At 73.9% G+C, this 56221-nt stretch carries 54 protein-coding genes (1 of these 54 running past the window's edge); 20 read left to right on the top strand and 34 right to left on the bottom strand.

From position 1 onward, the window contains the following. Positions 1–22: 22 nt before the first annotated feature. Complete coding sequence (locus ACYVID_RS05655; protein WP_460735267.1) at positions 23–436, bottom strand: Fur family transcriptional regulator; 414 nt, start codon at positions 434–436, stop codon at positions 23–25. A gap of 202 nt (positions 437–638) precedes the next feature. Here ACYVID_RS05655 and ACYVID_RS05650 point away from each other — a divergent pair, with 202 nt between their 5' ends. Further along, positions 639–986 (top strand): TraR/DksA family transcriptional regulator, encoded by a 348-nt coding sequence (locus ACYVID_RS05650; RefSeq protein ID WP_460735265.1) that lies wholly within the window; start codon positions 639–641, stop codon positions 984–986. A 30-nt stretch (positions 987–1016) separates the two neighbouring features. Here the strand turns inward: ACYVID_RS05650 and ACYVID_RS05645 are convergent, their stop codons facing one another. Beyond that, positions 1017–1487 (bottom strand): hypothetical protein, encoded by a 471-nt coding sequence (locus tag ACYVID_RS05645; RefSeq protein ID WP_300643184.1) that lies wholly within the window; start codon positions 1485–1487, stop codon positions 1017–1019. Positions 1488–2082: 595 nt separating this feature from the next. Here ACYVID_RS05645 and ACYVID_RS05640 point away from each other — a divergent pair. After that, the gene (locus ACYVID_RS05640) at positions 2083–2682 is read left to right on the top strand and encodes an MBL fold metallo-hydrolase (protein ID WP_460735263.1); all 600 of its coding nucleotides are present in this window, start codon (positions 2083–2085) and stop codon (positions 2680–2682) included. Between the two features lie 37 nt (positions 2683–2719). Here ACYVID_RS05640 and ACYVID_RS05635 read toward each other — a convergent pair whose 3' ends face one another. Together ACYVID_RS05635 and ACYVID_RS05630 are read right to left on the bottom strand one after the other, a co-directional pair. After that, on the bottom strand, positions 2720–3037 hold the full coding sequence (locus tag ACYVID_RS05635) for an AzlD domain-containing protein (protein WP_460735261.1): 318 nt from the start codon (positions 3035–3037) through the stop codon (positions 2720–2722). Further along, positions 3034–3717 carry an AzlC family ABC transporter permease gene (locus tag ACYVID_RS05630; RefSeq protein ID WP_460735259.1) on the bottom strand — a complete coding sequence of 228 codons (684 nt, stop codon included), beginning with the start codon at positions 3715–3717 and terminating at the stop codon, positions 3034–3036. Before ACYVID_RS05630 ends, ACYVID_RS05635 begins: the two co-directional genes overlap by 4 nt. 114 nt (positions 3718–3831) lie before the next feature. Here ACYVID_RS05630 and ACYVID_RS05625 point away from each other — a divergent pair, with 114 nt between their 5' ends. The 3 genes from ACYVID_RS05625 (at position 3832) to ACYVID_RS05615 (ending at position 7041) form a co-directional block, all read left to right on the top strand. Beyond that, a complete protein-coding gene (locus ACYVID_RS05625) occupies positions 3832–4713 on the top strand; it encodes a PHP domain-containing protein (RefSeq protein WP_460735257.1) in 882 nt (293 codons plus the stop codon). Positions 4714–4792: 79 nt separating this feature from the next. Beyond that, on the top strand, positions 4793–6367 hold the full coding sequence (locus ACYVID_RS05620; protein ID WP_460735255.1) for a DUF222 domain-containing protein: 1575 nt from the start codon (positions 4793–4795) through the stop codon (positions 6365–6367). Positions 6368–6387: 20 nt separating this feature from the next. Next, positions 6388–7041 (top strand): hypothetical protein, encoded by a 654-nt coding sequence (locus ACYVID_RS05615; RefSeq protein WP_460735253.1) that lies wholly within the window; start codon positions 6388–6390, stop codon positions 7039–7041. A 15-nt stretch (positions 7042–7056) separates the two neighbouring features. Here ACYVID_RS05615 and ACYVID_RS05610 read toward each other — a convergent pair whose 3' ends face one another. Continuing rightward, positions 7057–7374 (bottom strand): hypothetical protein, encoded by a 318-nt coding sequence (locus ACYVID_RS05610; protein ID WP_460735251.1) that lies wholly within the window; start codon positions 7372–7374, stop codon positions 7057–7059. Positions 7375–7492: 118 nt separating this feature from the next. Between ACYVID_RS05610 and ACYVID_RS05605 the strand changes: the two genes are divergently transcribed. Together ACYVID_RS05605 and ACYVID_RS05600 are read left to right on the top strand one after the other, a co-directional pair. Further along, the gene (locus ACYVID_RS05605) at positions 7493–8527 is read left to right on the top strand and encodes a Rieske 2Fe-2S domain-containing protein (RefSeq protein ID WP_460735249.1); all 1035 of its coding nucleotides are present in this window, start codon (positions 7493–7495) and stop codon (positions 8525–8527) included. Further along, positions 8524–9627, top strand: coding sequence for an NAD(P)H-dependent amine dehydrogenase family protein (locus ACYVID_RS05600; RefSeq protein WP_460735247.1), 1104 nt, complete (start codon positions 8524–8526; stop codon positions 9625–9627). The genes ACYVID_RS05605 and ACYVID_RS05600 overlap by 4 nt, the downstream gene beginning before the upstream one ends. A 21-nt stretch (positions 9628–9648) precedes the next feature. Here the strand turns inward: ACYVID_RS05600 and ACYVID_RS05595 are convergent, their stop codons facing one another. Genes ACYVID_RS05595 through ACYVID_RS05575 form a run of 5 tightly spaced genes read right to left on the bottom strand, consistent with a single transcriptional unit; the run spans position 9649 to position 13589 of the window. Beyond that, positions 9649–10692 carry a phosphotransferase family protein gene (locus ACYVID_RS05595; protein WP_460735245.1) on the bottom strand — a complete coding sequence of 348 codons (1044 nt, stop codon included), beginning with the start codon at positions 10690–10692 and terminating at the stop codon, positions 9649–9651. Beyond that, a complete protein-coding gene (locus ACYVID_RS05590; RefSeq protein ID WP_460735243.1) occupies positions 10689–11789 on the bottom strand; it encodes a TIGR03857 family LLM class F420-dependent oxidoreductase in 1101 nt (366 codons plus the stop codon). Before ACYVID_RS05590 ends, ACYVID_RS05595 begins: the two co-directional genes overlap by 4 nt. After that, complete coding sequence (locus tag ACYVID_RS05585) at positions 11786–12625, bottom strand: SDR family oxidoreductase (protein WP_460735241.1); 840 nt, start codon at positions 12623–12625, stop codon at positions 11786–11788. The genes ACYVID_RS05590 and ACYVID_RS05585 overlap by 4 nt, the downstream gene beginning before the upstream one ends. After that, the gene (locus ACYVID_RS05580) at positions 12622–13446 is read right to left on the bottom strand and encodes an SDR family NAD(P)-dependent oxidoreductase (RefSeq protein WP_460735239.1); all 825 of its coding nucleotides are present in this window, start codon (positions 13444–13446) and stop codon (positions 12622–12624) included. Before ACYVID_RS05580 ends, ACYVID_RS05585 begins: the two co-directional genes overlap by 4 nt. Further along, positions 13443–13589, bottom strand: coding sequence for a DUF1059 domain-containing protein (locus ACYVID_RS05575; RefSeq protein WP_300643156.1), 147 nt, complete (start codon positions 13587–13589; stop codon positions 13443–13445). The genes ACYVID_RS05580 and ACYVID_RS05575 overlap by 4 nt, the downstream gene beginning before the upstream one ends. 91 nt (positions 13590–13680) lie before the next feature. Here ACYVID_RS05575 and ACYVID_RS05570 point away from each other — a divergent pair, with 91 nt between their 5' ends. Genes ACYVID_RS05570 through ACYVID_RS05560 form a run of 3 tightly spaced genes read left to right on the top strand, consistent with a single transcriptional unit; the run spans position 13681 to position 16541 of the window. Further along, complete coding sequence (locus ACYVID_RS05570; protein ID WP_460735236.1) at positions 13681–15003, top strand: flavin-containing monooxygenase; 1323 nt, start codon at positions 13681–13683, stop codon at positions 15001–15003. A gap of 15 nt (positions 15004–15018) precedes the next feature. Then, positions 15019–15636: a TetR/AcrR family transcriptional regulator gene (locus ACYVID_RS05565; protein ID WP_460735234.1), complete on the top strand. Its 618-nt coding sequence runs from the start codon at positions 15019–15021 to the stop codon at positions 15634–15636. Further along, positions 15633–16541, top strand: a complete 909-nt coding sequence (locus ACYVID_RS05560) for an alpha/beta hydrolase (protein ID WP_460735232.1) — start codon at positions 15633–15635, stop codon at positions 16539–16541. The genes ACYVID_RS05565 and ACYVID_RS05560 overlap by 4 nt, the downstream gene beginning before the upstream one ends. A gap of 4 nt (positions 16542–16545) precedes the next feature. On the opposite strand, the gene ACYVID_RS05555 is transcribed toward ACYVID_RS05560, so the two are convergent. The 5 genes from ACYVID_RS05555 to ACYVID_RS05535 all read right to left on the bottom strand — a co-directional run bounded on the left by ACYVID_RS05555 (position 16546) and on the right by ACYVID_RS05535 (position 23947). Beyond that, entirely contained in the window at positions 16546–18264 is a 1719-nt protein-coding gene (locus tag ACYVID_RS05555) for an acyl-CoA synthetase (protein WP_460735230.1), read from the bottom strand. A gap of 44 nt (positions 18265–18308) precedes the next feature. Beyond that, positions 18309–21233 carry a SpoIIE family protein phosphatase gene (locus ACYVID_RS05550; RefSeq protein WP_460735228.1) on the bottom strand — a complete coding sequence of 975 codons (2925 nt, stop codon included), beginning with the start codon at positions 21231–21233 and terminating at the stop codon, positions 18309–18311. A 126-nt stretch (positions 21234–21359) separates the two neighbouring features. After that, positions 21360–21701 carry a hypothetical protein gene (locus tag ACYVID_RS05545; protein WP_460735226.1) on the bottom strand — a complete coding sequence of 114 codons (342 nt, stop codon included), beginning with the start codon at positions 21699–21701 and terminating at the stop codon, positions 21360–21362. A 95-nt stretch (positions 21702–21796) separates the two neighbouring features. Then, entirely contained in the window at positions 21797–22888 is a 1092-nt protein-coding gene (locus ACYVID_RS05540) for a potassium channel family protein (protein ID WP_300643143.1), read from the bottom strand. 21 nt (positions 22889–22909) lie between these two features. Beyond that, entirely contained in the window at positions 22910–23947 is a 1038-nt protein-coding gene (locus ACYVID_RS05535) for a YihY/virulence factor BrkB family protein (RefSeq protein WP_460735224.1), read from the bottom strand. Positions 23948–23964: 17 nt separating this feature from the next. Between ACYVID_RS05535 and ACYVID_RS05530 the strand changes: the two genes are divergently transcribed. Together ACYVID_RS05530 and ACYVID_RS05525 are read left to right on the top strand one after the other, a co-directional pair. Beyond that, positions 23965–25647 (top strand): acyl-CoA dehydrogenase family protein, encoded by a 1683-nt coding sequence (locus tag ACYVID_RS05530; RefSeq protein WP_460735222.1) that lies wholly within the window; start codon positions 23965–23967, stop codon positions 25645–25647. Between the two features lie 236 nt (positions 25648–25883). Beyond that, positions 25884–26402 carry a sensor histidine kinase gene (locus tag ACYVID_RS05525; protein WP_460735220.1) on the top strand — a complete coding sequence of 173 codons (519 nt, stop codon included), beginning with the start codon at positions 25884–25886 and terminating at the stop codon, positions 26400–26402. A 60-nt stretch (positions 26403–26462) separates the two neighbouring features. Here ACYVID_RS05525 and ACYVID_RS05520 read toward each other — a convergent pair whose 3' ends face one another. After that, positions 26463–27905 (bottom strand): glycine hydroxymethyltransferase, encoded by a 1443-nt coding sequence (locus tag ACYVID_RS05520; RefSeq protein ID WP_460735218.1) that lies wholly within the window; start codon positions 27903–27905, stop codon positions 26463–26465. A 342-nt stretch (positions 27906–28247) separates the two neighbouring features. On the opposite strand from ACYVID_RS05520, the gene ACYVID_RS05515 reads away from it, so the two are divergent. The 3 genes from ACYVID_RS05515 (at position 28248) to ACYVID_RS05505 (ending at position 31756) form a co-directional block, all read left to right on the top strand. Next, complete coding sequence (locus ACYVID_RS05515; protein WP_460735216.1) at positions 28248–29981, top strand: nitrite/sulfite reductase; 1734 nt, start codon at positions 28248–28250, stop codon at positions 29979–29981. 166 nt (positions 29982–30147) lie between these two features. Next, complete coding sequence (locus tag ACYVID_RS05510) at positions 30148–30894, top strand: phosphoadenylyl-sulfate reductase (RefSeq protein WP_300643131.1); 747 nt, start codon at positions 30148–30150, stop codon at positions 30892–30894. A 118-nt stretch (positions 30895–31012) separates the two neighbouring features. Continuing rightward, entirely contained in the window at positions 31013–31756 is a 744-nt protein-coding gene (locus tag ACYVID_RS05505) for a sirohydrochlorin chelatase (RefSeq protein WP_460735213.1), read from the top strand. Between the two features lies 1 nt (position 31757). On the opposite strand, the gene ACYVID_RS05500 is transcribed toward ACYVID_RS05505, so the two are convergent. The 9 genes from ACYVID_RS05500 to ACYVID_RS05460 all read right to left on the bottom strand — a co-directional run bounded on the left by ACYVID_RS05500 (position 31758) and on the right by ACYVID_RS05460 (position 38474). Next, on the bottom strand, positions 31758–32141 hold the full coding sequence (locus ACYVID_RS05500; RefSeq protein WP_460735211.1) for a DUF3037 domain-containing protein: 384 nt from the start codon (positions 32139–32141) through the stop codon (positions 31758–31760). After that, positions 32138–32971, bottom strand: a complete 834-nt coding sequence (locus ACYVID_RS05495) for a HipA family kinase (RefSeq protein ID WP_460735209.1) — start codon at positions 32969–32971, stop codon at positions 32138–32140. Before ACYVID_RS05495 ends, ACYVID_RS05500 begins: the two co-directional genes overlap by 4 nt. Further along, complete coding sequence (locus ACYVID_RS05490) at positions 32968–33603, bottom strand: regulatory protein RecX (protein WP_460735207.1); 636 nt, start codon at positions 33601–33603, stop codon at positions 32968–32970. The genes ACYVID_RS05495 and ACYVID_RS05490 overlap by 4 nt, the downstream gene beginning before the upstream one ends. A gap of 2 nt (positions 33604–33605) precedes the next feature. Beyond that, positions 33606–34649 (bottom strand): recombinase RecA, encoded by a 1044-nt coding sequence (gene recA, locus ACYVID_RS05485; protein WP_300643120.1) that lies wholly within the window; start codon positions 34647–34649, stop codon positions 33606–33608. Between the two features lie 184 nt (positions 34650–34833). Continuing rightward, on the bottom strand, positions 34834–35265 hold the full coding sequence (locus ACYVID_RS05480) for a hypothetical protein (RefSeq protein WP_460735205.1): 432 nt from the start codon (positions 35263–35265) through the stop codon (positions 34834–34836). Continuing rightward, the gene (locus ACYVID_RS05475; protein WP_460735203.1) at positions 35262–36425 is read right to left on the bottom strand and encodes a molybdopterin-dependent oxidoreductase; all 1164 of its coding nucleotides are present in this window, start codon (positions 36423–36425) and stop codon (positions 35262–35264) included. The genes ACYVID_RS05480 and ACYVID_RS05475 overlap by 4 nt, the downstream gene beginning before the upstream one ends. Continuing rightward, positions 36422–37102, bottom strand: coding sequence for a class I SAM-dependent methyltransferase (locus ACYVID_RS05470; protein WP_300643114.1), 681 nt, complete (start codon positions 37100–37102; stop codon positions 36422–36424). Before ACYVID_RS05470 ends, ACYVID_RS05475 begins: the two co-directional genes overlap by 4 nt. Next, entirely contained in the window at positions 37099–37785 is a 687-nt protein-coding gene (locus ACYVID_RS05465) for a TIGR04282 family arsenosugar biosynthesis glycosyltransferase (protein ID WP_460735200.1), read from the bottom strand. Before ACYVID_RS05465 ends, ACYVID_RS05470 begins: the two co-directional genes overlap by 4 nt. After that, the gene (locus ACYVID_RS05460; protein ID WP_300643110.1) at positions 37782–38474 is read right to left on the bottom strand and encodes a glycosyltransferase family 2 protein; all 693 of its coding nucleotides are present in this window, start codon (positions 38472–38474) and stop codon (positions 37782–37784) included. Before ACYVID_RS05460 ends, ACYVID_RS05465 begins: the two co-directional genes overlap by 4 nt. An 86-nt stretch (positions 38475–38560) precedes the next feature. Between ACYVID_RS05460 and ACYVID_RS05455 the strand changes: the two genes are divergently transcribed. Then, the gene (locus tag ACYVID_RS05455) at positions 38561–39922 is read left to right on the top strand and encodes a hypothetical protein (RefSeq protein ID WP_460735198.1); all 1362 of its coding nucleotides are present in this window, start codon (positions 38561–38563) and stop codon (positions 39920–39922) included. Between the two features lie 19 nt (positions 39923–39941). Here the strand turns inward: ACYVID_RS05455 and ACYVID_RS05450 are convergent, their stop codons facing one another. From ACYVID_RS05450 to ACYVID_RS05420, 7 genes are read right to left on the bottom strand one after another with little or no spacing between them, the layout of a single operon-like run. Continuing rightward, positions 39942–40994 (bottom strand): NAD-dependent epimerase/dehydratase family protein, encoded by a 1053-nt coding sequence (locus tag ACYVID_RS05450; RefSeq protein WP_460735196.1) that lies wholly within the window; start codon positions 40992–40994, stop codon positions 39942–39944. Then, positions 40994–41845, bottom strand: coding sequence for an S-methyl-5'-thioadenosine phosphorylase (locus ACYVID_RS05445; protein ID WP_460735194.1), 852 nt, complete (start codon positions 41843–41845; stop codon positions 40994–40996). Before ACYVID_RS05445 ends, ACYVID_RS05450 begins: the two co-directional genes overlap by 1 nt. A gap of 5 nt (positions 41846–41850) precedes the next feature. Further along, on the bottom strand, positions 41851–43128 hold the full coding sequence (locus ACYVID_RS05440) for an MFS transporter (protein WP_460735192.1): 1278 nt from the start codon (positions 43126–43128) through the stop codon (positions 41851–41853). Continuing rightward, positions 43125–43319: a DUF3046 domain-containing protein gene (locus ACYVID_RS05435; RefSeq protein ID WP_460735190.1), complete on the bottom strand. Its 195-nt coding sequence runs from the start codon at positions 43317–43319 to the stop codon at positions 43125–43127. Before ACYVID_RS05435 ends, ACYVID_RS05440 begins: the two co-directional genes overlap by 4 nt. Positions 43320–43357: 38 nt before the next feature. Continuing rightward, positions 43358–44170: an ABC transporter permease gene (locus ACYVID_RS05430; RefSeq protein ID WP_460735188.1), complete on the bottom strand. Its 813-nt coding sequence runs from the start codon at positions 44168–44170 to the stop codon at positions 43358–43360. After that, positions 44171–44998, bottom strand: a complete 828-nt coding sequence (locus tag ACYVID_RS05425; RefSeq protein ID WP_460735186.1) for an ABC transporter permease — start codon at positions 44996–44998, stop codon at positions 44171–44173. It lies immediately after the preceding gene. Further along, entirely contained in the window at positions 44998–45948 is a 951-nt protein-coding gene (locus ACYVID_RS05420) for an ABC transporter ATP-binding protein (RefSeq protein WP_460735184.1), read from the bottom strand. The genes ACYVID_RS05425 and ACYVID_RS05420 overlap by 1 nt, the downstream gene beginning before the upstream one ends. A 67-nt stretch (positions 45949–46015) precedes the next feature. On the opposite strand from ACYVID_RS05420, the gene ACYVID_RS05415 reads away from it, so the two are divergent. Continuing rightward, positions 46016–46744 (top strand): DUF6989 domain-containing protein, encoded by a 729-nt coding sequence (locus ACYVID_RS05415; RefSeq protein ID WP_460735182.1) that lies wholly within the window; start codon positions 46016–46018, stop codon positions 46742–46744. Positions 46745–46767: 23 nt separating this feature from the next. Next, positions 46768–49713: a type II toxin-antitoxin system Rv0910 family toxin gene (locus tag ACYVID_RS05410; RefSeq protein ID WP_460735180.1), complete on the top strand. Its 2946-nt coding sequence runs from the start codon at positions 46768–46770 to the stop codon at positions 49711–49713. A gap of 19 nt (positions 49714–49732) precedes the next feature. Here the strand turns inward: ACYVID_RS05410 and ACYVID_RS05405 are convergent, their stop codons facing one another. Together ACYVID_RS05405 and ACYVID_RS05400 are read right to left on the bottom strand one after the other, a co-directional pair. Continuing rightward, complete coding sequence (locus ACYVID_RS05405; RefSeq protein WP_460735178.1) at positions 49733–50146, bottom strand: hypothetical protein; 414 nt, start codon at positions 50144–50146, stop codon at positions 49733–49735. Then, the gene (locus tag ACYVID_RS05400) at positions 50143–50913 is read right to left on the bottom strand and encodes a class I SAM-dependent methyltransferase (protein WP_460735176.1); all 771 of its coding nucleotides are present in this window, start codon (positions 50911–50913) and stop codon (positions 50143–50145) included. Before ACYVID_RS05400 ends, ACYVID_RS05405 begins: the two co-directional genes overlap by 4 nt. Before the next feature lie 54 nt (positions 50914–50967). On the opposite strand from ACYVID_RS05400, the gene ACYVID_RS05395 reads away from it, so the two are divergent. Both ACYVID_RS05395 and ACYVID_RS05390 read left to right on the top strand, forming a co-directional pair. Then, on the top strand, positions 50968–55635 hold the full coding sequence (locus tag ACYVID_RS05395; protein ID WP_460735174.1) for an ATP-dependent helicase: 4668 nt from the start codon (positions 50968–50970) through the stop codon (positions 55633–55635). Positions 55636–55656: 21 nt separating this feature from the next. Beyond that, positions 55657–56221 carry the 5' portion of a DNA-formamidopyrimidine glycosylase family protein gene (locus ACYVID_RS05390; protein WP_460735172.1) on the top strand. It continues 236 nt past the right edge of the window, so only the first 565 of its 801 coding nucleotides appear in the window; it begins with the start codon at positions 55657–55659; the stop codon falls past the right edge of the window.

The following is a 56221-nucleotide window of genomic DNA, read 5'->3' as shown; positions in this document are numbered from 1 at the left end:
GGGGTGTGCAGGACGGTTCTGTTCAGGAGCAGGTGGGGCAGGTGCCCCAGTAGACGACCTCGGCCTCGTCGATGGCGTAGCCGTGGTCGTCGGACGCGGTGAGGCACGGGGCCGCGCCGGTGGCGCAGTCGACATCGGCGATCGAGCCGCAGCCGCGGCACACCACGTGATGGTGGTTGTCGCCGACCCGCGCCTCGTAGCGCGCGACCGAGCCGCTGGGCTGGATCCGGCGCAGGAGACCGGCCTCGGTGAGCGCGCGGAGCACGTCGTACACCGCCTGGTGGCTGACCGAGCCCACCTCGGCGCGCACCGCCGCGATCACCGACTCGGTGTCGAGGTGGGGCTGCCTCCCCACGGCCTCCAGCACCGCGAGGCGCGGCCGCGTGACGCGCAGCTGCGCGCCTCGGAGCATGCTCTCGGGGTCCAGGTGGTGCATGACGGCGACCTTGCCACCTTTTCTTGAATCGATCAAGACTTCGTCAGGGTGTGTCCCGCGGTGACCACGGTGGTCGTCCAGGTCGCCCGGCGCACCACCCCGACGGCCCAGTACCCGACGAGGGGGCGGCGCTGTCGGTCGTCTCTGCGAGCATGGACGGGTGGAGGAGGTCGGAGGGAGTGCGGGCGGGTCTCCCCCGCGCATGCCGGAGTCCGTGCGTGCGGCGCTGCTCGAGGAGCGCGCACGGGTGGTGCGGCGACTCGACGGGCTGGCAGCCGACTTCGAGGAGACGGTCGCTGCCTCCCGCGACAGCAACGCCGACGACGAGCACGACCCGGAGGGCCACACCATCGCGTTCGAGCGCTCTCAGGTCACCTCGTTGTCGCGCCGGCTCGAGCAGCACCTGGCCGAGGTCGACGCGGCCCTCGCGCGCCTGGCGGTCGGGACGTACGGCGTGTGCCAGGGCTGCGGCGAGCCGATCGACCCCGCCCGGTTGGAGGCCCGGCCTGCGGCCCGCGAGTGCATCGCGTGCGCCTCACGCAGGCGGTGACGGCCCTCGCTGTCGTACGCCGTCGGTCGGTCAGGCCGAGGCGGTCCACCACAACAGCGCGTTGGACACCGTCGTCCAGACCTTGCCCAGGCAGACGAGGAGCCCGACCGCGGCGGCCGTCCATGCATAGGTGCCGCGCGGGCGGCTCAGCGTCAGGGACGCGATCGCGACGCAGACCAGCGACGACAGCGCGACCCAGCCGGTCACCCCGAAGACCCTCATGAGGGAGGCGGCCGCGACGTTGGCCTCCTCGAAGCGACCGGTCCCCATCATCAGCATCGTCGTGGCGGCGTCGCCCAGGATCCCCACCGCCCACAGCACGAGCAGCAACAGCACGCCCGCACTCGGACGCCGCAGCGCCTCCCCCGACGCCCGCGCCTGGTCCGCCACCTGGCGCGCCGCCAGCACGAGCTCGTCGACGAGACGGCCGCCGGCGTCGAGGAGCGCGCCCGGGACTCCGGCGGTCTGCGCCGGCCGCGCGTCGCTGCTCGGGACTGGCATGGCACCCCCTCGGTGGGCGACCGGCACGACGGGCTCGTGCTGCCTCGGTCCACCCAGTAAGGCACGTCCCCCCAACCCGGGGGCCCGAACCCACCCCCGAGGGCCGGCCTCGGACCACCCCGCAGGGACTCCCACTCCGGCCCCCGGGACGGCAGGCTGGTCCCATGGAGCCCGGACAGGTGGTGGAGACGCTCATCCCGACGGCGGCGGTGAGCTCGCCGCTCTTCCTCGGGGTGCGCCTGGCCCTGGACCTGGCGTACGGGATCTTCCTGATCGCGGGGCTGCGGCGGCGCTCCGCCGTACGCGGGACGAGGCCGAGGTACGCCTGGGCGACGATCCAGCGCGCCGCGTGCTGGCCGGCGCTGGTGTTCATCGTGATGACGACGATGCGCTCGATCTCGCTCACCCAGCCGCTGGCGCTGCTGCTGGTGCCGCTCGCGCTGGCCGGGTGGGCCTACACCTTCCGGCAGATGCGCGCCGACGGCGACGACGACTGGTTCACGCGGGCAGGACGACGCGTGCGCCGGTGGGCCTCCTCGCTCGGCCGCTCCCCCGCGCCGGCCCCGTCCTCCTGCAGGCTGGCTAGGGTCTCGTCATGGGCGACAGCACCGGTGACGCGGCAGGCCTCGCACGCACGGCCCGGCTCGACGTGCTGGTCGAGGGGTACGCGCGGCTCCCCCACGTCGCCGGCACCGTCTGCCTCGTGCGCGACGGGGACAGGGTCATCGTCGTGGACCCCGGCATGGTCGCGGCCCGCGCGCAGATCCTCGACCCGCTGCGCGAGCTCGGCGTGGCGCCCGAGGACGTCACCGACATCGTGGTCAGCCACCACCACCTCGACCACACCGTCAACATCGCGCTCTTCCCCGAGGTGCCGGTGCACGACTTCCGCTGGCTGGTGCAGCGCGACACCGTCGAGATCCGCGAGGCCGACGGCCTCGCACTGACTCCTGGCGTGCGGCTGCTCGAGACGCCAGGCCACACGCCGCAGGACCTCACCACCCTCGTCGGCACGCCCGACGGCGTCGTCGCCCTGACCCACCTGTGGTGGACCGGCGACGGCCCGGCCGACGACCCCTACGCCCCCGACCGCGACCAGCTGCGCGAGCAGCGCGAGCGGGTCCTCGCCGTCGCCGACCTGGTCGTCCCCGGGCACGGCCCGGCGTTCGTGCCGTCGGCATCGACGCCGCGCTGATCCCGCTCGGCACGGCCGGTCGGCGAGCCGGGCTCGGTCACAGCGCCCGGAGCCCGGCGGTCACCAGCACCGCCACCGAGACACAGAGGATGAGCGAGCAGCGCCGCCAGAGCATCACGCCGGCCACGGCGACGCCGACCGTGTGCGCCCCCACCGACCAGGACCGCCCCTCTGCCAGGACCGCGGTGACGACCAGCGCGCTGAGCAGCGCCGGCGCCATGAGGACGATGACGCGCGAGGACCACGGCGGCAGCGTCCGCCCACCGAGGAGCACAGGCCCGGCAGCCTTGATGAGCGCGGTCAGGGCTGCGAGGCCGAGGATCAGCCACCACACCTCTGCGTAGGTCAGCGTCACCCCGACCTCCGCACGACACCGACGAGGGCCACGGCGCTCGCCGCGAGGATCGGCACGCCGGGCGGGGTGACGGGCACCAGCGCCAGCGCGACCAGTGCGCCGGCGAGGGCGACGCGTCGCGAGGTGGGGCCCCGCAGCTCGGCGAACAGCAGCGACAGGAAGAAGACGGGGTAGATCGCGTCGAGGCCGAGCCGCTCGGTGTCACCCAGTGCGTCGCCGAAGACGGCACCGACCACCGAGCCGAGCGTCCACGCGGCGTACTGCGGGACCGTCGTCCCGAAGAGCAGCCACCGGTCGAAGGTCCCGTCGCCGCGGTTGGCCAGCGCCCACGAGGAGTCGACGACCGTCTGTCCCTGGGCAGCGCGCTTGAGCGGGCCTCCGGGCAGCGACGGCGCGAGGGCGATGCCCATGGCCAGGAACCGTGCGTTCATCAGGCTGCCCGCCGTCAGCGCGGCCGGGATGCCACCGCCGACGCCCACGACCGACAGCGCTGCGAACTGCGCCGACCCCGCGAAGACGATCATCGCGGTCACGCTCGCCTGCGCGACGCTGAAGCCGGCCTGGCGCGCCAGCACCCCGAAGGAGACGCTGAGGAAGAACCCCACCACCGCGAACGGAACACCCAGCCGCAGGCCGCGCCGGAAGGAGCCGCGCGCTCCCTCGTCCGCCTGCTCCGTCACCGGCGCAGGTTAGCGCCGCCAGTGGGCCCGGCCCGCATCCCGTCGGTCGAAGCGGAGGTCGACACTAGGCACCCGGCGCGGGGGCTTGCGCTCCCGACCCAGCGACGAGCAAGGATGCCTGCCATGCCTGCCATGCCTCCGTCGGTCCGCACGAAATTCGGACTTCCGGCGGACAGTCACGTTCACAGCGAGTGGTCGTGGGACGCGCCGGACGGTTCGATGGAACGCACCTGCGAACGCGCCGCAGCGCTCGGCTTGCCTTCAGTGACCTTCACCGAGCACGCGGACATGACCGGATGGACGCTGCCCCCGGAGATGCCCGTCCCTGAGGAGTGGCAAGACCGTGTGGACGAGGGCGTGTTCCTGCCGCCACCGTTCGACCTCGAGGGATATGCCCAGCGCCTCGACGAATGCAGAGACCGCTACCCGGGTCTTCGCATCTACTCGGGAATCGAACTGAGCGAGCCGCATTGGCATGTTGATGAGGCGTCGTGGCTTCTGGAGGCAGGGGCGTTCGACCACGTGCTCGCGGGGGTCCACTCCGCTCGCCTCGACACGGGGCCAGGATTCGTCGAGTTCTCCGCGAGATACGCCGACGACGACCCGGGCCAGGCCGTTCGCGACTACCTCATCGAGTCGGCACTCATGATCGAGCACTTCGACGACTTCGAGACACTCGCGCACATCGATTATCCCGTTCGGCAGTGGCCGGCGGACGGCGACGCGTACAGACCCACTGACTTCGAAGACGAGTATCGACACGTCCTTCGGCTCTTGGCCGGCGCCGGCAAGGCGCTCGAGTTCAACACGAAGGTCCCTCTACATCTAGAGGTGCTGAAGTGGTGGCACGAGGAAGGCGGCGACTCGATCACCTTCGCCAGTGACGCTCATGATTCTGCGTCAGTTGCCCGAGGCTTCGCCGACGCCGTCCGACGCGCCGAGGCAGCGGGGTTCAGGCCGGGTCCGGACCCCCTCGGCTGCTGGCGTCGCAGCTGACCACTCGTCAGATCGCTGAAGACCGCTGCGGCAGCGTTGCGCTGAGCTGAATGTCGGTGGTCACGGCTTGGATGGAGTCATGTCCACCACCTCCGTCGTCGCTCCGGGTCCGCCCGCGAGCGAGCTGTGCGAGGAGGAGGTCCTGGTGCGGGCCGGGGCGTGGGCGCGGTTGGCGCAGCGGGCGGGGGCGCAGCTGCTGGTGCTGGCCTACGAGTGGGCGGTGGCGCACCCGGCCGACCGGCTCGACCCGCAGCAAGCAGGCAAGCCCGGACGGGAGCGGGCAACTCTGATCGGGGGGCCGGGGACGCCGGTGGTGACTGAGTTCGCCGCGGCAGAGTTCGGGGCTCGGATCGGTCGCACCACCCATGGCGGGCGGAAGGTGATGGCCGCGGCACTGGACCTGAAGCTGCGGCTGCCGCTGCTGTGGGCGCGGGTGCAGGCGCTGGAGGTGCGTGACTCCTACGCCATCCACGTCGCCGAGCGCACCCGCGACCTGACCGTCGAGCAGGCCGGGTGGGTCGACGCCGAGGTCGTCGAGGCAGCCGACGGCCGGATCCCGTGGACCCACTTCGAGGACCTCGTGGCCGGCAAGGTCGCCGCCGCCGCACCCGAGGTCGCGAAGGAGAAGGAACGCCGCGCCGCGGAGGCCACCTTCGCGCGGGCGTTGAAGCGCCGCGCCGGGGAGGAGACCTCAGGGATGGCGACCTTCATGATCCGCGGCCCCGTGCCGGTCATCGACGCCCTCGACCACGCCGTGACCACCCTGGCCCACCGCCTCCAGGCCCACCTCAGTGACCGCTCGCCCGCGCCGAGCGGACCCGAGGACACCGGTCCCACGATGGACCAGCTCCGCGTCCAGGCCGTCGCGATCCTGGCCGCTGGCCATGCAGGCCAAGCGACCGGGCACGACGACCCGGACGACCGAGGCAGCCACGCGGGCAGTCACGCAGGCAGTGGCGCAACCGGTGGGGAGAGCGTTGGAACGCCCGGTGACGGACCCGGCGCGGACCTCGGGACGCTGGACCTGCGGGACCTGCTGCCGGCGGTGTCGCTGGTCGTCCACGTCTATGGCGGGCCCCGTGAAGTCACCGCCGAGGGCGAGGAGCTCGACCGGATCGCCCGGGTCGAGGGCCACGGCCCCGTGAGCGAGACCTGGCTGCGCGAGGTGCTCGGCCGCTACGCCCGCTTCGACGTCAGACCGGTCCTCCACCCCGAGGGCTTGGCGCCGGTGGAGTCCTACGAGGTGCCCGCCCGCCACCGCCGCGCCGTCCAGCTCCTCGCCCCCACGGAGACCTTCCCCTGGGGCACCACCGCCTCCACCGGGCCCACCGTCCAGCTCGACCACGTCGTCCCCTGGGACCCCGACGGACCACCCGACTCCGATCCACGCCCGCAGACCGGGCTGCACAACCTCGCACCGCTCTCCACGCTCCACCACCGGCTCAAGACCCACGGCGGTTGGCAGAGCGCCATGCCCTGGCCCGGCATCCAGCTCTGGCGCGACCCCCACGGCCAGGTCTACCTCCGCGACACCACCGGCACCCGCCAAGTCACCGAGGCGAGCGCCGCACCCCTCCAGGAGGAGCCCCGGCACCGTGTCATCGCCATCGACTTCTACGAACCGCCCTTCCGGCTCGAGTACGACGCAGCCTGACCGAGCCAAGGGAACCCGTGATGACCGGACCGCGTCCCAGCAGCATGCACCCCCAGCTCCGCCGGATCGCCGCGGCGACCCTGGCCGTACCCCTGCTCGCCGTCGTGGCCGCGTGCGGCGACTCCGAGCCTGGAATCGGCACGGACCCGGGCGGGGGCAGCGGCACTGACCTGGCCCTGCTGGACGAGCGTGGACCCTGCCCCCGCCAGCTGCCCGAACCCACCGACGACCGCGGCTACGGTTTCGGCACCGACTCCGCAGCCGATGACTCACCCGCCCTGCCCGAGGTCGACCGCGCCTGGGTGTGCCGGTACGAGGCCGTCGACCAGCCCGAGCGCAACGAGAACGGGGCGTACTTCCTCTGGGAGCGAGCCACGCGCCCGGCGCTGCTCGCTCCCGATGACCTGCCGCGGCTCGTCGAGCGCGTCGAGGCCCTGACCCCGCCCGCAGGCGACCAGGCGTGCACCGCCGACCTCGGCCCGCGCTACCTGCTGGTCCTCGCGACACCCGAGGACCGGCTGGTGGCCGCCTCCGTGGACGACTACGGCTGCCGCGAGGTCCGGCTCACGGCCGACCCGTGGGGCGGCGCCCCGGGCGAGACGCCGGCCATCGGCGTACCCGAGGGCGTGCTCGTCGGTGGCGAGGACCTGCTCTCGCTGCTGCCCGAGCGCTGAGCACCAGTCGACCGGTCAGAGGTCGAGCGTCCCGACCCAGCGCTTGCCCTCGTCGCCACCCCAGGCGTCCCAGGCCACCCGGCCCGGTGACGGGAACCCCTCGGTCCCCCGCTTGAACCCCTTCGCGTCCTTGTCGACCTCGTGCCGGGCGAAGTAGGCACGCATCTTCTTGGCCTCCTCATCACTGAGGGCTTCGCCGTTCGCCAACTGGTGTGCCCGCCGCCGTCCGGTGTCGGTGAAGTTCTTGCCGGCCTTGCCGTCCTCGATCCACCGGACCGCTCGCTTCCCGACCTTCTGCACGCCCTGCGGCGGCGTGTGCCCCTTCTCAGCCATCGGCTCAGGCTGCGCGCGACCAGGCCAGACGAAACCACCCCGCGGTGTGGCCGGGCGGGCGCCAGCGCAGGGGCGCGACCGTGGCGCACGCCACATAGAACGTGTTCTACTGCGAGTCGTGAAGCCGACGCTCCCGATGAACCCCACCGGCTGGTTCCAGGTCGCCTGGTCCGACGAGGTCCCCGTCGGCCGGGTGCACCGGATGCGCTACTTCGGTCGCGACCTCGTGGTCTGGCGCGGCGCCTCGGGCCGGGTCACCGTGATGGACGCCTACTGCGAGCACCTGGGCGCCCACCTCGGGTACGGCGGCACGGTGGTGGAGGACCGGATCCGCTGCCCCTTCCACGGCTGGGAGTGGAACGAGCAGGGGCGCAACACCTGCATCCCCTACGAGGACCACCCCAACCTCGGCCGCCGGATCAACACGATGCCGGTCGTGGAACGCAACGAGTCGATATACGTCTGGCACGACGTGGACCGCAGGCCACCGCACTTCGACGTGCCCGACGTCTTCACAGGCTTCGCCAGCGACACCGAGGACGGGCAGGCCGAGCGCGGGGCGGAGGCCTACTACCCCGGCTGCGAGCACAACCGGCTGCTCGACACCGGGCTCGAGCTGCACCCGCAGTACGTCCTGGAGAACGGTGTGGACTTCGCCCACTTCAAGTACGTCCACCAGGTGCCGATCGTCCCGCGCTTCACGCGCCAGGAGTTCCAGGACCCGATCTCCTACGTCGACTTCACCATCACCTTCGACCAGCGCGACGCCGGCGGCTCGATCGAGGACATCGACTCCGGGGTCGAGGCGATCAACTGCGGCATCGGCATGTCGGTCACCAAGTCCTGGGGCATGGTCGACAACCGCACCGTCCTGGCCACCACGCCGGTCGACGACGCGACGTGCGACGTGCGGTTCAGCGTGTGGATCGGCCGTCGCGAGTCAGACACGAGCGAGCACTCCGAGCGCGCCGACAAGCACGCCCGCGGCGTCATCGAGCAGGTCGAGGCCGACCTGGTGATCTGGTCGCACCAGAAGTACGCCTCCCCCGCCGCCCTCTCGCGCGGGGAGTACGCCGGGTTCACGGCGCTCCGCACGTGGGCGCAGCAGTTCTACCCCGCCGCCACCCCCTCGACCCCGCAGGAGCAGGCATGAGCCCCACCACCCCGATCCGCCTCTTCCAGGTCGCCACGGGCAACCTCGGCTCGGAGATGATCGGCCGCATCCAGCGCCACCCGGACCTCGAGCTGGTCGGCCTGCACTGCTACACCGCCGACAAGATCGGCCGCGACGCCGGCGAGATCGTCGGCCTCGACCCGGTCGGTGTGCTCGCCACCGGCACCGTGGAGGAGATCCTCGCGGCGCGGCCGGACGTGCTCACCTTCCACGGTGTCTTCCCCGACGAGGACCTCTACGTGGCGGTCCTCGAGGCCGGGATCGACGTCGTCACCACCGCGGACTGGATCACCGGCTTCCACCGCGACGCCAACCACCCGCACCCCAGCGGCCGCAAGGTCAGCGAGGTCATCGAGGAGGCCTGCCAGCGCGGAGGGTCGACGTTCTACGGCACCGGCATGAACCCCGGCGTGAACCAGGTCCTCGGCATCGTCTGCACCTCCGACGTCGCCGACATCACCAATGTCACGACCATCGAGTCCGTCGACGTCTCCTGCCACCACTCCGCCGACACCTGGCGCGAGGTCGGCTACGGCCGCCCGGTCGACGACCCGGCACTGCCCGGCATGCTGCGCAAGTACACCGAGGTCTTCGCCGACTCCGTCCAGCTCCAGGCCGACGCGTTCGGGCTCCAGCTCGACGAGATCCGGTTCGAGCACGAGCTCGGCGCCTGCACCAAGGACGTCGACCTCGGGTGGTACCACCTGCCCGAGGGCTCGCTGGGCGGGTCCTACATCAAGTACGTCGGCGTGGTGGACGGCGTGGCGCGGGTGGAGACCCACCTGGAGTGGCAGATGACGCCCTTCACCAACCCCAGCTGGGACGTCAAGGGCTGCTACGTCACGCAGGTCACCGGTGACCCGCAGGTCTACAACAAGCACATGATCTTCCCCGGCCCCGGGAACGACCTGTCCCGCCCGGAGGACTTCGCCAGCCTGGCCATGACGGTCACCGGCATGCCGGCACTGCACGCGGTCCGCGCCGTCCACGAGGCCCGCCCCGGCATCGTCACCAGCGCCGACCTGCCGCTGCGCGCCTTCGCCGGCCGGTTCGCCCCCGAGGTCCGCCAGCGGGCCTGACGGCCCACCGCCAGGGCCCGGTCACACCAGGTCCAGCGTCCCCAGGTCCCGGATCGCGGCGGCCGAGCGCCGCACCATCGCGGCGAACATCCGGTCCCCGCGTGGGGTGCGGGCGCCGTACGCGCAGCCGAAGGTGGCCACCAGCGGGACCTGCAGCTGACCGAACCGGTAGTCCTCCCAGCAGGTCCCCAGGTCGTAGTCCTCGACCCCGAGCCCGACCAGCCGCCTGTGGTAGGCCGCGACGACGTCGCGCTCCACCTCCCGGCGCACGTCGGGCTCCAGCGAGGTCGCGACGAGGTAGGCCAGGTCGCGCGCCGGCAGCGCCAGCGAGAGGGTCTGCCAGTCGAGCGCGGCCACCTCACCGGGCCCTCCACCGGGCGTGAACATGAGGTTGTCGAGGCGGTAGTCGCCGTGCACGAGGCCGAAACGCTCGGGGCGTCCCAGCAGCCACGACCGGGTGAGCGGCACGCAGTCGCGCAGCGTCGCCACCGTCTCGGCGTCGAGCAGGTCGCCGAGGCCCTCGACGAACAGGTCGAGCGTCGAGGGGTACATCTCCTCGAGCAGGGCGACGCTGTCCTCGTCGTTGAGGGTGAGCCCGGGCAGCTCCAGCAGCGAGGGATCGCACCAGCGCGGGCCGTGCAGGCCGGCGAGGTTGACCGCGGCGTCGAGCACCTGGGCCGGGGTCGCACCCTCGACCTGGTCACCCTGGACCAGCGGAGCGAGGTCCTCCAGCAGCAGCACGAACCAGCCGGTGCCGGGCTCGATCCGCGCGCCGTGCACCTCCGGGACGCGGCACGACAGCGTGGGGGCGATGCGGTCGTAGAACATCAGCTCCATGGCGTACGCCCCGGCCAGCAGCTCGCGGGACCCGGGGTCGGGCAGCTTGAGCAGCAGGCTTGCGGGCAGCTCTCGCGCGCCGGTCGGCCGCAGCCGGTAGCAGGTGCCGATCTGGCCGGTGCCGACCTGGGTGACCTCGACGTCGTCCACCCGGAGCCCGAGCAGGTCGGAGAGCCAGGCAGGCGTGACGTCCTCGCGGGCGGAGACCGCCCAGCCGGGCGCGCTCACGCCGTCCACCCCGGGTTGGCGGGCAACACGTCGAGCCCGTCGGGGCGCACCTGCGCCCACGCGTCGAGCACCGGCGCCAGCTCGGTCGGCGTCGCGCCGTGGAGGACGACCGAGTCCGCGCCGGCGTCGAGCTGGTCCCGGACCCGGGCGGCGCACTGGGCGGCCGAGCCGGTCGCCGAGGCGGCGAGCCACTCCGCCGGGAGCAGCCGGTCGGCGAGCTGCTGAAGGTCTTCGGTGGTCCCGATCGCGTCGAAGGCGCCGCCGTACCCGGTGACGAAGGGGTCGGTGCGGAACCGCTCGAGCACCGCGGGGTCCCACCCGTTGGCCTGCACGAGCACCTGCCCGTAGCCCTGGAGGTACGTCGCCAGCCGCCCGACCAGCTTGCGCAGGCGGGCCTCCTCGGGGATCGAGTCCTCGACCGTCGCCAGCACCGACCAGACCCGCACCGAGGCGGGGTCGCGGCCCGCGCGCTCGGCGGACCCGCGCACGACCCGCACCATCCGGGCCAGCGACTCGTCGGTGAGGAAGGTGTGCAGGACTACGCCGTCGGCCACTCGGCCGGCGAGCTCCAGGGACCGGTCGCCGATGGCCATCATCAGCACCGGGATCCGCTCATCGAAGGAGCTGTCCTGGTTGAGGTAGGGGTAGGTGCCCGCCGGACCCTCGTGGCCCACGACCGCCTCGCCGCGCCAGAGCCGGCGGTAGATGCCGATGGCGTCCTCCATCTGCGCGCCGGTGATCCGCGGCAGCCCCATCAGGTCGAAGAGCACGTCGAAGCCGCGGCCCAGGCCCAGGGCGTAGCGACCGCCGCTCATCCGGTGTGCGGTCGCGGCCATCGTGGCGGTGACCAGGGGGTGACGGGTGACGTGGTTGGTCGCCGCGGTGGCGATGCCGATCCGCTCGGTCACCCCCGCGACCGCGCCGGCCATGACCCCGGCGTCCTTGACGTTGAAGCGCTCGGAGAGGAACAGCGAGCCGAGGCCGATCTCCTCGGCCAGCCGGGCCTCCGCGACGACGTCGCGCGGGGAGTCGGTGTGGCCGGCCAGGCCGTAGCCGGCCAGCTCGGGGAACCAGCGGGTGGCGCCGGGGCCGCTCACGACATGGCCTCCATCTGCTGCCGGACGAAGCGGGCCGTCAGGCGCCGGGTCAGGCCGGGGGCGAACCGCCCGACGGCGTACGTGATCTTGGAGCGGGCGGGAGCGATGACCAGCGCGTCGTCGCGCTGCACGCCGCGCAGCACCGCGCGCGCGAGGTCGTCGGGGTCGAGCGGACGGCTCATCCCCTGGCCGGTGAGGTAGAACCGGCGACCGTCGAAGCCGCCCTGGCCCCCGGTGTCCAGCAGCCGGGTCTCGACCGCGGACGGGCAGACCGCCGTGACCCCGACGCCGTGGTGGACGGCCTCGCTGCGCAGGCTCAGGCTGAGCCCGACGACCGCGTGCTTGGTCATGCAGTAGCTCGTGATCAGCCCCGACGGCATCAGCCCGCCCATCGAGGCGGTGTTGACGATGTGGCCGCTGCGCTGCCGCACCATGACCGGGTACGCCGCTGCGACACCGTGCGCGACACCGCGGATGTTGATGTCGATGATCGTGTCCCACTGCGCGACGCTGAGGTCCTCGGTCCGCGAGCCCCAGCTGATGCCCGCGTTGTTCACCATCAGGTCGAGCCGGCCGTGCGCGGCGACCACGTCGTCGACCGCAGCCTGCACCGCGGCCGCGTCGGTCACGTCGAGGTGTCGGGCCGTCGCCAGACCGTCCGGGCAGCTCGCGGCGACCGCCTCGGCGCCGGGGAGGTCGACGTCGCCGACGACGACCGTGGCCCCAGCGGCTGTCAGCGCCCGGCACAGCGCCGCCCCGATCCCCGAGGCGCCCCCGGTGACGATCGCGTGCTGCCCCGCGAACCCCTCCACGCCACTTCCCGCCGGTGCGCTCATCCCTCGAGCCCCGCGCGCATCCGGTCCACGTGCCCGAGCAGGTCCGGGTAGCGCATCGTGTGCGCCCCGCCGTTGAGGTCCATGACCTCGCCGGTCATCCACGCGGACTCCTCCGAGACCAGCCACGACACCGCGGCCGCGACCTCCTCGGGCGTGCCCGGGCGACCGAGCGGGGTGTTGGCGACGTAGTCGTCGCGGACCCCCGGGATGTCCATCGCCGGGGCGGTCAGCGGGGTGACGACCAGCCCCGGGGAGACGGCGTTGACGCGGATGCCGGCAGGTCCGAGCTCGAGCGCGGCGACCTCGGTGAGCATCGCGAGCCCGGCCTTGGCGGCGCAGTAGGCGCCCATCCCGCCGCCGGGCTGCCGGGCGTTGAGCGAGGTCAGGCTGACCACCGCTCCCCCGCGCACGACGTGCCGGGCGGCCTGCTGGAGGACCAGGAACCCGCCGGTCAGGTTGACGTCGACCACTGAACGGAACTCCGCGACCGGCAGGTCTCGGACCGTGCCGAGCGTGCTCGTGCCGGCGCTGTTGACCACCGCCCACAGCTCGCCGTCGCCGATGGCCGGGTCCTCGAACAGCGCCGCGACCGAGGCCTCGTCGGTGACCTCCACGCCGCGCGCCTCGTGGGCGCCGCCGGCGCCGGGCACGGGCGGCAGCGCCGCGGCCACCGCACGGGCCGCCTCGGCGTCCCGGTCGGCCACGACGACGGCGTACCCGTCGGTGGCGAGGCGGTGCGCGACCGCCGCCCCGATGCCGGAGGCACCGCCGACGACGATCGCCCGCCGCGGACCGGCTGGGGTCTCCCCGGTGGCGCTCACGTGGCGATGAAGAGGATCTCGTCCCGGCCGTAGCTCATGCCGGGGTGCTCGGCGGCGAGGTGCGCCTGGGTCTGCTCCACGAGGGTGTCCTCGTCCTCGGCCTTGATGACGGTGCCGCACGGGCAGCTGACTCGGGTCTTCATGGCCTCCACCTCGGTTCGTTGACGCGTGTCAAAACAGGTTCTAGTGTGCGCTGCGTCACCCCGTCAAGGTGCGGGGTCGAGAGGAGCAGACGTGCGGACAGCGATCATCGGCGCGGGCATCAGCGGCCTGACCGCCGGCAAGATGCTCGGTGACTACGGCGTGGACTACACCTGCTACGAGTCCTCGGACCGGATCGGCGGCAACTGGGCCTTCGGCAACCCCAACGGCCACTCCAGCGCCTACCGCTCGCTGCACATCGACACCTCCAAGCACCGGCTGTCCTTCAAGGACTTCCCGATGCCCGAGGAGTACCCCGACTTCCCGCACCACACCCAGATCAAGGCCTACCTCGACTCCTACGCCGAGGCCTTCGGGCTGCTCGAGCGGATCCGCTTCCAGAACGGGGTGGAGAGGGCGACCCCGCTACCTGGCGGTGGGTGGAGCCTGCGGCTGCAGGACGGCAGCACCGACGTGGTCGAGCTCCTCGTCGTGGCCAATGGGCACCACTGGGACCCCCGGACGGCCGAGTTCCCCGGCGAGTTCACCGGCGAGTCGATCCACTCCCACCACTACATCGACCCCGAGACGCCCCTGCACCTCAAGGGCAAGCGGATCCTGGTGGTCGGCCTGGGCAACTCCGCGGCCGACATCTCCGTGGAGCTCTCCAGCCGCTCGCTGGAGAACACCGTCTACCTCTCGACCCGCTCCAGCGCCTGGATCGTGCCGAAGTACGCCTACGGCCTGCCCGCCGACAAGTACTACGTCACCAGCCCGCACCTGCCCCTGAAGTGGCAGCGCTGGATGGTGCAGAAGATGCAGTTCATGACCGGGTCCAACCCCGAGCTCTACGGCCTGCCCAAGCCCAACCACAAGTTCTTCGAGGCCCACCCGACCCAGTCGGTCGAGCTGCCGCTGCGCCTGGGCTCCGGCGACATCACGCCGAAGGGCAACGTCGCGCGCCTCGACGGCGAGACCGTGCACTTCGAGGACGGCACCAGCGCCGACTTCGACGTGATCGTCTACGCCACGGGCTACAACATCACCTTCCCGTTCTTCGACCCCGAGGTCATCTCCGCCCCCGGCAACCACATCCGGCTCTTCAAGCGGATGTTCCTGCCCGACCGCCGCGACACGGTCTTCATCGGCTTCGCCCAGGCCACCCCGACCCTCTTCCCCTTCGTCGAGGCCCAGGCGCGCCTGCTGGCGGCGTACGCCGTCGGGGCCTACGCCCCACCGAGCGCGGCCGAGATGGAGCGGGTCATCGACGAGGACAACGCGAGGTACATGGGCCACGTCCTGGACCGCCCCCGGCACACCCAGCAGCTGGACTACTTCGTCTACGAGCACGACCTGCGGGCCAAGGAGATCCCGGCAGGTCTCGCGCGTGCCCGCTCGCTGGCCGGTGCGCGGTGACGGCGGGGTGAGGGGGTGGTGAAGGTCCGCGACCAGCGCCGCGCGGCCCTGCTGGAGTCGCTCGGCGAGCTGCTGCAGGAGTCGGACCTGGACTCCATCAACATCGCCGACATCTCCCGGCGCGCGGGCGTGACCCGCTCGGCGTTCTACTTCTACTTCGAGTCCAAGCACCTGGCGGTCGCCGCCCTCATGGAGCAGGTGTACGACGGGGCGATGCTCGCCACCGAGCGCTTCGCCGACCCGGACCTCTCGCCGGCGGAGCGCGTGCACGGCATGGTCACCACGCTCTTCGACACCGCCGAGGAGCACACCCACCTCTTCCGCGCCATGCTCGACGCCCGGGGCCAGAGCCCGGCCGTGCGGGAGATGTGGGACTCCGACCGCCAGTCCTTCGTGGGCCTGGTGGCCGACCTGGTGCGCACCGAGCGCGCCGCCGGCCGGGCGCCCGACGGACCCGACCCGGACGCCCTGGCCGCGATGCTCCTGGAGCTCAACGACCGCGCCCTGGAGCGCCTCACGCTCGGCGCCCTGGACCGCGACGCCCTCACCGAGGCCGTCGTGTCGATCTGGGTGCGCTCGATCTTCGCCACTGACCCGGCCACTGACCCGGCCACTGACCTGGAGACCGCATGAGCACGACCCCGTCGACCAAGCACGACGAGCTGACCTTCGACTCCCACGGCACCACCTGCGCCGCGTGGCACTGGACCGGGGTCGGCTCCGCCCTGGAGACCGACGCCGGTCGTCCGGTGGTGGTGATGGCGCACGGCCTGGCCGGCACCGTCGACTCCGGCCTCGAGCCGTTCGCCGCGACGCTCGCCGGCGCCGGCATGGACGTGCTGGCCTTCGACTACCGCGGCTTCGGCGCCTCCGGCGGCACCCGCCGCCAGCGGGTCCGGGTCGCCGACCAGGTCGAGGACTACCGCGCCGCCGTGGCTGCCGCCCAGCGGCTTCCCGGCGTCGACGCCTCCCGGGTCGTGCTGTGGGGTGTCTCCCTCTCCGGCGGGCACGTCCTCCAGGTCGCCGTCGGCCGCGACGACGTCGCCGCAGTCGTGTCGCTCACGCCCTTGGTGGACGGGCTCGCCGCCGCCCGGCTCGCGATGGGCCAGCACAAGCCCTCGACCCTGCTGCGCTCGAGCATCTCGGGCGTGCGCAGCCGCGCGACCGGGGGCGGCCTCACCATGCCGGTCGTCGCACGGCCCGGCGAGGTCGGCGCCCTCACGCTCGAGGGCTGCCTGGAGGACTACCTCTCCATCGCCGGACCCACCTGGCGCAACGAGGTCGACGCCGACGTCGCCCTCGAGCTCGGCACGCGGGCCCCGATGAAGGCCGCCAAGCAGCTGCGCGTCCCGACGCTGGTGCAGATCGCCGACTTCGACCGCAGCGCTCCCCCGCAGGCCGCGGCCAAGGCCGCGTTCAAGGCGCGCGCCGAGGTCCGGCACTACCCCTGCGACCACTTCGACGTCTGGCCGGGCAAGGCGTGGTTCGACGCCGCCTCCGCCCACCAGGTGGCGTTCCTGACCCGCGTCCTGGGGTGAGGCGTCAGGCTCCCGGCAGCGCCTCGGCCTGCTCCTTGGCCCACCGGTAGTCCGCCTTGCCGCTGGGCGAGCGGACGACGTGGTCGACGCGCAGGATCGCCTTGGGCAGCTTGTAGCGGGCGACGTGCTCGGAGGCGGTGGCGAGCAAGTCCTCGTCGGACACCGGTGAGGACACCGAGACGATCGCGACCGGCTCGCTGCCCCACCGCTCGGAGGGGCGGCCCACGACGATGACGTCGCGCACCGCCGGGTGCGCGCCGACGGCCCGCTCGACCTCCTCGGCGAAGATCTTCTCCCCGCCGGAGTTGATGGTGACGCCGTCGCGACCCAGCAGCCGGATCCGGCCGTCGGGCAGCATCTCGGCCCGGTCGCCGGGCACCGAGAAGCGCTCGCCGGCGATCGTCGGGAAGGTCCGCGCGGTCTTCTCCGCATCCCCGAGGTAGCCCAGCGGCACCCGTCCGCGCTGGGCGAGCCAGCCGCCGCCCGACCCCTGCTCCTCCCCCGGGACGACGACGCGTGACAGGTCCTCGGAGACGACCGTCGTGGTCGGGACCGGCGTGAAGGTCGCGGCCTCGGCCTCCATGCCCTTGAGGCTCATCGAGCTCATCTGCAGCCCGGTCTCCGACGACCCGGCCGCGTCCATGACGAGGATGTGCGGCAGCAGCTCCATCAGCCGCGACCGGACCGTCGGCGACAGCGGGGCCGCCCCGTTGTTGACCGCGGCGAGACCGGACAGGTCGTAGGAGCGGGCCTCCAGCTCTGCGACGAGCGGGCGCACCATGGCGTCGCCCACCACCGGCAGGCTCACGCACCCCTCGCGCACGACCGTCTCCAGCACCGCGCGCGGGTCGAAGGTGCGCGGGTCCGGCGGCAGCACGATCTTCCCGCCGCTCGTGATCATGTGGAAGGTCGACCACTGCGCCGCGCCGTGCATGAACGGCAGCGCCATGAGCAGCGTCATCCCGCCCGCGGCGTTGCGGGCGTTCTCGGCGATCGCCTCGTAGGAGGTGTACGGCTCGGTGGTCCCGAACGGGGTGCCGCCCATCGAGGTGACGTACATGTCGTCCTGGCGCCACAGCACGCCCTTGGGCATCCCCGTCGTGCCGCCGGTGTAGACGACGTACAGGTCGTCGCCGGTCGGCCGCGACAGCTCGACGCCCGCGGCCTCGCCGTCGCGACCCGAGGCAAGGGCGTCCGCCCACCACACCGCGCCGGGCAGGAGTGCCTCGCCGGAGTCGTCGGGCACCTGGACGAGGTGGTCGAGGGTCGGCACCAGGTCGCGCACCTGGGCGACCTGCGGGGCGAAGCAGGAGTGGTAGACCAGCGCCCGCGTGCCGGCATCGACCAGGACGTAGACGAGCTCCTCGGCGACGTAGCGGTAGTTGACGTTCACCGGCACGGCGCGGGCGCGGTAGGAGGCGATCATCGCCTCGAGGTACTCCGGCCCGTTGTGGAGGTAGAGGCCGACGTGGTCCTGCCCCGACTCGTGGCCGGCCAGCGCCTGGCGCTCGGTGTGGCAGCCCAGGCCGCGCCCGGCCAGGAACCGGGCCAGCGCGTCGACGTCGGCGTCGACCGCGCCGTACGTCAGCCGCAGGTCACCGGCGACCAGGAGCTCCTGCTCCGGCACCGTCGTGGCCACCGTGCGGAAGACCGAGGAGAGGTCGAAGCCGTGGACCTGCTCAGGCAGGGCGGAGGAGGACGTCGAGGGGGCGGCACCGGGCATTGGAACACGTTATAGATCGTGTGCGGCGCGTCACAAGCAGGTGCTCAGGCCTCGAGCGCCCACTCGCCTGCGACCCACGCCCGCGGCGGACGTCCCGCCGCTTGGCGGGCGACCTCGGCGCAGAGCCAGGACCCCACGAGGTCGCCGGTCGGGCGCTCAGAGGCCAGCATCCGACCGGCCCCCGCCGCCTCCCGCGCGCTGCACAGGGCGCGGTCCAGCTCGTCCATGCTCTGCACCGACCGCGCCGAGAGCTGCAGCAGCACGTCGGCGACCGCATCCGGCTCGTCGGGGCGGGCCTCGGGCACGACCTCCCGCAGCTGGTCCAGCGCGTCGCTGGCCGCCGCGTGCCGCTCCATCGCCCCCGGGTCCTCCTCGAGCGTCAGGAGCAGGTGCTCGCGCAGCAACCCGGCGGCCTGCTCCTGCCACGCCCAGTGCGCGGCGAGGGGTACGCCGAGGAGCGCGACGTGCACGGTGCGCACCTCCTCGGGCGCGACGTCGGTGTCGTCGGTCGACGCGGCTCCGGGCGGGCGGCCCACCTCGAACCAGACCGTCTTGCCGTCCCGGTGGCGGGCGACGTCCCAGCGGTCGACGCTGGCGTCGACGAGCCGCAGCCCCCGCCCGGTGGCGGCGGTCACGGAGTGCCGCCGCGGCACGGGCGAGTGCGCGGACCCGTCGCGCACCTCCACCCGCACCCCGGTCTGGCAGGCGGTGACGCAGACCCGGATGTCGGTGCCGGCGTGGACCAGGGCGTTGGTCGCGAGCTCGGAGACCGCCAGGATCGCGGCGTCGCGGCACTCGGGCGCCAGGCCGTCGGCGTGGGCGTCGATCTCCTGCGCGACGAGGCGACGGGCCGCCGAGACGCTCGTGGGGTGGGCCGGCAGGACGGCACGCAGCCCCTCCGCCGGGGAGCCGGGGCCGCTGGCCGCCGGCTGCTCGCCGGCGACCAGCGGCCGCACGGCCACGAGCGCCACGTCGTCCTCGCGGCGCTCCGGGACCATGCGCTCCACGACCTCGTCGCAGAGCAGGGTCAGGTCGGTGCGCGGGCCACCACCGCGGCCGGGTCCGGCGACCAGCAAGCCGAGCTCCTCGCGCAGCCGCTCGAGCCCGACGTCGAGGTGCTCGCCGCGTCGCTCGACCAGGCCGTCGGTGTAGAGCAGCAGCGTGGCGCCCGGCGCCAGGTCGAGGACCCCCTCGGCCCGGGGGGAGTCGGCGTCCCACCCGAGCAGCAGGTCGGACTCGTGCGCGTCGAGCAGGGTCGTCGTGCCGTCACCGTCGACCAGGACGGGCGGCGGGTGGCCGGCCGTGGACCAGCGCGCTCGCACCGGCGTGCCCGGCTCGACCACCGGGTCGAGGCGGACCACCAGCACCGTCGCCGTGGTCTCCACGCCCAGCGAGCGCAGCACGCGGTCCGTCGCCCGCAGCACCTCGGCCGGGCCGCCGCCGTCGTGCACGGCCACGGCCCGCAGCAGGCTGCGGACCTGGCCCATCGCAGCGGCCGCCGCGGCGTCGTGACCCACGACGTCGCCGACCACCAGGACGGTGCCCCCGTCGTCCTGGACGAACGCGTCGTACCAGTCCCCGCCGACCTGGGCGGCCTGGGCCGCGGCGGCGTACCGCACCGCCACCTGCAGCCCGGGCGGCGAGGGCGGGTCGGTGAGCAGGCTGCGCTGCAGGCCCTCGGCCAGGTCGCGCTGCTCGGCGAAGAGGCGCGCGTTGTCGAGGGCGAGTCCGGCCCGGACGGCCAGGTCGCCCAGCGTCAGCAGGTCGTCCTCGTCGAAGGTCCCGGCGCGCCGCACCACGGTCACGAGCCCGACCAACCGGTCACGTCCGCGCAGCGCGAGCACGGCGACGGACGTGTCCGCAGGGAGCTCCTCCGGCAGCGGCACCGGCAGGGACTCCGCGTCCTCCGCAGCCAGCACCAGGGGGCGGTCGGTGGCGATCAGCGGCGTCATCGCCTCCCCGCCCACGAGACGGGGTCCCGAGAGATCGGCGCGCGCCGCACCGGCTCCCCACTGGCCGACGTCGCGCAGCACGGCGTACCTCGTCTCCGAGATCCGCTCCTCGACCAGGGTCGCCGCGACCCAGTCGCCGAGGTCCGGCACGAGCGCGGTGCCCAGACGGCGCAACGCCTCCGCCCCGTCCAGGGTCCCGACGAGCTGCTGGGTCACGCCGTCGACCAGTGCCCCGCGCGCAGCCACCCGGGCTATCCGCTCCTGGGTGCGGTAGCGCTCGGTGACCTCGTTGAAGTAGACCGCGAGCCCGTCGGGGCTGGGCCAGGCCCGCACCTCGTACCAACCGTCGAGCGGAGCCGGGTAGTAGGCGTCGAAGCTGACCGGCTCGCCGCTCGCAACCGCTCCGCGGTAGCTGGTCTCGAAGATCGAGCCCACGGTGGCGGGGAAGGCCTCCCACACGACCCGGCCGACGAGCTGGTCACCGTCGGCGCCGAGCAGCCGCTCGGCCTCGTTGTTGAGGTAGGCGAAGCGCCACTGGGGGTCGAGCTGGTAGAAGGCGCTCGGCATCGCCTCGAGCACCCGCGCCACCCGGGCATCGGTGTCCCGCGCGTCGGTCGTGTCGAACGCCGCACCGACGACCCGGGCGGCCTTCCCGTCGGCACCCGCGAGCGCCCGCCCACGGGCAGCCACCCAGCGCAGCCCCTCAGGACCGAGGACGCGGTACTCCGCGGCGTACTCCCCGCACGTCTCGACCGCGCGCTCCAGGGCGGCGGCCACCCGCGGCACGTCGTCGGGGTGCACGAGGGCGTTGAAGGCCTCGATCGTGCCGGCCCACGACTCGCGGGAGACACCGAAGACCCGCAGCAGCCGGTCGTCCCACCGCAGCTCGCGGGTGGCCAGGTCCCAGTCCCAGGCGCCGACCCCGGCGGCGTCGACGGCCAGCCCCCACGCCACCTGCTCGATGTCGAGGTCGGGCAGCCTGAGCGGCACGTCCACGGGGACGAGCGAGTCCGTCACGTCGTCCCCCCTCACGTCCACGGTCGGGACATGATGCACCGCGCCAGGGCCGCCGCGACCCACCCTCCAGGACCGACCCCCGCCCCGGGGCCGGGTGGTCGAGACCGGTCGCGCGGGCGGGGCCGCTCAGACGGGGGCGAGCAGCTCGGCGGGCAGCCACTCCTGCACCAGCCCCCACGAGCCGGTGCGCACCCGGGCGGCGTAGACGACCAGCCCCTCCCACCGGCGGTCGCGCTGGCGCCACTCCAGCAGCAGGCCGGGCCGCTTCTCCCCGTCGCCGTCCACGGCGTCGGCGACCCAGCAGTGCCGCGCGGGACAGACCGGACCGGGCAGGGACCCGGGCCTCACCCCGGGACGGACGCCGGGGCGCTGCTCGAGGCCGGACGAGTCCCCGGTCGGGGGCCGGCCCGGCGTGCCGCCGACGCGCACGCGGTCGCGCAGGGGGATGCCGCTCCCCTGCCTCGCCATGCCGCCCGCCACCGGGTCATCGTGCCACAGGTTCGAACACCTGTTCGATGCCGGCCGGAGGTGGACCGGACCGGATCCGACCGGGAGCAGGGCCCTCAGTCGTCGTCGGCGATCTCCTCACCGTGCGTGCCGGGCCGCGGGGCCCAGGGCAGCTCGCGCGAGGGCCGCACCACGATCAGCCGGTCCCCACGCGCCAGCTGGGTCACGACCGGGTCGAAGTAGCGGTAGACCTTCTCGTCGCGCACGACCGCGATCACCTGGTCGGGCAGGCGCTGCGGCTGCTGGCCCACCTCGGAGAGCAGCAGGTCGCGCTCGGCCACCTCCAGACCGTCGCCGTAGGTGAGCAGGTCCTCCATCACCGACCCCAGGGACGGCGAGACGGTGGAGAGGCCCAGCAGGCGACCGACCGCGTCGGAGGAGGTGATGACCGAGTCCGCGCCGGACTGGCGCATGAGCGGGGCGTTCTCCTGCTCGCGGACCGCGGCCACGATCCAGGCGTCCGGGTTGAGCTGGCGCACGGTGAGGGTCGCGAGCACGTTGGAGTCGTCGCGGTCCGTGGTGATGATGACCTGCTCGGCGTCCGCGACCCCTGCACGCCGCAGCACCTCGCGGCGGGTGGCGTCGCCGGTGATCACGGCCAGCCCGTCGGCGTGGGCGTCCTCGAGCGCCACCGGGCTGGGGTCGACGATGACGACGTCCTCGCGGCGGGTCCCGTTGTTGACCAGGGTGTCCACCGCGCTGCGGCCCTTGGTGCCGTAGCCGATGACGACGACGTGCTTGCCCATGCGCTTCCTCCAGCGTGCGACCCGGAACATCTCCCGGCCCTGGGAGGCCAGCACCTCCAGGGTGGTGCCGATCAGCAGCACCAGGAAGGCGATGCGGGCCGGGGTGACGACGAAGGCGTTGATCATCCGTGCGTGCGGCTCGACCGGAGCGATGTCGCCGTAGCCGGTCGTGCTCAGCGTGACGGTCGTGTAGTAGATCGCGTCCCCGAGGCTGACGTAGCCGGTCGGGTCGTTGTTGTCGCGGTAGGCCGCCCGGTCGAACCAGACCAGCAGCACCGTGCCGACGAGGATCGACAGCGCCAGCAGGACCCGGCGTCCCAGCTCCCACCACGGCGAGCGGACCCGCTCGGGCAGGGAGACCAGGCCGGGACCCCGCAGCGGGGCCGGCTCGGATCCGCTCACGTGCTCACCACGGGGCAGAACCTACTCCTGACCGGCCGCGGTCCCCGGCTCCGGCACGGCCTCGGTCGTGGTCGCGGGCGCGGGGGCGGGTCCACCGGCCCGCTCCCGCCCGCCCAGCAGCGGCAGCCCCAGGGCCCGACGGGCCCGGGCCCGGGTGGTCGCGGCCTGGGGGTAGACGTGGTCGAAGGCGGCGTTGACCGCGGCCCCGATCAGCACCGCGATCGCGACCAGGTAGAGCCACAGCAGCACCGCGATCGGTGCGGCCAGCGGACCGTAGATCGAGCGCGAGTCGGCGGCGGTCACGGTCAGCACCCAGCGCAGGGCGTAGGAGCCCAGCACCCAGGCCACGAGCGAGAAGGTGGCCCCCGGGAGGTTGAAGGACCAGTTCGTCCGCACCGGCACCGACACGTGGTAGAGCGTGGCCAGGAAGCAGATGCACAGCACCACCACGACCGGCCAGTAGAAGGTCATGAGGAAGTCGGCGCGGTTGGGCAGCAGCTGGCGGACCATCGTGGGCCCGGCCACGACCAGGGGCAGCGTGACGACGCCGGTGATGATCGCCATGACGTAGAGCACGAAGGACAGCGCCCGGGTGCGGACGATCGAGCGCTCCCCGCCCAGGCCGTGCATCACGGTGATGGTGTCGACGAAGACGTTGAGCGCCCGGGAGCCCGACCAGAGCGCCAGCACGAAGCCGAGGGAGACCACGTCGAAGCGCCCGGCCTCCAGCACGTCGGTGACGGTCGGCTCGATGACGTTGTCGACCGCGCGGTCGGTGAGGGCCTGGCGCGAGAGGTCGATGATCGCGGCCCGGACGTCCTCGACCTGCGCGGGGGTGAACTGGTCGGCGACGTACCCGATGCCGCCGGCGAGCGCGAAGAGCAGCGGCGGCACGGAGACCACCGCGAAGAAGGCCGCCTCGGCAGCCAGACCGGTGACGCGGTAGCGCAGGCACGAGGCCACGGTGGTCACCAGCAGCCGCCAGGCCTGGTGGCCCGCGCGCCGTGCGGTGGCCCTGAGACGGTCGGCCGGGACGGCACGACCCGGGACCGACGGCATGGACCTACGGTATCCACATGGAGCTTCCCGTCCCCGGTCGCGCCGACCTGCGCGTCGTCACCAACCAGGCCCCGCCGCTGGTCGGCCACAACGTCGTCACCTCCGACGCCGCGCTGGTCGAGGCGGTCCTGCGCCACGGGTCCCAGGAGGTCCTCGACTCCCTGGTCGACCTCGGCGCCGAGGCCGGCTCCGAGGAGGCCCGCGAGCACGGGGTGCTCGCCAACGAGCACCACCCCGAGCTGACGCCGTACGACCGCTACGGCCACCGCGTCGACGAGGTCCGCTTCCACCCCTCCTGGCACTGGCTGATGGAGCGCGCGATCGGCCACGGCCTGGCCGCAGCGCCCTGGGAGGAGCAGGCCGACGGGGCACCGCACGCGCACCTGCGCCGGGCCGCGGGCTTCATGGCCTGGGGCCACACCGAGCCCGGGCACGGCTGCCCCGTCTCCATGACGTACGCCGCGGTGCCGGCGCTGCGGGCCGACGACGCGCTCGCCAAGGAGTGGACCCCCCTGCTGGCCTCGCGCCGCTACGACCCGGGGGTGCGGCCGGTGACCGAGAAGGTCGGTGCGCTCGCCGGCATGGGGATGACCGAGAAGCAGGGTGGCTCCGACGTCCGGGCCAACACCACCCGCGCCGTGCCGGTCGGGACCGCAGGCGGCGACGGCACCTACACGCTGCACGGTCACAAGTGGTTCACCAGTGCCCCCATGAACGACGTCTTCCTCGTGCTGGCCCAGGCCGAGGCGGGCGTGACCTGCTTCGTGGTGCCCCGCGTGCTGCCCGACGGCAGCCGCAACCAGCTCGACGTCGTCCGCCTCAAGGACAAGCTGGGCAACCGCTCCAACGCCTCCTCGGAGCTGGAGATGGACGGCACCGTCGGGTTCCGCCTCGGCGACGAGGGCCGCGGGGTCCGCACCATCATCGAGATGGTCGCCGCGACCCGGCTCGACTGCGTCCTGGGCTCCACCGCCCTGATGCGCCGCGCGGTCTCCGAGGCCAGCTGGCACGTCACCCACCGCTCGGCCTTCGGCGGCCGGCTGGTCGACAAGCCGCTCATGCAGAACGTCGTGGCCGACCTGCACGTCGAGACGGAGGCCGCGACCGCGCTAGCGATGCGGCTGGCCGTGGCGGTCGACGCGCCGCACGACCCGCACGAGGTGGCGCTGCGCCGGATCGCGCTGCCGCTGGCGAAGTTCTGGGTCTGCAAGCGGACGCCGATGATGGTCGCCGAGGCCCTGGAGTGCCTGGGCGGCAACGGCTACGTCGAGGAGTCGGGCATGCCGCTGCTCTACCGCGAGGCCCCGCTCAACTCGGTGTGGGAGGGCTCGGGCAACGTCAACGCCCTCGACGTCCTGCGCGCGCTCGGCCGCGAGCCCGAGGTGCTGGACGCCTGGATCACCGAGGTCGGCCGGGCCCGTGGGGGCGACGCCCGCCTGGACCGCGCGGTCGACGACACCCTGGCGATGATCGGCGCCCTGCTGGGCGAGCCGGACCGGCTCGAGCAGCAGGCGCGCCGCCTGGCCAGCCGGATGGCCGCGGTGCTCCAGGGCTCCCTGCTGGTGCGCTTCGCCCCGGCCGAGGTGGCCGACGTGTTCTGCGCCTCCCGCCTCGGCGCGGTGCACGAGGGCGTCTTCGGGGCCCTGGACAGCGGCGACCTGGCCGCGATCGTGGAGCGCACGACGCCGACGACGGCCTGAGACGAGCGCGACGGGCACGACGGGCGCGACGGGCGCGACCGGCTCGGCGGGCGTCGGCGCTCGCCGCGCAGAGGGACGCTGAGCGCTCCGGCGGACGAAGGGACCTTGGTCCCGTCACATCGGGCGGCCACCTGCCGATCCTCGGTCGCACCGAGATCATCGGCCTCGACCCGGCGGTCCGGGCCAACCCCGAGACCGCCGACAGCCTGGCCGCCGTAGAGCGGCAGACCCTGCGAATGTCGGAGATGATCGACGGGGTGCTGGCGTACAGCACCGCCGCGACGAGCGAGCTGCACGTCGAGCCGCTGGACCTCTCATCGCTGGTCGAGGAGGTGCTGCAGGACGTGTCGGGCATCGTCGAGCGTGCGGGCGCCGAGGTCGTCGTGGGCGACCTGCCCCGCGCGGACGGCTCCCGCGCCCTCCTGGAGCGGGTCGTGCAGAACCTCGTCGGCAACGCCATCGCCTATGGCGACCGCATCTCGCCGCGGGTCACGATCGCCGGTGGGCTCGCCGACGGGCGCTCGGTGCTGACGATCAGCGACAACGGCCGCGGCGTGCCAGAAGCGGAGCGCGACTCCATCTTCGAGATGTTCCGCCGCGGTACGGCGAGCACGGGGCTGGCGGGATCCGGGATCGGTTTGGCCTTCTCGCGGCGCGTGGTCGAGCGGCACGGCGGCACCCTCGAGGTCGACGACGCCCCCGGTGGAGGGGCGCGATTCACCGTCCGATTGCCGCTGCACTCCTCCGAGGACTAGGCACACCGTGGGGGCGCCGACCGGATCACCGGTCGGCGTCCCGTGCCGTCGTGCCGAGGCTCAGGACAGCTCGAGGCCGGGATAGAGCGGGTGCTTGTCCAGCATCTCGGCCGAGGCGGCGCGGACCTTGTCGGCCACACCGTCGCCGAGGACGTAGGAGGCCTTGGACGGGCCGCCCGCCTTGGTGGTGCCGGGCTGGGTGTTCTCCAGGACGTGGACGATGAGGTCGGCGACGGTGTCGAACTCGTCGTGGCCGAAGCCCCGGGTCGTCAGCGCCGAGGTGCCGAGCCGGACGCCGGAGGTGTACCAGGCGCCGTTGGGGTCCGCGGGCACCGAGTTGCGGTTGGTGACCACACCGGCGTCGAGCAGCGCGGACTCCGCCTGGCGGCCCGTGAGGCCGTAGCCGGAGACGTCGAGCAGGACCAGGTGGTTGTCGGTGCCACCGGTGACCAGCGTCGCCCCGCGGGACAGGAAGCCCTGGGCCAGCGACTGGGCGTTGTCGGCGACCTGCTGGGCGTAGGTGCGGAAGGAGTCCTGGCGCGCCTCGGCGAAGGCCACGGCCTTGGCAGCCATGACGTGCGAGAGCGGCCCGCCGAGCACCATCGGGCAGCCGCGGTCGACCGAGGGGGCGTACTCCTCGGTGGCCAGCACCATGCCGCCGCGCGGGCCGCGCAGGGACTTGTGGGTGGTGGTGGTGACGATGTGCGCGTGCGGCACCGGGTCCTCGTCACCGGTGAAGACCTTGCCGGCCACCAGCCCGGCGAAGTGCGCCATGTCGACCATGAGGGTCGCGCCCACCTCGTCGGCGATCTCGCGCATCGTCGCGAAGTTCACGCGACGGGGGTACGCCGAGTAGCCGGCGACCAGGACCAGCGGCTTGAACTCGCGGGCCTTCGCGGCCACGGCGTCGTAGTCCAGCAGCCCGGTCGTCGGGTCGGTGCCGTACTGCTGCTGGTGGAACATCTTCCCGGAGATGTTGGGGCGGAAGCCGTGCGTGAGGTGACCGCCGGCGTCCAGGCTCATGCCGAGCAGCCGCTGGTTGCCGAGCTCCTTGCGCAGGGCCTCCCAGTCCTCCTCGGTGAGCTCGTTGACGTTCTTCTTCTCCGCCTTCTCCAGCCAGGGGCCCTCGATGCGGTGGGCCAGGATCGACCAGAACGCGACCAGGTTGGCGTCGATGCCGGAGTGCGGCTGCACGTAGGCGTACTCGGCACCGAAGAGCTCGCGGGCGTGCTCGGCGGCCAGCGACTCGACGGTGTCGACGTTCTGGCAACCGGCGTAGAAGCGGTGACCGACGGTGCCCTCGGCGTACTTGTCGCTGAACCAGGTGCCCATGGTCATGAGCACCGCGGGCGAGGCGTAGTTCTCGCTGGCGATGAGCTTCAGCGACGAGCGCTGGTCGGCCAGCTCGGCGCGGGTCGCCTCGGCGATCCGGGGCTCCACCGAGGCGATGACCTCAAGGGCCTGGCTGTAGACGCTGCTGGTGAGGCGGGAGACGTCGGTCATGGCCCACAGCCTACGGCCGGGAGGCACGCCGCGCCGGGCTGGACCACCACGCGTCAGCGGTGTGACGTGCGCCGCACGGTGCACGGGTGTACGCGGGGCCGGGCCAGTGTCGTCCCACATGTCGGGATCGGCATCTCACATCACGAGATTCACTCTTGGTCGGGGCCCGTCCGCAGGCTGAGACTCCTTGACATGTCCCTCGCCGACACGCACGCCTGGCTCGTGGTACGCCGCCACGTGGACCTCGGGCGCACGCGCAGCGCGATCTGTCGTCCTCGCTGAGCACCCCCGCCCATCCCCTCCAGGCCCCGGCCGCCCCCAGCGAAGGACAACCCCGACACCATGCCCGACCTGCGCTTCCACGGCACCCGCCCCCAGCACACCGAGATCCCCCGCCCCAAGCGTGGCGAGGGCCAGTGGGCCCTGGGCTTCAACGAGCCGCTGAACAAGAACGAGCAGGCCAAGAAGGACGACGACCCGCTGAACGTGCGGGACCGGATCCTCTACACCTACTCCCAGCGCGGCTTCGACTCCATCGACCCCGCCGACCTGCGCGGCCGATTCCGCTGGATGGGGCTCTACACCCAGCGCAAGCCCGGCATCGACGGCGGCCGCACCGGCTCGATGGAGGAGGAGGAGCTGGACGACCGCTTCTTCATGATGCGCGTCCGCACAGACGGCCAGGTGCTGGACGCCGAGGCGCTGCGGACCCTGGGCTCGATCAGCACGGAGAAGGCCCGAGGCACTGCTGACATCACCGACCGCAACAACATTCAGTACCACTGGATCGACATCGTGGACGTGCCATCGATCTGGGAGCGCCTGGACGCCGTGGGCCTCACCAGCCTGGAGGCATGCGGCGACGGGCCGCGCCCCTTCCTGGGCTCTCCCGTGGCCGGCATCGCCAAGGACGAGCTCATCGACGGATCCTCCGCGCTGGCCGAGATCAAGCGGCGCGCCCTCGACAACCCGGAGTACTCCAACCTCCCGCGCAAGTACAAGACCGCCCTCACCGGTCACCCGAGCCATGACGTGGCTCCGGAGATCAACGACGTCTCGTTCGTCGCGACCGTCCATCCCGAGCACGGCGTCGGATTCGACGTCTGGGTCGGCGGCGGTCTGTCCACCAACCCGATGCTCGCGCAGAAGCTCGGCGTCTGGGTGTCCCTCGACGAGGTGCCGGACGTGTGGGAGGGCGTGACCGCGATCTTCCGCGACTACGGCTACCGCCGGCTGCGCTCGCGGGCTCGCCTGAAGTTCCTGGTCGCCGACTGGGGTGTGGAGAAGTTCCGCGAGGTCCTGGAGAAGGAGTACCTCGGGCACCCGCTCGTCGACTGCCCCTCCCCCGAGGTGCCGGAGCGACAGGGCGACCACATCGGTGTGCACGAGCAGAAGGACGGGCGGTTCTACGTCGGCGCCGCTCCGGTGGTCGGCCGAATCGACGGCGCAACGCTGAGCGGCTTGGGCGACCTGGTCGAGCGGCACGGCACGGACGGGGTCCGGCTCACGGCCTACCAGAAGCTGGTAGTGCTCGGCGTGCCCGGGGATCGCACCGACGCCCTGGTCGCCGACCTCGAGACCATCGGCCTCACCGCCACGCCCAGCAACTGGCGGCGCAACACCCTCGCTTGCACCGGCATCGAGTTCTGCAAGCTGGCCATCGTGGACACCAAGCAGCGCGCGATGGACCTCATCGGCGTGCTCGAGCAGCGCTTCCCCACCCTCGACACCCCCATCTCCGTCAACGTCAACGGCTGCCCCAACGCCTGCGCCCGCACCCAGGTCGCCGACATCGGCCTCAAGGGTCAACTGGTCACGCACGAGGGCGAGCAGGTCGAGGGCTTCCAGGTCCACCTGGGCGGCGCGCTGGCGATGGGCGCCAACTTCGGGCGCAAGCTGCGCGCGCACAAGGTCACCAGCGCCGGGCTCGACGACTACATCACCGCTGTGGTCACCAACTACCTGGCCGACCGCACCGACGGAGAGTCCTTCGCGACCTGGGTGCACCGCGCCGACGAGGAGCTGCTCAAGGGCGACAAGGTCCTCTCCGCGGCGGACGGCACCGGGGTCGCCTGATGTCCGAGCGCGCCGTCCCCTTCCACTGCCCCTACTGCGGCGACGAGGAACTGCGTCCGCACGCCGCGGAGCACGGCACCTGGGAATGCCACTCCTGCCGGCGCGCCTTCTCCCTGCGGCTGATCGGGCACCTCGCCCCTCCGCCGTCCGCACCGGGAGGAACCTCATGACATCTGCCACCACCCGCGCCGCACGTGCCCAGCGCGGCATCGAGACCGAGGGGCGCTCCCCCGAGGAGCTGCGCGAGCTGGTGTCCCACTGGGGCGCCGAGCTCGAGCTGGCGCCCGCCGAGGACATCATCGAGTGGGCCGCGGCCACCTTCGGCGAGCGCTTCTGCATCACCTCCTCCATGGGGGACGCCGTGCTGGCCCACCTGGCCGCCAAGGTCGTGCCGGGCATCGACGTGGTCTTCCTCGACACCGGCTACCACTTCGTGGAGACCCTCGGCACCCGGGACGCGGTCGAGGCCACGATGGACGTCAACCTGATCACGATCACGCCGCGGCAGAGCGTGGCCGAGCAGGACGCGACCGAGGGCAAGGACCTCTTCCGCACCGACCCCGACCGCTGCTGCTTCCTGCGCAAGGTGCAGCCGCTCCAGGAGTCGCTGGCCGGCTACGACGCCTGGGCCACTGGCCTGCGGCGGGCCGAGACCCACCACCGGATCATCGCGCCGGTGATCGGGTGGGACGCCAAGAAGCAGAAGGTCAAGGTCTCCCCCATCGCCCGCTGGTCCGACGAGCAGGTCGACCGGTACGTCGCCGAGAACGGCGTGCTGGTGAACCCGCTGGTCTACGACGGCTACCCCTCCATCGGCTGCTTCCCGTGCACCCGTCGGGTCGCGCCGGGCGAGGACGCCCGCAGCGGCCGCTGGGCCGGCACCGGCAAGACCGAGTGCGGGATCCACGCCTGACCCGACCCCGGACCACCTCTCCCCACCGACCACCAGCAACAACGAGCACCATCCGCCGACAGCGCCGTCGCACCGCAGGACACCGATCACAGCAGATCCACACAGAAGGAGGAACCCGATGGCAGCCCCCGCCCTCGTGGCCCTCGCCCACGGCAGCCGTGACCCCCGCGCGGCCGCAACGATCAAGGCCCTCGTCGACGAGGTCCGCGCCGTGCGACCCGACCTCAAGGTGGAGGCGGCCTTCCTGGAGAAGTCGCGCCCCGGCCTGCAGACGGTCGTGGACCGCCTGGTGCGCTCCGGTCACGACGAGATCGTCGTGGTCCCGCTGCTGCTGACCCACGCCCAGCACGCCTCCGTCGACGTCCCGGCGGCGCTGGCCGAGGCCTCCGAGCGCCACCCCGGCCTGCAGATCCACGCCACCGACATCCTCGGGCTGGAGGCTTGCTTCCTCCAGGTCCTCGACGTCCGCATGCGCGAGGCCCTCGCCCGGGCCCGGGTCCGCGAGCTCGACGCCCTCGTCCTGGCCGCCTCCGGCTCCAGCGACCCGCTGGCCAACCAGGCCGTCGCTCGGCTCGCGCGGCTGTGGGGCTCGCACCACAAGCTCCCCGTGACCGCGGCCTTCGCCGCGGCCGCCCCGCCGGCCACCGGCGAGGCCGTGCGCGCCTTCCGCGCCGAGGGACGCCGCCACATCGCGGTCGCCTCGCTCTTCCTCGCGCCCGGTGCCACGCCGGACCGGGCCGCCGAGCTGGCCCTCGAGGCCGGTGCCATCGCGGTGTCCGAGCCCCTGGGCGCGCACCCCGAGGTCGCGCGGGTCGTGCTGGCGCGCTACGCCGTCGGCGCCGTCGAGCTCGTCCCGGTCTGACTCAGCGCACGAGGCGGTCGAGCAGCCGCTGCAGCTCCGCCCCCGGGTCGGTGGTCATCCCGCCGTGCACGGGGCCTGGCTGCAGCACGGTGCTGCGTGGCGCCTTGAGGAAGCCGAAGCGGGTGCCGAGCGGCTGCGAGGCCGCCGCTCCCCCGCGCTCGTCGCCGGCACACACGCCGTCGACGAACGCCAGCCCCTCGCAGAGCCGGCTCACGTCGAGGTCGGGGAAGACATGCTGCACGCGGTCGGTGTCGACGTGCCAGGCCGCCTCGAGCAGGTCGCGGGCCTGGCAGTAGAGCACCACGCCGACGTTGAGGAACTCCTCGCGCTCCACGCGCGGCACGCAGCGCAGCACGACGTACTGGTAGGGCAGCAGCTCGCTCACCGCCGACCTCCCGCCGTGCCGGCCCCGGGAAGCCAGGCGCGCGAGCCCAGCCGCGCGGTGAGGAAGGCGACGTACGCCGCGCGCAGCTCCTGCGGGGACTCCGCGCCCGGCACCGGCTCGAGCCACGCGTCGGGCACCAGCGCCAGCACCTCGGCCAGCACCTCAGGGCCCAGGAGCGCGCGCAGCTGCTCGTCGAGGCCCTCGAGGTCGCCGACACCGTCGCGCAGGACGTGGTCGGAGCCGTCCCAGGGCTGGTCGGCGAAGCGCTGCGCGGCACCCTCGCGCTCCAGCGAGCCGCCAGGCCAGCCGTGGTGGAAGTAGAGCGAGGCACCGTGGTCGATGACCCACAGGTCGCCGTGCCACACCAGCAGGTTGGGGTTGCGCCAGGAGCGGTCGACGTTGGCGCAGAAGGCGTCGAGCCACAGCACCCGCGCCGCCTCCTCCGGCACGGCCGTGCGCTGCTCGTCGGTCCACCCGAAGGCGCCGGGCAGGAAGTCGATGCCCAGGTTGTCCCCCGCGCTGGCGTTGAGCAGGTCCTGGACCTCCTCGTCGGCCTCGTAGCGGGCGATGGCCGGGTCCAGGTCGAGCACCACCAGGCGCGGGGTGCGCAGCCCGATGCGGCGGGCGATCTCGCCGACCACGACCTCGGCCACCAGCACGCGCAGGCCCTGCCCCGCGCCGCGGAACTTGCAGACGTAGGTGCCGAGGTCCTCGCCCTCCACCACGCCCGGCAAGGAGCCGCCCTCGCGCAGGGGCGTGACGTAGCGGGTGACCCGGACGCCTTCGAGGGCGGCCGGGTGGTCGTCTGGGAGGTCCGGTGGGGCAGTCACGCGGTGGAGTCTGGCAGGTCCTCGCGACCGGCCTGCGCCAGCTCGTCGCGGACCACGGCGAAGGCCATGGCGGAGCCGTAGCCCTTGCGCGCCAGCATCCCGACCAGGCGCCGGGTCGCGGTGACGTCGTCGACCCGGCTCAGCGTGCGCAGCTTCTTGCGCACGAGCGCTCGTGCCGCCTGCTCCTCGGTCTCGGGGTCCAGCTCGTCGAGGGCCCCGCGGGCCACCTCGTCGTCGACGCCCTTGCGCCGCAGCTCCTGCGCCAGGGCCCGACGGGCCAGGCCCTTGGTCGACTGGCGCCCCGAGACCCAGGCGCGGGCGAAGGCCTCGTCGTCGACCAGCCCGACCTCCTCGAACCGGTCCAGCAGCCGCTGGGCGAGGTCCTCGGGGACCTCCTTGGAGCGCAGCTTGTCGCTGAGCTCCTTGCGGCTGCGGGCCCGGCCCGTGAGCTGGTCGAGCAGGATCGTGCGGGCGACCGACTCGGGGTCGGCGTCCGGGCCGGCCGCCACCGGGTCCTCCGGTGGCGGCGCGGCACGGTCGTCGGTCCGAGGTGCTGCCCGTCGGGTCCAGACGTCGACGCCCAGGCTGACGTCGCCGGCCCAGTCAGGGGCGGGACGGGTCTCGGGGTCCATCCTCAGAAGTCGTCCACACCGATCGGGTCGGCGGGCGCCTCGGCGTCGACCGTCGGGCCGACACCGAGCTTCTCGAGGATCTTCTTCTCCAGCTCGTTGGCCAGGTCGGGGTTGTCGCGCAGGAAGGTCCGTGCGTTCTCCTTGCCCTGGCCCAGCTGGTCGCCCTCGTAGGTGTACCAGGCACCGGCCTTGCGCACGAGGCCCGCCTCGACGCCGACGTCGATGAGGCCGCCCTCGCGGGAGATGCCCTTGCCGTACATGATGTCGAACTCGGCCTGCTTGAACGGCGGGGCCACCTTGTTCTTCACGACCTTGACGCGGGTCCGGTTGCCGACCATCTCCTGGCCGTCCTTGAGCGTCTCGATGCGGCGCACGTCGAGGCGGACCGAGGAGTAGAACTTCAGCGCCCGACCACCGGTCGTGGTCTCGGGCGAGCCGAACATGACGCCGATCTTCTCGCGCAGCTGGTTGATGAAGATCGCGGTGGTCTGGGAGTTGTTGAGCGCACCGGTCATCTTCCGCAGGGCCTGGCTCATGAGCCGCGCCTGGAGACCGACGTGGCTGTCGCCCATCTCGCCCTCGATCTCGGCCCGCGGCACGAGTGCGGCCACGGAGTCGATGACGATGAGGGAGAGCGCACCGGAGCGGATCAGCATGTCGGCGATCTCCAGGGCCTGCTCACCGGAGTCGGGCTGGGAGACCAGCAGGGCGTCGGTGTCGACGCCGAGGTTCTTGGCGTACTCCGGGTCCAGCGCGTGCTCGGCGTCGATGAAGGCCACGATGCCGCCCTGGCGCTGGGCGTTGGCCACCGCGTGCAGCGCGACCGTGGTCTTTCCGGAGGACTCCGGGCCGTAGATCTCCACGACGCGCCCGCGGGGCAGGCCGCCGAGGCCGAGGGCCACGTCGAGGGCGATGGCCCCGGTGGGGATCACCTCCAGGGGCGCGCGGGTCTCGTCGCCCAGGCGCATGACCGAGCCCTTGCCGAACTGCCGCTCGATGTTGGCGAGCGCTGCATCCAGCGCCTTGTCGCGATCTCCACCAGCCATGGTGTTCTTCCTCGTCTCTCGTCGTGGGCCAGGCACATCGACGACGCTAGGGCGAGCCACCGACAACGCCTGATCAGCGTGTCGTGGGGTGTGGACGACCTCGTCCCGCGCCGTGCCTGTGGACAGCACGCTAGCCGAACACCTGTTCGACACGGGCGCACGACACGCTGCGCGCCGGCCTCCCTCAACCCTGCCCGTCCGACCGCCTCCGCAGCACGGTGACGACCAGGACCGGCAGGACCACGCCGAGGAGCACGAGCGCCACCAGCACGAGGTACCCGGCGGTGTAGTCGCGGTCCAGCAGCGTGGCGTTGTCGGGGGCGTTGTCGCGACCGAAGCCGCCGAGGAAGGGAACGGCGAGCAGCGTGAGGCTCCCGAGCACCACGAGCCCCGCGGCCGCGGCGGGCCGGGCCAGCGGCGGCAGCAGCCGCGCGCCGACCCAGCACAGGGCCAGCACCGCCGGGGCGAGCAGCAGGTCGTGCACCACGACCCCTCCCGCCAGCCAGAGCACCGCGTCGAGGTTCCCGGCGGAGTCCTGCCGGGACAGCAGCAGCCACCCGCCGTACGCCGCGAGCAGGACGCCGAGGGCGCCGAGGCCTGCGCGCCCGCGGCTCACGCGAGGACCTCCAGCCGCGACAGCCACTTGGTCTGCAGTACGCCCGGCCGGTTGGGGGCGATCAGCCGGGCGGGGTAGCCGTGGTCGAGGTCGAGTGGCTCCCCGGCCAGCGCGAGGGCCACGAGCGTGCGGTCGTCGTCGGCGAAGTTCCCCTGCAGCAGCGTGCGGGCGAAGGCACCCCGCTGCTGCAGCGAGGTGACCTCGACCTCGGACCCGGCGGGCGCGTCCACGAGGTCGAGCAGGTCGCGCAGGCGCACCCCGGTCCACGCGGCCGAGGCGCTCCAGCCCTCGACGCAGGCGATCGGCAGCCCCTCGGTGCGCTGCGGCATCGCCAGCAGGTCCTCACGGGCCAGCGAGACGCGGCGGGTGCCCCTCACCACCTCCAGCCGGTACGCCGGGTCGACGGCGGTCTCCGTGACCCCGGCCGCGCGCGCGGTGCGGTTCACGGGCACCCCGCCGGGACCCTCGCCCGAGCGGACCCCGAGCACCGAGACCTGGCGCAGCCACGGGACGGTCGAGCCGGCCGTGGCCAGCACCGCCAGCGCGCTGGCGGTCCAGGTGGCCCGCAGCAGGCCGCGACGTCCCAGGGCCCCCTGCTCGGTCGCCGTCGGCCGGTCCAGCGCGGGGTCGTCGACATCACGGCGCAGCGCCTCGCGGATGGTCGGTGCCTTGATCGCCAGGTGGAGCAGCAGGGCCCCGATGGCCACCCACGCCAGGGCGTAGTGCGTGCGGCGGAAGGAGAACTCCCAGGGGTACCACTGGGTGGAGTTGAGCAGCCCCGTGGTGAGCAGGAAGACCGAGGAGGCGACGAGCACCGCGTTGGAGGCGCGCTCGCCAGCAGCCCGCAGCCGGGCGCCGGTCCCGGCCGGGAGGGACTGCAGCAGCAGCGGGAAGACGGTCCAGAGCTTCACCAGCAGCAGCGGGACCGAGGCGATGCCGGTGGTGACGTGCAGCCCCTGGGTGACCCGGTAGCCCCACGCCGGGCTGGTCGGGAAGGGCACCGGCTGGGAGGGGTCCTGCGCGTAGTGGCTGACCAGGCCGGTCAGGAAGCAGATGCCGAAGCTGATGCCCAGCCACCGCCCGACCCGCGCCGACACGGCAGGTGAGCGCAGTCGCGACGTGAAGCCGTGCTCGCCGGGCAACCTCGGCCGGGGGCTCACGTCGGCGACTGTAGTACCGCCACCCAGCGGCCGTGCCCGAACGGCGCACGGACCGCGACCCGGAGCCCCGCCGAGGCGGCGAGGTCCGCGACGCCGTCGAGCCCGACCACCGACCACCGGAACGGCCGGCTGAGGGAGCCCGCGGCCTCCAGCCGTGCCCACCGGGTAGAGGTCGGGACGCCCGGTCCGGCCAGCTCGACGACGATCCTGCCGCCGGGGGCGACCACGTCGCGGAGGCGGCGCACCAGCGCCGCGGGGTCACCACCGATGCCGATGTTGCCGTCGGCCAGCAGCGCGGTGGTCCACAGCCCTTCCTCGGGCACCGGGTCGAAGACGCTGGCGTGCACGGCCGGCACACCGCGGGCCCGGGTCTGCTCGACGGCCTCGTGGACCACGTCGAGCCCCAGCACCCGCTCCCCGCGCTCGGCCAGCCGGGCCGCGAGCCGCCCGGGGCCGCAGCCCACGTCGAGGGTCGGCCCGTGGCAGTGGGACAGCAGGGCGTCGTCGGCGGGGTCGGCGCGCCGCGTCCACTCGTGGACCGGCAGGTCGGTCGGTCCGCCGTCGAGCCCCAGGACCCGGCACGGGGCCCCGCGCAGGGCATGGGCGAACAGGCTGCTGAAGGAGCGGTCCGCACCACCACGTCGCAGGTCCGGGGCTGTCTCCTCGGCCAGGCTCATGCGCCCACCCCCCACAAGGCGTGCCAGCGTCGGGCGAAACGTGTGCCCGGCACCGCGCGGGCGACCGCGTCGGCGTCGGAGACCTCGTCGACGTCGCGCAGCACCGTCGTCGTGCCGACCGACAGCCCGCGCGCGGCCAGGGCGGCAGCGGTGTCGCGGTGCGTGTGCGCGGTCGACATGGGGACTCCCGCCAGGGCCGCGGCGTCGCGCGGGTCGCGCAGCCCCAGGACCCACCAGCCGCCGTCCTCGGCAGGCCCGAGGACGGCGTCGTGCTCCTGCAGCACCTCGGCGGTCGCCTCGAGCAGCGCCGGGGTCAGCTGGGGGGTGTCCATGCCGACCTGGACGACCGGGCCGGGACCGCTCGCGGCGACGTCGGCGTGCGCGGCCACCAGCCGCTCGGCGAAGTCCTCGCCGCGCTGCTCGTGCACCGTCCAGCCGGCCACGGCCGCGAGCAGGTCGGTGGACGCGACGGCACCGGCCAGGTCGCCGGCCAGCGCCAGGTGGCAGTGCTCGGCGCCGTACGCCGTCGTGCAGGCCTCGAGGGTGTCCAGCAGTGCGGCCGCGGCGAGCCCCGCGGCCTGCTCGAGACCGACGTCGGCGCCGAGGCGGGTCTTGACCTGGCCGGCCACGGGGGCCTTGGCCACGACCAGGGCGCGCACCGCCGCGCCGGAGCGGCCGCTCACCGCAACACCCGGGCGAAGTCGCGGGCGGTGCGCAGCGTGCCCCGGACGGATCCCGACACCTTGGAGCGGGTGCCCTCGGCACGCGGGTGGTAGTCGACGTCGCGCTCGCTGACCCGCCACCCGGCCACGGTGAGCTTCTGCAGCAGCTCCACGGGGTAGCCGAAGCGTCGGTCGCGCACGTCGAGGTCCAGCAGCGCCTGGCGCCCCATGACGCGCATCGGCGCGATGTCGTGGGCGGCCATCTGCAGCCGCCGGCGCAGCCACCACACGATGAGGGCGTTGCCGAGCCGGGCGTGCCAGGGCCACACCCGCCTGTCGACCGGCCGTCGTCGGCCGAGCGCGGCGTCCGCGCGCCCGGACCGCACGTCGTCGAGCAGCGGCAGCAGCTGGTCGGGGTCGAAGCTGCCGTCACCGTCCATGAAGGCCACGTGCTCGCGGGTCGCGGCGAGCAGGCCGGCGTGGACGGCCGCGCCGTAGCCCGGCACCGACTCGTGGACCACGGTCGCCCCGAGCCGCTCGGCCACCGTTGCCGTGCCGTCGCGCGAGCCGTTGTCGACCACGATCACCGAGAACTCCGCCGGGATCCGCGGGAGCAGCGCCTCCAGCGCGGGCGCCTCGTCCTTGCAGGGCAGCACCAGGTCGGCCACCGGGCCGTCCGGGTGGCGGTGCGCGGGCGGGACCTCGGGCATGCGCACGACCGTAGACCGCGGTCCCTGGCCGGAAGGGTGGGCCGGGACCCTCCGGAGGGGTGTCGGCCGTGGATACAGTCGCCGCCATGACGACCTCGCGGGCCGCCTGGACCGGGGTCGTGCTGACCGCCCTGCTGGTCGTCGCGGCGTTCACGCTCCCGCACCTGCTCGACTGGGAGGTCAACACCCGGGCGCCGCGCTCGCAGGTCGACGAGGTGCTCTCGCCGCCGTTCCACGGCTGGTGGGCGCCGCAGTGGTTCGGTCCCGGGACGCTCCCGGCGCTGGCACTGGGCCTCGGCGGCTGGTGGTGGGTGGCGCGGTGGGCTCCGGGCGCCGGCTGGCGGCCGCTGCTGCTCGCGACGTACCTCCTGGCGGTGGGCTGGTGCCTGTCCCTGGCGCTGGTCGACGGCCCCGACGGGCTGTCGCGGGTGCTGGGCAACCCGGTGGAGTACCTCCCGACCGCGCGCGAGGTCGACGACGTCGGGCTGCTGCTGCGGGAGTACGTCGAGCGGATCTCCTACGACGCGGCGCCGCGCAACTGGCCCACGCACGTGGCCGGCCACCCCCCGCTGATGCTGCTCTTCTTCGTCGGGCTCGTGCAGGTGGGCCTCGGTGGCGACCTCGCCGCCGGGGTCGTGGTGACGGTCGTGGGGGCCTCGATGCCGGTCGCCGTCCTGATCACACTGCGGGCCTTGGGGGTCGAGGGCGTCGCCCGCCGGGTGGCGGTGCCGCTGGCCCTCTCCCCCGCCGCCGTCTTCGTCGCGGTCTCCGCGGACGCCGTGATCGGCGCGGTGGTGGCCTGGGGCCTGGCCTGCCTCGCGCTCGCCACCCGCAGCACCCCACGAGCGCGGCTGTGGTCAGTCCCTGCCGGGCTCGTCCTCGGCTGCGCGGTGCTGATGTCCTACGGCATGCCGCTGGTCGGGCTGGTCGCGCTCGCGGTCATCACGGTCGGCGGGGCCTGGCGCACCTCGGTGCTGCCGGTGGCCGTGGCCGCTGCCTGGGTGCCGGTGCTCGGGTTCGCCGCGGCCGGCTTCGCGTGGTGGGAGGCCTACCCGGTGCTGCACGACCGCTACTGGGAGGGCATCGCGGCCGACCGTCCGGCGTGGTACTGGCTGTGGGGCAACCTCGCCGCCCTCGCGGTCGTGGTCGGACCGATGCTGTGGGCGGGGCTCGCGGTCCTGCTGACCCGTGTGAGGGCGCTGGCGCGCCGGACCCTCGACGCCGAGCAGCGCGCCGTGGTCCTGCTGGCCGGCGCCATGCTGCTGGTGGTCCTGGCTGCCGACGCCTCGCGCATGAGCAAGTCGGAGGTGGAGCGGATCTGGATCCCGTTCGTGCCGTGGCTGACGCTGTCGGTCGCGCTGCTGCCGGCCCGCTGGCGCTCGCCGGCGCTGCTGGCCCAGGTCGTCACGGCGCTGCTGGTCCAGCACCTGCTCTACACGACCTGGTGAGCGGCCACCCGCGACCCGCTCAGGCGCGCAGCGGCGCCGTGGCGAAGGCGGGCAGCCCGTCCTCGGGCAGCACCTGCGCCCGGAACCCGAGCTCGTCGGCGGCCCGCTGCGGCGAGGCCACGACGTGCCGCACGTCGCCGAGCCGGTAGCCCCCGGTGACCTCGGGGGCGATGTCGCGACCGGTGCCGCGGGCCACCAGCTCGGCGACCTGCCGGATGCCCACCGGGTGCCCCGAGGCCACGTTGAAGGCCCTGTGGCTGCCGGGCTCCGCGGCGGTGACCGCGTCGAGGGCGGCGAGGTTGGCGCGGGCGACGTCCTCGACGTGCACGAAGTCGCGCACCTGCGCCCCGTCCTCGTAGACCTGCGGCGCCTCGCCGCGCTCGAGGGAGGAGCGGAACATGGCCGCGACCCCGGAGTACGGCGTGTCCCGCGGCATCCCCGGCCCGTAGACGTTGTGGTAGCGCAGCGAGATGCCCGCGGCGTCGGCCTGGCGCGCCCACGCGATCGCGTAGTGCTCCTGGGCGACCTTGCTCGCGGCGTAGCTGGAGCGCGGCTCGAGCCGGGCGTCCTCGTCGACCAGCGCCCAGCCGAGCGGCTCCGCGCAGACCGGGCAGGGGTTCTCGAACCGGCCGGCCTCGAGGTCGGCTCGCGAACGCACCCCGGGCGGCTGCTCGCCGTGCTCGGGGCACTCGTAGCGGCCCTCGCCGTAGACCACCATGCTCGAGGCCTGCACCAGCCGGTCCACGCCCGCCTCGTGCATGGCGGCGAGCAGCGCGGCGGTGCCGAGGTCGTTGTGGGCGGCGTACGCCGGCAGGTCGGCGACCCGCACGCCCGCGCCGACCACGGCGGCCTGGTGGCACACCACGTCGACCCCGGCCAGCAGACGCGCCCACTCCCCGCCGTCCGCGGCGTCGCGCACGTCGAGGTGGTGGGTGCCCTCGGGCGGCGCCGTGGACCCGTGCGCCATGTCGAGCATCAGGTCGACGCGCACGACCTCGTCCCCCCGCTCCTCCAGGGCGCGCGCCACGGCCGCGCCGATGAACCCGGCCGAGCCGGTCAGCAGCACCCGCATCAGCGCGCGCCGTCCGTGGCGGCCTCGGGCGTGGGGATCTCGTACGTCGGCTCGACGCCGTCCAGCCAGGACGAGCACGTGCAGCCGGCAGGGTCGGGCAGTGCCGCGATCGTGGCCGCCAGCAGGCCGGTGAGCCGCTCGAGGTTGGCGCGGAACAGCGCGAAGACCTCCTCCTGGCCCACGCCCGAGCCCTCCTCGGCCCCGGCGTCCATGTCGGTGACCAGCGCGATCGAGGCGTAGCACTGCCCCAGCTCGCGGGCCAGCGCCGCCTCGGGCAGCGCCGTCATGTTGATGAGCGTCCAGCCCTGCGCGGCGTAGGAGCGCGACTCCGCGCGGGTCGAGAAGCGCGGACCCTCGATCACCACCATCGTCCCGCCGTCGACCAGGTCGGGGCCGGCGGACAGCGCCGCGCGGCGCAGTCCCGGGCAGTAGGGGTCCCCGAAGGGCAGGTGCACCGCGCCGGACTCCACGTAGGACGGGACCCGGCGGTAGGTGCGGTCGACCAGCTGGTCGGGCACCACCACGTCGCCGGGGGCGACCTCCTCGCGTAACCCGCCGACCGCGCAGGGGGCCAGCACCTGGCGCACGCCCAGGGAGCGCAGCGCCCAGAGGTTGGCGCGCGCCGGGATCGCGTGCGGCGGGAAGTCGTGGTGGGCGCCGTGGCGGGGCAGGAAGGCGACCCGGCGCCCGGCGACGGTGCCGAGCGCGATCGGCGCCGATGTCTCGCCGTAGGGCGTGCTGACCACGACCTCCTCCGGGTCCTGGAGGAAGGAGTAGAAGCCGGTGCCGCCGATGACGGCGACGTCGGCACGGTGCTGCGGGGTGGTGGTCGGGCCGTTGCTGTCGGGCATGGCGGTCACTGTGCCAGCCGCTCGCGACCCGTCCGGGCGAGCACCGCCGCGACGACCACGAGCAGGGCGAGTGCCAGCGAGCCGTGGGAGAGGGTGCCGTACCCGAAGGCGCCCACGACCACGCCCGCCAGGCCGCCGGCGACCGCGGCGCCGAGGTTCATCACGAGGTCCGCGGCGCCCTGCACGTCGGCGCGGGCGTCCAGCGGGGCGTGGTCGGCGATCAGCGTGGAGGCGGCGACGGTGCCGAAGGACCAGCCCAGCCCGAGCAGGAAGAGCCCGCCGAAGATCTGCCAGGAGCTGCCCTCCGGCGCGGCGCCCGACAGCAGCAGCGAGAGGCCCAGCAGCCCACCGCCGATCCCGAGCACCGGGGCCCGGCCGATGCGGTCGGCCAGCCAGCCCACGACCGGGGAGAAGGCGAACATCCCCAGCACGTGCACGCTGATGACCACGCCGATGATCCGCAGCTCCGCACCCCCGTGCTCCATGTGCAGCGGGGTCATCACCATCACCGCGACCATCGCCGCGTGACTGCCGACCAGGCCGAGGACGGCCGCGACGAGGACGGGCCGCTCGACCAGGGCGGCCCGCACACGGCCCCAGGAGGTGCCCGCGGGCCCGCCGGCCTCGGCGCCGGCCAGCGCCCGGGCGGTGAGGAGCGGGTCGGGGCGCAGCAACGAGCCGACGACGAGGGCTGCCAGCAGCATCGCGACCGCTCCGAGGGCGAAGGGGCCGGTGAGCTCGGGCAGGTCCAGCGCCCGCGCGAGCGCCGCGGCGGGGCCGGTGAGGTTGGGGCCGGCGACGGCGCCGATGGTCGTGGCCCAGACCACGACCGACAGGGCCCGGCCGCGGTGGTGGGCCTCGGCGAGGTCCGTGGCGGCGTACCTCGCGCCGCTGTTGGCGGCCGTCGTGGAGCCGAGCAGCAGCGCGCCGAGGAGCAGCAGCGGCATCGAGCCGACGGCGCCCGCCAGGACCGCGAGCACCGCCCCGGCGGCGCCGAGGAGGTAGCCGGTCGCGAGGCCGACCCGGCGACCGCGTCGGGCCATGACCCGGGCCAGGAGGTACGCCGCGACGGCCGCCCCCAGCACCTGGGAGGTCTGGGCGAGCCCGGCCTGGCTCTCGCTGCCCGAGATGTCGCGCGCCAGCAGGGAGGCCGTGGCGATGCCGATCGTGATGCCGATGGCTCCGACGGCCTGGGTCAGCACCAGCACGCGCACGGTGCGGCGCTGCAGCGCGGCCTGGTCGATCGCCGCACCGACCTGGTGCGGGCCGGTGCTCGTGCTCACGCGAGGGTCGCCGGCAGGCCGAGGAAGCGGTGGACCTCGGCCCACACCTGCTTGGGGGCGATGCCCGCGTCGAGCGCCTCCTGCGGCGTGCGGCCACCCAGGCCCGAGAGCACCGTCAGGGTCGCCCAGGACCGCGCCGACGCGCCCCCGAGCGCGATGTCCATCCGCTCCCAGAACTCCGTGTGCCGCACGGGGCCATCATGCACGGCGTCGCCCGACCGCGGGATGCTCAGGTGAGCAGCAGCGAGTCCAGGCGACGGCGGCACAGCAGCAGGCCGACCACCACCATCACGAGGAGGTAGACCACCGAGACCGCGGAGGCCCAGGTGACGGCACCGGTCGTGAGCTCGCGGCACAGCACGACTCCGCGGTAGAGCGGCGTGGCCTCCACGACCCAGCGGACGGCGCCGGGGTAGGCCGAGACCGGGAAGAAGGTGGCGGAGAAGAGGAACATCGGCAGCGTGGCGAGGGTGACCAGCTCGAAGTCCTGCCACGAGCGCATCCAGGTGGTCAGCGCCATGCACACCGCGCCGAAGGCGGCCCCGATCAGCAGGGCGGCCGGCACGACCAGCACCGCCCACCAGGAGGAGACGAGCCCCATCGCGAGCATCACCAGCAGGAAGCCCGCGGAGTAGGTGCCGCCGCGCAGCAGCGACCACGACAGCTCGCCGCGGGCGATGTCGAGGGTCGTCAGCGGCGTGGCCAGCATCTGGTCGAAGAGCTTGTTGTACTTCAGCTTGAAGAAGAAGTTGAACGTCGAGTCGAGCACCGAGCCGTTCATCGCCGAGGCCGCCAGCATGCCGGGCGCGACGAACTCGGCGTACGGCACCGACTGGCCGTTGAACGTGAAGTCACCGACCAGGGCGCCCACCCCGACGCCGATGCTGAAGAGGTAGAGCAGCGGCTCGAGGAAGCCGGTGGCGAAGATGTACCAGGCGCGGCGGTAGGCCAGGAAGTTGCGGTAGAGCAGCAGCCCGGCGGCCTCGCCGGCCGAGAGGCTGCGGGCGGTGGAGCGCTGGACCCCCGTCAGCGTGAGCGCCACTCAGACCACCATCCGTCGCTCGAGGCGGCGCAGCGCCCACCACCAGCCGAGCACCACCAGCCCACCGAGGTAGGCCACGTGCACCAGCGCGGGACCGGCCTCCAGGGTGCCGAGGGTGAGCATCCGGGTCAGGTCGACCCCGTGCCACAGCGGCGTCAGCACCGCGAGGGTCTCCAGCGGCTGGTCGAGGTTGGCGACGGGGAAGAAGGCGCCGGAGAAGAGGAAGAGCGGGATCATCCCGAGCCGGAAGACGAGCGCGAAGGCGCTCTCGTCCTTCAGCCCGGCGGAGAAGGCGTAGATCGGCGCGGCGAACGCCAGGCCGATGAGCACCTGCGCGGGGAACGCGAGCAGCACGCCCCACCACGACTCGTGGACCCCGAACGGCGCCACGACCGCCAGGAAGACCGCGGCCGTCACCGCCACCCGGAAGGCGACGAACCCCAGGTGCGCCAGCACCACGTGCGGCACGGCCAGCGGCCCGGCGGTCATCGCGTAGTAGGTCTTGTGCCACTTGACCATGCCCATGACGGGGTAGGTCACCTCGCCGAAGACCGTGGTCATCGACTGCGCGGCGACCATGCCCGGCACCACGAAGGCGAGGTAGCTGGTCGCGCCCTCCAGCGTCGCCGGATCGGCCTCGACGAAGCCCCCCAGCAGCACCCCCATCGCCAGGACGTAGAGCAGCGGCACCACGAAGGAGGAGACCGCGCTCCCCTTCCACGTGCGCCGGTAGGCGGTCGTCCAGTAGTCCAGCAGCCGCAGCGCCCCGTCGAGGGTGCTGCTGGGCGCGGTGCCCGGGCTGGGCCGCCCGGTCGGCTCGGTCGTCATCAGTCGACCAGCGTCCGGCCGGTGAGGCGCAGGAAGACGTCCTCGAGCGTGGAGCGGCGCACCAGCGTGGCGATCGGCTCGAGGCCGCGCTCGTGCACCTTGGCCATCGTCTCCTCGCCGTCGTGGGTGTAGAGCAGCAGCCGGTCGGGCAGCACCTCGACCCGCTCGGCGAGGTCGGCGACCTTCTCGGCGAGCGGCTCGTGCGTGCCACCCTCGGCCGCGACCGGGAACCGGAGCTCGGCGACCTCGCGGGTGGAGTGCACGGCGATCAGCGCCAGCGGCGAGCCCTCGGCGACGATCAGCCCCTTGTCCATCACCACGAGCCGGTCGGTGAGCTGCTCGGCCTCGTCCATGTAGTGCGTGGTCAGCACGAGCGTGACGCCCTGCTGCTTGAGCCGGAAGAGCCGGTCCCACACGACGTGCCGGGCCTGCGGGTCCAGGCCCGTGGTCGGCTCGTCGAGCAGCAGCAGCTCGGGCGAGTTCACCAACGAGCGGGCGATGGTCAGGCGCCGCTTCATGCCGCCCGACAGGTCGTCGACCATCGCCGTCGCCTTGTCGGTGAGCTGGACGAACTCCAGCAGCTCCTCGACCTTCTCGCGCACGTGGGCCTTGGGCAGCCCGAAGTAGCGGCCGTAGACGAAGAGGTTCTCCCAGACCGTCAGCTCGGTGTCGAGGGTGTCCTCCTGCGGGCACACCCCGATCCGGGCCCGGATGGCCGGCCCGTCGGTGGCGGGGTCCATCCCGAGGATGCGCAGCGTGCCGCCGCTGACCGGCGAGACCGCCGCGACCATCCGCATGGTCGAGGACTTGCCGGCGCCGTTGGGCCCGAGGAACCCGAAGGCCTCCCCGGGGCGCACGTCGACGTCGATGCCGCGCACCGCCTCGAAACCGCCGAAGGACTTGCGCAGGCCGGCTGCGTGGATCATCGAGCCGGGTTCCGAGAGCGTCACGGCGTCACCCTAGGTCCTCGCGCGGACAGCCTCCCGCCGGCGGGGTCCCGGGGCTAGGTTGACCGCCGTGGCCGCGCTGACCCCGACCGACGACGACGCCGCTGCCGTCCCCTCGTCCCGTGACCCTCGGCAGGGGCTGTGGCCGCTGCTCGTCGTCCACGCCGGCCTGTTCGCCGGCGGTGCCGTGGTGCTCTCGCTCGACCCGCCGGCGCAGGGCTGGGGCGTGCTGGTCGTCGTGGCGGCGTACGTCGTCGCGCTGCTGCTCACCACCCGCGCGACCGGCCGGGCGTCAGGTGGGGCAGACCTGCACGCGCTCGCCGGCTTCCTCGTGCTCGTCTCGCTCTTCCAGGTGCTGCCGGACTGGGTGCTGGCCGACGTGGTCGGGACGCTGGCCTTCCCCGACCGCGGAGGTCCCCGCTTCGACGACGTGATCCCGCTGGCGATGATGCTGATGTGGGTGGCGCCGCTCTTCATCGCGCTCTCCCTCAGCGGCGGCAGCGCGGCCCGCGCAGCGCTGCTGGCCGGACTGGTCTTCGCCGGCGCCGAGGTGCTCGCCCCGACCCTCGGGCTCTGGGAACCGGTGGGCGACACGACCCGGATCGTCGGGGTGGCGGTGTACGTCGTGCCGGCGGAGGTCGCCCTGGGCTGGGCCGCGGCGACCGCCTTCGCACTGGTGCGGCACCGGCCGCTCGCCGTGCGCGCCGGTGCGGCCCTGGCGGTGTCGACCTTCTACCTCGGCGCGCTGGTCCTGGCGCACTTCGTGATCGACGTGGCGGACTGGACCGTCACCACCTGAGGACACGTCCTACGCTCGCGCCCATGCCCCCGCTGCCGCCGTCCGTGAAGCGCGCCACCGCCACCGTCAGGACCCTCGCCCCCGTCCTCGGCCAGACGGCCAGGGTCGTCGCCGGGGACCTCGTCGGGAAGGTGCTGCCCGGCGCCCCCGGCAGCGCCCCGGCCTCCGACGTCGTGGTCCCCGAGCCCAACGGCGTGGCCGACTACTCCCGCCGCGTGCAGGGCCAGCGGCACCTGGCCGCCGCGCCCGCCGACGTGGTCGACCTGCTCGGCGACCTCGACCGGCTCCACGAGTGGCTGGTGCTCCACCTGTCCTGGCGCGGTGAGCGGCCCGCCCGGATGGAGGTCGGCGCGACGCTGGTCCAGCAGATCTCGCTCATGGACATCCCCGCCCAGGCGCGGTGGACCGTCGAGCGGGCCGACGGGTCCGGCTTCGCGCTGCGCGGCACCGGTCCGATGGGGATCACCGTGGGCCTGTGGGCCACCGTCGTGCCGGACGGCGCCGGGACGGTCGTGCGGATGGACGCCGCGCTCGACGGCCCGCCGGTCAAGGGCCCTGTCGGGCTCACCGCCGTGCGCAGCGTCGAGGTCGCCCTGCGCGACTCGCTGGCCCTGCTGGCCGGGCTGGTCGAGGGCGGCACGTCCGGGCGGCTGCGGGTCGCCGAGGAGCCGGTCCTGCACGAGCGCACCGGCACCCTGCTCGACCCGAGCACCCCGGTGGTCGTCGGCGTGGGCCAGGTCGTCCAGCGCACCCCCGACCTCGAGCACCCCGTCGAGCCGGTCGAGGCGATGGTGCGGGCGCTGCGCGCGGCGGAGCAGGACGCCGGTGTGGAGGTGCTGTCGCGGGCCGACCTGGTCAGCGCGGTGCCGAGCGCCTCGTGGACCTACGGCGACCAGGCCGGCCTGGTGGCCTCCCTGGTGGGCGCCGAGGACGCCGGGACCGTGCAGACCTCGCCGTACGGCGGCGACGGCGCGCAGCTGGCGATCAACGACGCCGCGGCCCAGGTGGCGGCCGGGGCGGCCCACGTCGTGCTGGTCTGCGGCGCGGAGGCCGGCGCCACCGTCGCCGCCCTCCAGGCGCAGGGCCGCGAGCCCGACTGGACCCGCCAGCCCGAGGACGCCACCCCGGACCGGGTGATCGGGGTCGACCGCCCGGCCAACAACGAGGCCGAGACCGGCGTGGGCCTCGGTGCCCCGATCTACGTCTACGCCCTGCTGGAGTCCGCGCTGCGCGGCGCCTCCGGCGAGCAGGCCGAGGAGCACCGGCACCGGATCGCCGACCTGTGGGCCCGGCACAGCGCCATCGCCGCCGACAACCCCTACGCCTGGGACCCCACCGTGCGCACCGCCGAGGAGGTCGCCACCCCGACCCCGGCCAACCGGGCGGTCTCCGGGGACTACACCAAGCTGATGTGCGCCAACCTCCAGGTCGACCTGGCGGCCGGCGTGGTCGTCACCAGCGTGGCGGCGGCCCGGGCGCTCGGGGTGCCGCAGGACACGTGGGTCTTCCTGCACGCCGGGGCCTCGGCCACCGACGAGTGGTTCGTCTCCGAGCGGGGCGACCTGGCCTCCTCCCCCGCCATCGCGGCGGCCGGTGCCGCGGTGCTCGAGCACGCGGGGATCACCGTCGACGAGCTCGGGCCGGTCGACCTCTACTCCTGCTTCCCCGCCGCCGTGCAGCTCGGCGCGGCCGCGATCGGCCTGCCGTGGGACGACCCGGCCCGGCCGCTGTCGGTGACCGGCGGACTCACCTCCGCCGGTGGGCCCGGCAACGGCTACGGCCTGCACGCGGTGGCCACGATGGTGCCGACCCTGCGCGAGCGGCCCGAGGAGTACGGCCTGTCCAGCTCGCTGGGGTGGTACGCCACCAAGCACGCCCTGGGCGTCTACTCCGCGACGCCGCCGCAGCAGCGCTTCGCGCACCTCAAGCCCGCCTTCGACCGGCCGGCCCCGCGCCCGGTGCGCACCGAGCTGGACGGTGAGGCGGTCGTCGAGGCCGTCACGGTCTCCCACGACCGGGAGGGTCGCAGCGAGGGGGCGATCGTCTCGGCGATCGCACCCGACGGTGCCCGCGTGCTGCTGCGCCGCGACTCGGCCGAGGACCTCGCCCTGCTCACGGGTACGGACCCGCTGCGTCGTACGGTCCGGGAGGAGGCGGGCCGGCTCGTCCTCGGTGACGAGCGGGTCGACCTGCCCCCGGCCCCGCCGGCACCACTGCGCACCCACCGCGAGGGCGACGGCGTCCTCGTGATCACCCTGGACCGGCCCGAGGTGCGCAACGCCATCGACCTGCGCACCGCGCGGCTGCTGGAGCGGGCCGTCGACGACGCCGAGGCCGACGACTCGGTCCGGGTGCTGGTGCTGACCGGCGCCGGCCGGTCCTTCTGCGCCGGCATGGACCTGGCCAGCGCGGCGAGGGGGCAGTTCCCCCTCACCGAGCGCCGCGGCCCGCTGGGCCTGACCGCCGAGCCCCCCAGCAAGCCCACGATCGCCGCCGTGGAGGGCGCCGCCCTGGCCGGCGGCTTCGAGCTGGCGCTGTGCGCCGACCTCGTCGTGGCCGCCGAGGACAGCACGTTCGGGCTGCCCGAGGTCAAGCGCGGCCTGCTCGCGGCCGCGGGCGGCCTGCTGCGCATCTCGACCCGTCTCCCCCGCGCCGTCGCGCTCGAGATCGCCCTGGTCGGTGACGCCCTGCCTGCCGCCCGGATGCACGAGCTGGGCCTGGTCAACCGGGTCGTCGCTCCCGGCGACGCGCTGACGGTCGCACTCGACCTCGCCGCGATCATCGCCGGCAACGCCCCGCTGTCGGTGCGCGTGGGCAAGCGGGTCGTCGAGGAGGCCCCGACCTGGCCGGTCGAGGACGCCTTCACCCGCCAGAGCGAGCTCGCCTCCCCCGTGATCCTCAGCGACGACGCCAAGGAGGGGGTCGCCGCCTTCGCCGAGAAGCGCGAGCCGCGCTGGGCGGGTCGCTAGCCCGTCACGGTCGGCACCGTCAGAGGTGGTCGGGGACGATCAGCGCGTCGGGGTCCTGCCGCGGCGGCATGTGGGAGAGCACCTCCTGCACGAGCCCGACCCGGTGGTCGAGGTAGGCCTCGCGGTCCTCCTCGGGCTGGGTGTCCCAGGAGCCGTCGCCCTGGGAGCGGTCCCACTCGGCGGCCAGCAGCGGGGCGGCGACCCGGGCGACGGTCTCGTCGTCGTACTCCGCCCGCGTGCCGGTCTCGACCACGACGTCGGGCAGCGCGACGAGCACCGGCAGCACCTGGTCGCCGACCAGGGTGAGGGTCTGGAACCGTGCGAACTTCTCCATCCCGTCCCACAGCGCCTGCGCCTGGTCGGGGTCCTCGGCCAGGGCTGCGCGCACGGCACCCTGCAGCGCCGCGGTCATCTCGTGCTCGGTGAACCTCACGCGGGCATCCTCCCCGGTCGCGTGCCGACGGCGAGCACCGCCTCGGTGCGGAACCGGAGCCGGTCGTCCTCGGCGAGCGCGCCCACCTCCACGTCGTACGCCGCCCGCAACCGCTCGCGGACCTCGACCGGCTGCCCGGCGACCGTCGCCCCGATCCCGCCGATCCCGGCGGCGGCGCCCTCCCACAGCTCGGCCAGCGGGCCGTCGTGGGTCCAGCCGACCTCGCGCGCCTCGGTCTCGAGGCCGGCACCGCGCAGCAGCCCGGCCAGGCCGTCGACCGTGCGCGGGAAGTCCAGGTGCTCCGGCAGCCGCACCCCCGGCGCGGCCACGACCCCCTCGGTGTCGAGCACCCGCTGCCACATCCGGGACTGTGCGGTGGCGCCGGAGGGCCAGGTCGTGGCGACGACCCGGCCGCCGGGTGCGGTCACCCGGGCCAGCTCGGCTGCCGACGCGCGGGGGTCGTCGACGTGGTTGAGCACGAAGCAGGCGACGACGACGTCGAACGCACCGTCCTCGAAGGGCAGGTCCGGGAGGCCGGCGGTGAAGCCGGCCATGTCGGGGTCGGGGTCCACCGCGACGACGTGCGCCCCGGCGCCGCGCAGGGCCCGGGCCAGACGACCGTCGCCCGCGCCGACGTCCAGCACCCGCCGCCCGGTCAGCGGCCGCACCGCTTCCAGCACCGCGGGGTGCGCCCCGGCGCACAGCCGCGCGCACGTGGCGGCGTACGCCGCTGCCTGGCCCGCCCCGCCCCATCCCCGAGAACTCATGGCTCCACCCTGTCAGGCGAGAGGACTGTCGGCGCCATCGGACAGGATGAGCCGGTGCCCGACACGCCCGACACCCTGGCCGCCCTGGAGCGGTTCAGCGAGCCCACGCGGACCTGGTTCCGCGCGGCGTTCGCCGAGCCGACCCCGGCCCAGGCCGGGGCGTGGGAGGCGATCGGTGCGGGCAAGCACGCGCTCGTCGTCGCACCGACCGGCTCGGGCAAGACCCTCAGCGCGTTCCTGTGGTCGCTCGACCGGCTGCTGAGCGAGCCGCCGCCGCAGGACCGGCAGGAGCGCTGCCGGGTGCTCTACGTCAGCCCGCTCAAGGCGCTGGCCGTCGACGTCGAGCGCAACCTGCGCGCCCCGCTCACCGGCATCCGGGTCACCGCCGACCGCCTCGGCACCGAGGTGCCGGAGGTCGAGGTGGGCGTGCGGTCCGGCGACACCAGCGCCGCCGACCGCCGCCGGCTCTCGACCAAGCCGCCCGACATCCTCATCACGACCCCCGAGTCGCTGTTCCTCATGCTCACCAGCCAGGCGCGCGAGTCCCTGCGCGGGGTGCGCACGGTCATCATCGACGAGGTCCACGCGGTGGCCGGCACCAAGCGCGGCGCCCACCTCGCGCTGAGCCTGGAGCGGCTCGACGCGCTGCTCGACTCCCCTGCCCAGCGGGTCGGGCTGTCGGCGACGGTGCGGCCGCTGGAGGAGGTGGCCCGCTTCCTCGGCGGCTCGGCGCCGGTCGAGATCGTCGCCCCGCCGTCGGAGAAGCAGTGGGAGCTCTCGGTCGTCGTCCCGGTCGAGGACATGACCAACCCCGGTGGTGTGGAGGGCTTCGACCCCGACGGGGGCCCCGACAGCAGCGAGCGCGGCTCGAGCCTCTGGCCGCACGTGGAGGAGCGGGTCGCGGACCTCATCGAGGCGCACCGCTCCACCATCGTCTTCGCCAACTCCCGGCGGCTCTCCGAGCGCCTCACGGCGCGGCTCAACGAGATCGCCGCCGAGCGCGCGGGCGTCGAGCCGGAGCCGGGCGACCTGGTCGCCCGCCGACCGGGCGACCTGGAGGGCATGCCCGCCGAGGTGATGGCGCAGTCCGGTCGGAGCGAGGGCGCCGCCCCGGTCCTCGCCCGGGCCCACCACGGCTCGGTGTCGAAGGAGCAGCGCGCCCTCATCGAGGACGACCTCAAGCGCGGGCGGCTGCCGGCTGTGGTGGCCACGAGCAGCCTGGAGCTCGGCATCGACATGGGCGCGGTCGACCTGGTCGTGCAGATCGAGTCCCCGCCCAGCGTCGCCAGCGCGCTGCAGCGCGTGGGGCGCGCCGGCCACCAGGTCGGCGAGGTCTCGCGCGGCGTGCTCTTCCCCAAGCACCGTGGCGACCTCGCCCAGACCGCCGTCTCCGTGCAGCGGATGCGCAGCGGTCTGATCGAGTCGATGAAGGTGCCGACCAACCCCCTCGACGTGCTCGCCCAGCAGCTGGTCGCCACGACCGCGATGGAGGCGTGGGACGTCGACGCCCTCTACGACCTCGTGCGCCGCGCAGCACCGTTCACGGGACTCCCGCGCTCGGCGTACGACGCCGTGCTGGACCTGCTCACCGGGCGCTACCCCTCCGACGAGTTCGCCGAGCTGCGCCCGCGGCTGGTCTGGGACCGCGTGACCGGGCAGGTCACGGCGCGACCGGGCGCCCAGCGGCTGGCCGTCACCAGCGGCGGCACCATCCCCGACCGCGGCCTGTTCGGCGTCTTCCTGGTCGGCGGCGACACGGGCAAGGGCGGGGCCCGGGTCGGCGAGCTCGACGAGGAGATGGTCTACGAGTCGCGGGTCGGCGACGTCTTCGCCCTCGGGGCGACGTCGTGGCGGATCGAGGACATCACCCACGACCGGGTCCTGGTGACGCCGGCGCCCGGCATCCCCGGGCGGTTGCCGTTCTGGAAGGGCGACGGCCTGGGTCGGCCCGCCGAGCTCGGCCAGGCGGTCGGGCAGCTGGTCCGCGAGCTCGGGTCGCAACCGCGCAAGCAGGCCGAGCAGCAGGCCCGCGACCAGGGGCTCGACGCATGGGCGGCCACCAACCTGGTCGACTACCTCCACGAGCAGCTCGAGGCCACCTCGGTCCTGCCCAGCGACACCACGCTGCTGGTCGAGCGGTTCCGCGACGAGCTCGGCGACTGGCGGCTGGTGCTCCACTCGCCGTACGGCACCCAGGTGCACGCGCCCTGGGCGTTGGCCATCAATGCGCGGCTGCGCGAGCGCTACGGCGTCGACGGGCAGGCGGTGGCCAGCGACGACGGCATCGTCATCCGCATCCCCGACACCGACGCCGAGCCGCCCGGTGCCGACGTCGTCGCGTTCGAGCCCGACGAGGTCGAGGACGTCGTGACCCAGGAGGTCGGTGGCTCCGCGCTCTTCGCCTCCCGCTTCCGCGAGTGCGCGGCGAGGGCCCTGCTCCTGCCGCGCCGCGACCCCGGCCGCCGCTCCCCGCTGTGGCAGCAGCGCCAGCGCGCGGCCGCCCTGCTCGACGTCGCGGTGAAGTACCCCTCCTTCCCCATCGTCCTCGAGGCCGTGCGCGAGTGCCTCCAGGACGTCTACGACCTGCCGAGCCTGGTCTCGCTGATGCGCAGGGTCGAGCGGCGCGAGGTGCAGGTCGTCGACGTGCCGACCCACGCCCCGTCGCCCTTCGCGCGCTCGCTGCTCTTCGGGTACGTCGCCCAGTTCGTCTACGAGGGCGACTCCCCCATCGCCGAGCGGCGCGCGGCGGCGCTCTCCCTCGACCAGGGCCTGCTCGCCGAGCTGCTCGGCCGCGCGGAGCTGCGCGAGCTGCTCGACCCCGACGTGCTGGCCGAGGTCGAGGCCGAGCTGCAGCGCACCGCCGAGGACCGGCGGGTGCGCGACGCCGAGGGCGTCGCCGACCTCCTGCGGCTGCTCGGCCCACTCAGCACCGAGGAGCTCGCCGCGCGAGCCACGGACGGCGCCGACGTCCTCGGCTGGGCCAAGCAGCTCGCCGACGCCCGCCGCGCCGTCGAGGTGCGGATGGGCGGGGAGGCCCGGTGGGCCGCGATCGAGGACGTCGGCCGGCTCCGCGACGGCCTCGGCGTCCCGGTCCCGCCCGGCACCCCCGACGTCTTCACCGACCCCGTCGACGATCCGCTGGCCGACCTCGTCGCCCGGCACGCCCGCACCCACGGCCCGTTCACGGCCGAGGAGGTCGCCACCCGGCTGGGGCTCGGCGTCTCGGTGGTGCGGCTGACCCTGCAGCGGCTGGCGGCCCAGGGGCGGGTCCTCGACGGCGAGTTCCGTCCCTCCGGCAGCGGCAGCGAGTGGTGCGACGCCGAGGTGCTGCGCAAGCTGCGCCGCCGCTCGCTGGCCCGGCTGCGCAAGGAGATCGAGCCGGTCGAGCCCGAGGCGCTGGGCCGGTTCGGCACGGCCTGGCAGCACGTCACCGGCCGACGCGGCCTGCGCGGCATCGACGGGCTGGTCGCGGCGATCGACCAGCTCGCCGGCTGCGCCGTGCCCGCGAGCGCGCTGGAGCCGCTGGTCCTCGCCGCTCGGGTCCGTGACTACGAGCCGGCCCTGCTCGACGAGCTCACGGCCTCCGGCGAGGTGCTGTGGGCCGGCCACGGAGCGCTCGGTGCCAACGACGGCTGGGTCTCGCTCCACCTGGCCGACCAGGCTCCGCTCACGCTCCCCGAACCGGTCCCCTTCGACCACACCGAGGCCGCCGAGGCGGTGCTGGGCGCGCTGTCCGGCGGCGGGGCCTGGTTCTTCCGCCAGCTCGCCACCCAGGTCGAGGCCGCCGGGGTCTCGGTCACCGACGACGTCCTCGCCAAGACGCTGTGGCAGCTGGTGTGGTCGGGGCGGGTCTCCGGCGACACCCTGGCGCCGCTGCGCGCGCTGGTCCGCTCCGGCGGCACCGCCCACCGCACCAAGCGCACCCCCGCGCGGCCGCGGCTGGCCTCCACCACCGGCACCGCCGGGCGGCTGCGCGCCGCAGGCGCGCGCACCGGGCCCCCGCAGACCGCGGGCCGGTGGGCGCTGCTCCCCGAGCTCGACACCGACCCCACCCGGCGCGCGCACGCCGCCGCCGAGCATCTGCTCGACCGGCACGGCGTGGTCACGCGCGGCGCGGTCGCCAGCGAGCGGGTGCCGGGCGGCTTCGCCGCGGTCTACAAGGTGCTCGCCGCCTTCGAGGACTCCGGCCGCTGCCGGAGGGGCTACTTCGTCTCCGGGCTCGGTGCCGCGCAGTTCGGCACGGTGGGCGCGATCGACCGGCTGCGCACCTTCACCGACCCCGCCACCGGTCCCGATGCCGCCGCCGACGCCGAGGTGGTCGCCGTCGCGCTGGCCGCCACCGACCCGGCCAACCCCTACGGCGCGGCGCTGCCGTGGCCCGAGCGGCCGACCGCCGAGGACGGTTCCGGGAGCGGCAGCGGCCACCGGCCCGGCCGCAAGGCCGGCGCCCTGGTCGTGCTGGTCGACGGCTCGCTGGTGCTCTACGTCGAGCGCGGCGGCAAGACCCTGCTGACGTTCACCGACGACCCCGAGCTGCTCGGCCTGGGCGCCCGGTCCCTGGCGGACGCCGCCGGCCGCGGCGCCCTGGGTCGGATGACGGTCGAGAAGGCCGACGGGGAGCCGCTCCTCGGCTCGGGGTCCACCCCGCTGCGCACCGCCCTCACCGAGGCCGGCTTCGTCTCGACCCCGCGCGGGCTGCGCCTGAGCCCGGCGCGGCACTGACGAGACCAGGGGGGACCACCGGTGCCTGAGGGCGACACCGTCTACCGCGCAGCCCGGCTGCTGGACCGCGAGCTGTCCGGGCGCACGCTGACCGCGACCGACTTCCGGGTCCCCCAGCACGCCACGGTCGACCTCAGCGGCGGTCTCGTGCTCACCACCGCATCGCGGGGCAAGCACCTGCTGACCCGGGTCGAGCACGAGGGTTCCGCCTGGACGCTGCACACGCACCTGAAGATGGAGGGCGCATGGCGGGTCCTCGAGCACGGGCGCCGCTGGCCGCGGCCGACGCACCAGGCCCGCGTCGTGCTGGAGACCGAGTCCCGGGTCGCCGTGGGCTTCAACCTCGGGATCGTCGAGCTGCTGCCGACCGACGCCGAGATCGGGGTGGTCGGCCACCTCGGCCCGGACCTGCTCGGTGCGGACTGGGACGAGACGGAGGCGCTGCGACGGCTCGGCGCGCAGCCGGACCGGGAGGTCGGCGACGCCCTGCGCGACCAGCGCAACCTCGCCGGGCTCGGCAACATGTACGTCGCCGAGCTCTGCTTCGTCTCCGGGGTCCACCCTCGGGTCCCGGTGGGCGAGCTGC

The organism is Nocardioides ginkgobilobae (assembly GCF_054781275.1).
The sequence above is the reverse complement of the archived record's forward strand: the minus strand, read 5'-3'. Positions and strand labels throughout refer to the sequence as shown.

Bases quoted from the DNA above. Each gene is read 5' to 3' on its own strand.
- ACYVID_RS05655 (WP_460735267.1), bottom strand. From the start codon at position 436: ATGCACCACCTGGACCCCGAGAGCATGCTCCGAGGCGCGCAGCTGCGC.
- ACYVID_RS05650 (WP_460735265.1), top strand. From the start codon at position 639: ATGCCGGAGTCCGTGCGTGCGGCGCTGCTCGAGGAGCGCGCACGGGTG.
- ACYVID_RS05645 (WP_300643184.1), bottom strand. From the start codon at position 1,487: ATGCCAGTCCCGAGCAGCGACGCGCGGCCGGCGCAGACCGCCGGAGTC.
- ACYVID_RS05640 (WP_460735263.1), top strand. From the start codon at position 2,083: ATGGGCGACAGCACCGGTGACGCGGCAGGCCTCGCACGCACGGCCCGG.
- ACYVID_RS05625 (WP_460735257.1), top strand. From the start codon at position 3,832: ATGCCTGCCATGCCTGCCATGCCTCCGTCGGTCCGCACGAAATTCGGA.
- ACYVID_RS05620 (WP_460735255.1), top strand. From the start codon at position 4,793: ATGTCCACCACCTCCGTCGTCGCTCCGGGTCCGCCCGCGAGCGAGCTG.
- ACYVID_RS05615 (WP_460735253.1), top strand. From the start codon at position 6,388: ATGACCGGACCGCGTCCCAGCAGCATGCACCCCCAGCTCCGCCGGATC.
- ACYVID_RS05610 (WP_460735251.1), bottom strand. From the start codon at position 7,374: ATGGCTGAGAAGGGGCACACGCCGCCGCAGGGCGTGCAGAAGGTCGGG.
- ACYVID_RS05600 (WP_460735247.1), top strand. From the start codon at position 8,524: ATGAGCCCCACCACCCCGATCCGCCTCTTCCAGGTCGCCACGGGCAAC.
- ACYVID_RS05585 (WP_460735241.1), bottom strand. From the start codon at position 12,625: ATGAGCGCACCGGCGGGAAGTGGCGTGGAGGGGTTCGCGGGGCAGCAC.
- ACYVID_RS05575 (WP_300643156.1), bottom strand. From the start codon at position 13,589: ATGAAGACCCGAGTCAGCTGCCCGTGCGGCACCGTCATCAAGGCCGAG.
- ACYVID_RS05560 (WP_460735232.1), top strand. From the start codon at position 15,633: ATGAGCACGACCCCGTCGACCAAGCACGACGAGCTGACCTTCGACTCC.
- ACYVID_RS05555 (WP_460735230.1), bottom strand. From the start codon at position 18,264: ATGCCCGGTGCCGCCCCCTCGACGTCCTCCTCCGCCCTGCCTGAGCAG.
- ACYVID_RS05545 (WP_460735226.1), bottom strand. From the start codon at position 21,701: ATGGCGAGGCAGGGGAGCGGCATCCCCCTGCGCGACCGCGTGCGCGTC.
- ACYVID_RS05535 (WP_460735224.1), bottom strand. From the start codon at position 23,947: ATGCCGTCGGTCCCGGGTCGTGCCGTCCCGGCCGACCGTCTCAGGGCC.
- ACYVID_RS05530 (WP_460735222.1), top strand. From the start codon at position 23,965: ATGGAGCTTCCCGTCCCCGGTCGCGCCGACCTGCGCGTCGTCACCAAC.
- ACYVID_RS05525 (WP_460735220.1), top strand. From the start codon at position 25,884: ATGTCGGAGATGATCGACGGGGTGCTGGCGTACAGCACCGCCGCGACG.
- ACYVID_RS05520 (WP_460735218.1), bottom strand. From the start codon at position 27,905: ATGACCGACGTCTCCCGCCTCACCAGCAGCGTCTACAGCCAGGCCCTT.
- ACYVID_RS05515 (WP_460735216.1), top strand. From the start codon at position 28,248: ATGCCCGACCTGCGCTTCCACGGCACCCGCCCCCAGCACACCGAGATC.
- ACYVID_RS05510 (WP_300643131.1), top strand. From the start codon at position 30,148: ATGACATCTGCCACCACCCGCGCCGCACGTGCCCAGCGCGGCATCGAG.
- ACYVID_RS05505 (WP_460735213.1), top strand. From the start codon at position 31,013: ATGGCAGCCCCCGCCCTCGTGGCCCTCGCCCACGGCAGCCGTGACCCC.
- ACYVID_RS05490 (WP_460735207.1), bottom strand. From the start codon at position 33,603: ATGGACCCCGAGACCCGTCCCGCCCCTGACTGGGCCGGCGACGTCAGC.
- recA (WP_300643120.1), bottom strand. From the start codon at position 34,649: ATGGCTGGTGGAGATCGCGACAAGGCGCTGGATGCAGCGCTCGCCAAC.
- ACYVID_RS05470 (WP_300643114.1), bottom strand. From the start codon at position 37,102: ATGAGCCTGGCCGAGGAGACAGCCCCGGACCTGCGACGTGGTGGTGCG.
- ACYVID_RS05460 (WP_300643110.1), bottom strand. From the start codon at position 38,474: ATGCCCGAGGTCCCGCCCGCGCACCGCCACCCGGACGGCCCGGTGGCC.
- ACYVID_RS05455 (WP_460735198.1), top strand. From the start codon at position 38,561: ATGACGACCTCGCGGGCCGCCTGGACCGGGGTCGTGCTGACCGCCCTG.
- ACYVID_RS05450 (WP_460735196.1), bottom strand. From the start codon at position 40,994: ATGCGGGTGCTGCTGACCGGCTCGGCCGGGTTCATCGGCGCGGCCGTG.
- ACYVID_RS05445 (WP_460735194.1), bottom strand. From the start codon at position 41,845: ATGCCCGACAGCAACGGCCCGACCACCACCCCGCAGCACCGTGCCGAC.
- ACYVID_RS05425 (WP_460735186.1), bottom strand. From the start codon at position 44,998: ATGACGACCGAGCCGACCGGGCGGCCCAGCCCGGGCACCGCGCCCAGC.
- ACYVID_RS05410 (WP_460735180.1), top strand. From the start codon at position 46,768: ATGCCCCCGCTGCCGCCGTCCGTGAAGCGCGCCACCGCCACCGTCAGG.
- ACYVID_RS05400 (WP_460735176.1), bottom strand. From the start codon at position 50,913: ATGAGTTCTCGGGGATGGGGCGGGGCGGGCCAGGCAGCGGCGTACGCC.